Origin of the sequence: Phenylobacterium sp., assembly GCF_030651185.1 — a bacterium.
In the GTDB taxonomy this organism is placed as follows: domain Bacteria; phylum Pseudomonadota; class Alphaproteobacteria; order Caulobacterales; family Caulobacteraceae; genus Phenylobacterium.
This window is the reverse complement of sequence record NZ_JAUSCJ010000039.1, coordinates 56,046-111,310: the sequence shown is the minus strand read 5'-3', so window position 1 is coordinate 111,310 and position 55,265 is coordinate 56,046. Positions and strand designations below refer to the sequence as shown.

Below are 55,265 nucleotides of genomic sequence, written 5' to 3'. Positions count from 1 at the left end.
CTCGAACATTCCCTGGCTCTCGATGCCGAACCGCAGGATGAACTGGAGGAACGTCAGCACGAACAATCGGCGCACCAAGGTCGGGTTGGCATGCGCCGCGTCCCACGGGCGGGCTCCGATGGGCATGGATATTTGGGGCAAGGTGACGCCCCAGCGGTTGAGGTCCGCGAGCAGCGCGCCCAACGCCTCGAGCGTTTGGCGTGAAGCGAGCTCGATGGCCTCGCGCTCATAGGCGGCGGAGGGAACTATCAGCCCCTCCGGCCGCCGTTCACAGAACCCGGCGTCGACCAAGCGCTTCGCCCAGCGGCGGATGGTCTCTGAGTCAAGGCTTAGGCTCGCGCCCAGGGCGCGGACCGCGATCGGACGACGGACCTCGTCGTCGATCCGGCCCAGGCGTAAAAGGCCTGCGAGCTCCGGGGGCCCGAACAGGTGATCGGTGTTGGCCAACTCGACCGACAGCCACATCAGTAGGCTCAGGCTATGGGCGTCGAAGGCGCGCCGCCAAGCGAGCTGGACCGGGAAGGCATGATGCATTACGGCCCGCGACACCAGCCGGACCGGCGGCGATGCGAACCCTTGCTGCGGTCCGCTCATCCCTGCTCCCATGATCTGCCCCCGATTGGCAGGGGAGCGTAGCCCAGCTTGGGGGCGCGCACTATTGCCGGACAAAGGCTGTGTTACCGCTCCCGGACTGGACGATGGTCGAGACGCTGCCGGCGCCCACCGTCTGGTAGACGAAGGCCTGGTTCATCGAGCCCGACTGCACGATCAGGCTCCTGGCGCCTGTCGCGGTCTGGAGCACCTGCGCATAGAGGCCGCCAGCGTCGAGCCCCCTTTCCCGGATGATCACGCTCTGCTGGTCGAGCCCGCTTTGCTTCCCCAGCGCCTGCGAGGCGCTCAGATCGGCCTGCACGAGTACGCTGACACTGCCCACGTCGGCGACGTCGAGCAGGTCCTCGCGCGGGACGGTGGTGACCTGGTCGATCGACACGATCGCGGCGGACGCTTGGTGACCAGCCGCCAACAGGACAGCCGTCAATGCGCCCGTGATCTCTAAACGCCTCATCATCCCACCCCCTCTTTTTTTGGTGTCGAGGCCGCCGACCGTGGCTGGTCAGGCCTCGCGCCCATGAGTGGCTCCATGATGCGGCGGAGAGGTTTAGGTCCGGTGTATGGATGGCCGCCGGCAAACCCCATAGTTATTGCGCGACGGCTCTGAAACCGGGTCCAAAGGTAGTCGACCCTCGTCGAGCTGCTGATGGTGGCGGCGTCACAACGCCAAGGAAGCCTGCCAAACCCCATCCTCGCCAGTGCGCTCAGCAGAATATGAATAACTCCCGGACATGCAGCAGGGAACCTGGTGACGCCTGGAAGTCGGTCTGCCTCCAGAGCGCATCTGAGAGGGAAGCCCATGGCATTGCTATTGATGGCGAGGTCGGATGGCCGCCTCTCCAGACCTACGACAGACGGTAACAGATGAAGGAAATCGCGGCGGTTGAACTGGATCTGTCCTACAGCGCCGCGAAGGTGAGCATCCGGGTGTTGGCGCCCGAATGGGACGAGTACGAGGGTCTATGGTGCAGGTTTGAGATCGGCGAACGTATAAATGTGGAGCGCGGGGTCAGTGGTGTCTCGAGCCTGCAGGCTCTTGCCCTTGGGCTGAAAACGCCTTCCGCATATCTCTATGGGTCGGACCTCTACAAGAATGGCGCTTGGAAGTGTATGGCAGTTCGGCGCCAGCCTTGCCATCCCGGCTCCCCAGGCAAGGCTCGACAGAGCTCCGTTTCCCTTCTGATCGTCGATAGCCCTTCGTTTTGGAGACCAGTCGACCGCGGCCTGCGCCCACCGCCACGCACTTCGGCTACAGGGCTCTGAAGAGGGTGTCCTGGCCGAAGGTCCCGGAATTCCCGGACAATTCCCCCCGCAAACCGTCAACGCACTTCGCGATTCTCGGCTCAACCGGCCGAAGAGGAACTGACAGGTTACCTTCGGTGGACCGCGGAAGCCCCTCCCCGCCTCCGAAATCACGCAGCAGCAGTCGCAGCGTCCCACGTCCGATGAGCCTCGGCCCGGAACTGGCGAAGGGTCGGTCGGCGGATCAGGTGGGGATCGAGATTGAAGGTGTTGTAGATCGGACCGTGGGTGGCGAGGAACCTCTGGGCTGAGCCTTGGGACTTGAATTTTTGCTGCTTCCGCTCCCGTCGTCGGATCGCCAGGTGCGAGTTCTCCACCCGATTGTTTTCGCGCATTCCGCCTGGCCGATGAACAGCTTTCAGACCGAGGTCGCGGACGGCCGCACCGTAAGACGGCAACTTGTCAGTCGTGATGGTCTCAGGATGAATCCCCTGGTTCTTGAGCAACTTCCTCAGGAGTTTCAGCGCGGCATGTTTGTTGCGCCGTTTCTGGACCAGGACATCCAGGACTTCGCCCTCGTCGTCCACGGCGCGCCAGAGCCACATCTTTTGCCCACCGATCCGGACATACATTTCGTCCAGGCGCCAACGGCCGGTTGGCGAACACCGGCGCCGACGAAGGTTCGCCGCGATCTGTGGCCCGAACTTCAACGTCCAGCACCGGACCGTCTCATAGCTGACTTCGATGCCTCGTTGCGCCAGCAACTCCTCTACGTCTCGGAAGCTCAGCGTGAAGCGGTAGTAGAGCCAGACGGCATGGCGAATGACGTCAGCGGGGAACCGGTGGCGTTTGAATGAGATCGGCTTCACCGGCGGCTCCATCTTGGCCACATGGCGATATCTGGAGACATCTTGCCGTTGGACTGACAGCACCTCCTGAGGAAACCGCCGCCGTGTCCTGGGTCGGCGCGTCGCCTACTTACCGGACGCCGCGGCGGCATCCTGCGCGGCTCTTCGCGCCGACTTTTCCAGGAGATAGGTCACCACGATCTCATAGAACTCGCAGGCTTCCGCGTGGCGATTTAGGCCGGCCAGCTTCCGCGCCAGACTGTGATGGTTGGCCACCGAGACCGGAGGATCGGGGATCGCGCCCGACCAGGGCGAGGCCTCGAGATTTTCCCAGTAGTGCTTGCCGAGGGGATGATCGAACCAGTTCTGCCAGGGCTTGTCGGCGCCGACATAGTGCAGGATCCGGACGCCCGGGGCCGGCGCCTTCTCCGGCTGTTCCCGGGTCGCGACCCGAAGGAACCCATTCCATTTTGGGTCCAGGAAGGCGACATCGCCGTCCAGGACCGCATTGATGCAGCACTGGTCGGCATAGAGAACCCGCTCGGGATTTTGCTGGGCGTGGGCGATGCACCGACGCCCAATGTCATCGCGGCGCCACGCCTTGAGGTTCATGATCAACACCCCAGTGTTGATGTAGCCGCCGTAACCGAAGGCGTCCATAAACGCGCTCTCCAGCAGATCCCGGACCCCCGCGACCGCGGCGGCGCCGATATCGGCTTCCAACAGCTCCGAGATGTCGGAAAGCACGATGGTGTCGGAGTCCAGATAGAGGACCCGCTCGACCTGCGCCGGAAGGATGTCTGGCAGGAGCAGCCGGAAATAGGCGGACTGCGACAGGTGCCGGACGTAGCTGCTGTTGGCCTGCAGCCCACCTATGGAGTCAAGCAGATCCGGGCGGACTTCATGCACCTCGATGGAGGCATCGAACCTGGCCCGGATGGCGTCGATGCGGGCGACAAAGCCTTCATCGGCCACGTCGGTGACGACGTGAACGCACAGATCGCGGCCCAAGCCCCTGGAATTGCTCAACAGGGAGGTGATCGCGGCGCCGAAGTGCTGTCGGTATCGCTCGTCGAAACAATAGGCCACGTGGACCATGGATTAGACGCCCCATCTCGACCGGGTTCCGCGGTCGCTCGCCTAGATTGTGTACGGCGCCGCCAACGGGTTCGCCAAGCCCCCCTGGGCGCCGCCGCGGCCATCACGTGGCGCTCAAATCACGGTGACAGCGCACTTAAATCACCTTCGGCTTGCGCCCACGCTTGCCGGGCGCAAGCGACCGGCCTGACCGCGCTTCGAGCGCCTCCAGGAACGACAGCCGGGGCACGGTAAAGGCTTGGTGAGGATGGGGAGCGTGGACTCTCAACGAGAGTCCACGCCCTTCATTTCCTGACCGGTCTATCGGTCGCGGCGCTCGGACTTGACCCGTACGCTCAGACGATCGAAGCGGCGGTCGAGATCGGCGCGTTCGGTCATCGTCAAACCGCCTCGACGGTATTTGGTCTCAAGCCGGGCAAGGGTCCTCAAGTCTCTACGAAGGGCGGCCGCCTCGCTCGCGGTCAACGAACGATCACGGAGTCCCGCCTCGATGCGGGCCTCGAGGTTGGCTTGACGCTGGTTGATGTTGGTCCAGCCGGTCTCGTCGTCCTGGCGGCTGGCCTGAACCCGGGCGCTGAGCATGTCGAAGCGACGATCGAGATCGGCGCGCTCCGAGTTGGTCAGACCGCCGCGGCGATAGCTCGCCTCAAGCTGCATCAGTCCCTGGAAATCGCTCCTAAGACGCGCTGCCTCGTTCGTGGTCAGCGAACGATCAAGGAGTCCCGCGTCGATGCGGGCATCGAGGTTGGCCTGGCGCCGGTTGATGTCGGTCCAGCCAGTGTCGCCATCCTGACGGTTGGACTGAATGCGGCTGCTGAGGAGGTCGAATCGGCGATCGAGATCGGCGCGCTCGGCATTCGTCAGGCCACCCCGGCGATAGTCGGCTTCCATCCGGACCAGGCCCTGGAATTCGCTGCGAAGCTGGTCGGCTTCGCGTGCGGTCAGCGACCGGTCGCGGACGCCGGCGTCGATGCGGGCATCGAGGTTGGCCTGACGCTGATCGATGTTAGACCAACTGCTCTGGTCGTCGTCATTGCCATTGATCAGCGCATTGGCGATAGCGCCGATGATCGCCGCGACAGGCGCGGCGCCGGCGCTGCGCGGCTGGGCGTATCCGCCGGCGGTCGCCTCGGCGCCGACGCAGCTCATCACGCCGTCGCGGTTGGCGACGTCACTGCGGCAGTAGGGATAGTAGATCGAACTCCAGCGATAGCGGCCCTGGTTATCGCGGCATTCGGCGGTCACGTAGCCGCTGTTGAGCGTCTGGACGTCCTGGCAGGAGCCGGACAGCGACTGCTGGGGCGAGGCCCTGTACTGGGCTTGAGCCGGAAGACCGGCGAACACAAAAGCGCTCGCGGCGGCGGCTGCCAGAAGGTGGGATGTGGACATGGATGGCCTCCTACAGGGCGCCGCATATTGGTCGCCCCGCCGCACGCGGGGCGTGGCGGCGCCTTTAACGGCGTGAATCAGGATCGGGCCTGGCTTGGAAACGGTCGAAAGCTGGATCGGTTGCCGGAACCCCGTTCGTCGACCCCCGGGGCGGAATATCAGTGCCCCGGCGCGCGCCGCATGAACTGCACTCGCGCTGCGCCGTAGTCCCGGGCGTCCAGGGGGCATTGGCAGCCCGAATGCATCTGCCGGTAAGGGGGAGGGTTTAGGTGGGCGAAATGGCCCGTCAGAAAGACTCACGATCCGTTCCGCTGGTTCGACAGCTCGCCGGAGGTGATCCGGTTAGTAGTCATGATGTACGCCCGCCACCCGCTGTCCCTGCGCAACGTCGAGGACCTGCTGTTCGAGCGCGGCATCGACATCTGCCACGAGACGGTGCGGCTCTGGTGGAACCGGTTCGGCCTGATGTTCGCCGACGAGATCCGCCGCAAGCGGGTTCAGCAGATGCGAGCCCACACAGACTGGCGCTGGCGCCTCGACGAGGTCGACACCTCATCAGTCGAGACCTCCACCGGAAAGGGCGCTCAGCCGCCCAGGCTGAGTGGCGGGCCGTCATGGGCTATGGCCAGGGCTGGGTTGGGCGAATTGCGCCCGACCGGAGACAAGCTGACCCTGGACTGACAGCACCGCCAGATCGTTATCGGGACCACTTAAGAATGGGACTTTTCCCACTTGAGAGTGAGTCACATGGCATGTGCAGCGTGGCAGCGCGGCTCCAACGAAAACACCAACCGCCTTCTGCGCCAGTACCTGCCCCACGGGACCGACCTGTCTGTGCACAGCCAAGCCCAGCTCAGCGCCATCGCCCGCCAGCTCAACGAACGGCCCAGAAAGACCTTGCTCTACCGAACACCAGCAGAGACCTTCGCCGAGTATGTTGCAGCGATCAGTTGAGCCCACCACCCATCGCGGACACTCAGGAGAGCGAAGGTGGAGGGACAGGAGGCATATCATTGAATACTGCGCAGCCGTCGGGATACGTAATCCACGGCATGCCTTGCGCGCAGCGTACCGCAATGGTGGGAACCGGCAGCGTCGGATCGGCGAAGCAGCCTCCGGCAAAACCGGTCTGACCGGGCCTCCACGCTCCGAACGACCTCCAATAGATGGTTGAACCGCACTTCGAGCAGAACCAGCGTTTGCCGAAGCCTTCGAGAACCGCCAGCGGACCATCCACCCTCCTGACCTGTTCATCTTGGAAGTAGACCGACCACCCGAACGGGGCGCCCGTACGCCGTTTGCAATTGTCGCAGCTACAAAGCCCGCTGCTAACCGGCTCGCCCTCAACCTCAACTACGCACGCGCGACACGCACACTGGGCAGTCCGAATTGTCATGGCAGGTCCCGCTGGTTCATCAGATACCAACATCGTAAGCGCAGCAGCGGAAGCCCCAAACGAAGCGTCAGCCTGGGTCCGCTAACCACCCTCTCCGGCCGTCCGAACGGTCCGCTTCGTGGCGACGCGGCCAGTCTTAAGTAGTGGAGCCAACCTTCTGGGCCACTCCCACGTGGTGGAGCTAAGTTGGCGCTTTTCGCCAAAAGGTGGAATATCAACCAGCTGGACAGACCACTCTTAGGTGGTCCCGACAATCGTGGCGGCCCTCTGCGGGGCCGGCCGGGCTTTTCGACAAGTTGCGGAGCGATCACCAATGTTTCTCGCCAGCGTGACCTAACCGAATCGCGGCCCGCCTAGACCGACCCCCTCATCGGAGGGGTCAACATGAAATCTCGGCACAGTCATCGGCAAGCCGCGCTTTGCGGCGCGGCGCTATCAGTTCTGGTCATCGCCGTGTCAGGCGCTTCGTCGGCCTGGGCGGCGGAGGCGGCGGACGCCGAAAGCACGACCGCTCTGTCCGAGGTCGTCGTGACCGCCGAACGGCGCGCGACCGACGCGCAGAAGACCCCGATCTCGATTTCGGTCGTGAGCGAGCAGGCGATCGAAGACCGTCACATCTATTCACTGACCGACCTGAAGGACGGCTCCGCCCCCGGCCTGACGGTGACGCCCTTCGCCAGCCGCCCGTTCAGCATCATCCTCAACATCCGCGGCGTCGGCATCATGCAGGACACCAATCAGCCTGCGGCTGACTCAGGTATCGGCGTCTATCTCGACGGCGTCTATCTCGGCCGCCCGCAGGGTCTCGACGCCGGGCTGTACGACCTGCAAGCCATTGAAGTCCTGAAGGGACCGCAGGGCACGCTGTTCGGCCGCAACACCGAAGGCGGCGCGCTGAACATCACCACCAAGAAGCCCACCGGCGAGTTCGGCATGCAGATGGTGGGCGGCATCGGCAACTTCGGCAGCTATGAAAGCCAGTTCCACCTGAACCTGCCGGAGTATCGAGATTTCTCCGTCAAGTTGGACGGCATGATCCAGGCCCATGACGGCTATGTGAAGAACCCGATGCCCGGCCAGCGCGACTGGAATGAGGCTGCCCGCCGCGGCCTGCGTGCGCAGGTCCGCTGGACCCCGACGCCCAATTTCACCGCCGACTACGCCTTCGATATCAGCCACACCGAGGATACCACCATCTTCGGCTATACCCTGAAGGCCGCGAACAATGTGACGATCTCGCCGCTGTCTTCGGTCCCGACCCGCCGGATCGATGTCGCGCCGATCGGCGCGATCTTGCAGCCCAGCCTCGGCGACCAGTGGGGCCACGCCCTCACCCTGGCCTGGGACGTGGCGCCCTGGCTGACGTTGAAGTCGATCTCCGCCTACCGCGATCTCTACCAGGACCAGTATTCGCAACCCGGCACCACAGGTGTGCCGATAACGGCCAGCCTTGGCGCCGGGCAGAATTTCCAGCGTCTTTCCATCGCCCAGTTCGACCAGGATCAATACAGCGAGGAACTGCAGGCGATAGGCGAGGTCGGCCGCGTGAATTTCATCGTGGGCGGCATGTACTTCCACGAAAGCACGTCTGACCAGGCCCAGGCCTTCAACACCCTGCGTTGGGACACCAGTGGCATCGCCTCCGGCATCACGCCGGTCGTCTACACGCCATTTGGCAACTCGGTCCTGGGCCCGAACGCCTGCATCACAACGCCGGCCGCTTGCGCCACCAGCTACAACAACTTCTATGGACAGCCCGGCCAGACCACGCTGGTGAAGGGGCTCTACCCCAATATCGGTGTGGACCGCGCCAGCCAGGCCACCACGGAAAGCATCGGGATTTACGGCCAAGCCACCTGGACGCCGCCCATCTTCGAGGATCGCCTTCGCTTGACCGGCGGCCTGCGCTGGAATGAGGATCGCAAGCAGGGCGAGCTGCTGGTGGTCAACAACACCCTGCCTTATCTGCCCGACGCCACAGGTCAGCTGACAAATGTTCAGGGTGTGATCAAGCGCAGCGAGAGCTGGCGCCGCGTAAATCCCATGGTCAACGTCGCCTTCGATATCGCGCCGGACATATCGGTCTACGGCAAATGGAGCACCGGCTATCGTTCCGGCGGCTTCAATTCCCGCTCGATCACCTATTCTTCCTGGGACCCGGAAGATGTCTCGATGTTCGAGATCGGCCTGAAGAGCGAGTTCTTTGACAATCGCCTACGCTTCAACATCGCGGCCTATAAAGGTGACTACAAGGACGTTTATTACAACATCAGCGGCAACTACAATACCTTTGCCACCGACCCCAAGACCGGACAATTAGTTGTCGTGAGCGGCTCCACCCGCACGGTCGAAGACACCTACAACATGAAGGGCGTAGGCAAGGTTTCGGGCGTCGAAACCGAGTTCGATCTGGCGCCGTTTGAAGGTCTGACCATTTCGGGCAGCTATACCTATGCCGAAGTGACGATGCCGCTATTCACCGACCCTGTTCCACGCCCACAGATCAACGCCGCAGGTGTGGTGACCGGCTATGCCTTGAATACGCCGACGCTCTACCACCAGCTCTACACCCCGCAAAACCGGGTTACCGGCGCGATCAACTACCATCGGGAGATCTTTGACAACGCCACCCTCCGCCTTCACCTCGACGGCGCCTGGAACGATGGGCAATACAGCACAGCGAGCGACGTCAGCACGGGCACCAGGGACGCGAGCGGCAACACCATCTATCTCCCCCAGCTGAAGACCGAGACCGGCGCCATCTTCAACGGGCGCATTTCGATCACCGACATCCCCCTCGTCGATTCGGGCGCGAAGCTGAGCCTGGCCGTCTGGGCGCGCAACCTGTTCGACACCAACCTTCTGATCGGCCGCAGCGGCAGCTACATTCGGCCGTCCAGCAGCGTGACGGGGGCCTTCAACGATCCGCGCACCTACGGCGCCACGATCTCCGTCAAGTACTAAGAGGTAGGGACCGCGCCCGATCGTGCGCGGCCGAAAGGCCCAGGTTCCGCAGAATACGGACCTCGGATCCCATTGCGGCGGGCGCAGCAATCCCCCTTGCGCCCGCCGGCCACTTCTTCCCTCCGGCGGTTCACGAGCAGGAAAACGGGCCCTACGAAGTCGAAAGCTTCGGCCGCAAGTTCCTCTTCGGCGTCCGCGCCACCTTCTAAGATCCCCGCGACCGGGCGTCCTCCGCGGCGTCGGGTCGAATACTCCACGCTCCCGCATCCCGGTGCGGGAGCGTTTTTCTTTGGGTCAGACCAGATCCAGCCCGACGGCGGCGTGGTCGCTGGGGTACCAGCCCTCGGCGTCGGGGGTGTCGAGACCTCGGAGAGCGGCGGCCTCGCGCCAGGGACCCGGCCGGTGCAGCACGCAGTGGTCGATCGCCGCCAGGCCCACGGGCGCCTCGCCGACCCGCGCGCCCTGCAGGGTGGGTGGGCGCGGCCTGAGCCTCAGGGGCGCAAGGGCCGCGTCGGCGGCGCCTGCGTTGAGGTCACCGGCCACCACCAGTCCGCCCGCCAGCCCCTCCCCGGCCCAGGCCAGCGCCTGGGCGAGTTGCTGCGCGCGCAGCGCATCGGCCCTGCGCAGATGTGTCAGGTGCAGGTTGAGGATGCGCAACGGCCGACCCTCGACCTCCAGGTCCAGGCGTTGGGCGATGCGGTCGCCGTCGGCGGGATGGCTAGCCAGGTCGAGACGGTCGGCAAGGCCCTGCGCGCGGGCCAGGATCGCCAGGCCCGAGGTGCTGTCGAGGTCGCGGCCCTGTTGCGTGCGGACCTTGCGTCGAGACGGAGCCTGATGGGCGACGAGGCCGAGTTTCGACGCCAGCCAGCCGGCGGTGTCGAAACCTTCGGCGGCGAAGCACTCCTGCAGGCAGACGATGTCAGGCGCCAATTCCTGCAATCCGTCGCCCATCAGCTCCAGGCGGCGGAGATAGTGGCCCTCGTTCTTCCAGGTGTTGAGGGTGACGATGCGCACGGCGCCTCAGGCGGCGCGCTGACCCTCGACCCAGACGCCCCGCACCACCGGCAGGCCGCCGCGGGTGCTGACCCGGATCAGGTCGGCCCGGCGCCCGGTCGCGATGACGCCGCGGTCGTGGAGTTGGGCGGCCCGGGCCGGCGCCTGCGTCACCAGGGCGACGGCGCGCGCCAGGCTCCAGTTGAAGGGCGCCTCCGTGAGGGCGAAGGCGCACTCAATCAGGCTGCGGGGCACATAGTCGGAGGCGAAGGCGTCCAGCAGGTCAGCTTCAGCGAGCTCGGAGGCTGGGACATTTCCGGAGTAGGAGCCGCCGCGGATCAGGTTGGGCCCCCCCATCACCACGATCATGCCGCGTTCCTTGGCGCGGCGGGCGGCCTCGATGGTCACCGGAAATTCCGAGACCGTGGCGCCCAGGTCGGCGGCCTCGTCGACGTGCTCGACATCCTCGTCGTCATGGCTGGCCAGCGGGATGCCCCGCGCGCGGGCGAGCTCGGCCACCAGCCGGCGGTTGTTGGCCGCGTTGCGGCCCTGGCGGTCGTGGATGCCGGCCAGGCGCTCATCGATGTCCTGGGGGGACATTCCGTTCGCGGCCCAGTTGGCCAGGTGCTTCTCGATATTGCGGTACTGCCTCTGACCCGGCGTGTGGTCCATCAGCGAGAACAGCGAGGTCAGGGGATGGCTCGCCAGCTGTTCCAGCCGCGCCGGAAGGTCGTCGGCCGGAGTCTCGCAGCGCCAGTGCAGGCGATGGTCGCCTTTCAGCAGGCCGCCGTTGCGGGCGGTCAGCAGCCCCTCGGCCAGCCGGGGCAGGTTGTCGTGATTGCGCGCGACGGACGGGTTGAAGGTGCCGATGCTGAGGCTGTCAAACACCGTCGTCACCCCCACAGACAGGCAGCAGCCGTCATGGGTCACCGCCGCCGAGACTGGGTTCCAGTCGATGTTGGGACGCGGGAAGAAGTGCTTTTCCAGGTTGTCGGTGTGCAGGTCGATGACGCCGGGCATCAGGACGTCGCCGTCCAGGTCATCCCCCACCGAGCCGCCGCGATCGGCCGCGACGATCTGGCCATCGCGGATCAGCACCGAACCGAGGAAGCTGTCGTCGGCGGTGACGACCCGGGCGTTTTTAAAAGCGAACTCCACGAGGGAACCTTTCAGTCTGCGGATCAGGGCCGCTCTGGATCGGGGAAATCGATCACCACCTCGGTCGTGGAGCGGGAGATCCCGTACTCCAGGGGCCGACCCAGGCCGTCGATGTTGAGATAGCGGTGCACCAGCAGGGGCACGTGCCGCGGAATGCGCAGCTGCTCGGCCTCCTCGGCGGTGGGCAGCCTCGCGGAGATGGCGGTCCGCCGGCGGGTGTAGTCGGGGATGCCGGAGTCGATCAGGGTCTGGGTGATCGATCCCCGGCTCCGGTACATCTCGATGAAGGTCGGAAACCGGTCATGGCTGAAATGGTGCTGGCTGATGCCGGTGGGCTCGTCGTCGATGAACCGGCAGCGCTCCAGATAGATCACCGGCTGGCCGACCCGGATGCCGAGCTGGGCCGCGACCTTGGAGTCCGAGGCTCGCGTCGTCAGCTTCAGGGTCTCGGTGCGCGGAATGCGGCCCCGTTCGCGGACGTGATCGGAAAATCGCGGGCGCCGTTGCAACTGCATCGGAGCCGAGGGCCGACGGACATAGCTGCCCCGACCCTGGGTCGATTCCACGATGCCCTTTTCCTGCAGGTCGGAGAGCGCGCGGCGGACCGTATGGCGATTGACCATGAACTGTCGGGAGAGCTCGAATTCCGTCGGCAGCTTGTCGCCGGGCGTCAGCTCCCGCGCCAGAATCTGGCGTTCCAAGGACTGTGAGATCGTGCGCCAGAGGGCCATGACGACCTTCGTAGCAGCCACTCTTATCAGTCTTGCGACATCAAACTAGACAAGTTTTATTGACGTCAAAGAACCTTCATCATTGGATTGTTGCCGTAACACTTCTACTCACCTAACACTCGACTTAAGCGAATACAACAACCTGCTTATTTGTCGGAGATTATCGATGGCGGCCCAACCAGTTGTCGAGGCGGCGCCCGAGCGCCGGCGCTGGCTCTCGATCCTCGCCAAGGCGCAGCCGAAGGAGGTCATGGCGGCCTGGGACGGCCTGACCGCGCGACCCGAGTACCGCGCGCTTCGCAGCCCCGAGATCGGCATGGTCCTGGTGCGCGGCCGGATGGGCGGCACGGGCGACGCCTTCAATCTGGGCGAAATGACCGTGACCCGCGCCGCGGTGCGGCTCGAGAGTGGTGAGACCGGAATCGGCTACGTCGCCGGCCGCGACCGCAAGCACGCCGAGATCGCCGCGGCGGTGGACGCCATGATGCAATCGGCCGACCTGCGCCCCTCCGTCGAAGGCGCCGTGATCGCCAAGCTGGCCCGCACCCAGGACGAGCGCCGCGACACCGCCGCCCGCAAGGCCGCCGCCACCAAGGTCGACTTCTTCACCATGGTCCGCACCCGGAGCCCCGGCTGATGTCCGCCCTGCTCGATCTCGCCGATATCGCCCCGGCCTTTCCCGACCCCACCCGGGGCAGCCAGGCCGTCTTCCGCAAGGTGATGGAAGCCATGGCCCGGCCGGGCGTCATCCATGACCTCGGCTTCGCGCCCGACGCGCCCCAGGGCCTGGACCGCGCCGCGGGCGCCGTGGCGCTCACCCTGTTCGACTTCGAGACCCGCATCTGGCTCGATCCAAGCCTGCGGGGCGGGCTGGCCGAAGGTTGGATCCGGTTCCATTGCGGCCCGCCGCTGACCCAGGACCCGATGGCCGCCGCCTTCGCCCTGGTCACCGACCTGGCCTCGGCGCCGCCGGTCGCCGCCTTCAACATGGGCGACGCCAAGTATCCCGACCGCTCCACGACCCTGGTCATCCAGCTACCGTCCCTGGAGGGCGGACCGCAGGTCGTGCTCACCGGCCCCGGGATCAAGACGGAAATGCCGCTCTCCCTGGCCGGCCTGCCCGACGGCTTCTGGGCGCAGGTCCAGGCCAACCACGAACAATTCCAGTTCGGCGTCGACTTCATCTTCGTCGCCGGCGACCGCGTGACCGCGCTGCCGCGCTCGACGCGCATCACCATCAAGGGAGACTGACATGGCCTATGTGGCAGTTAAGGGCGGCGAGCGGGCGATCACCAACGCCCACCGCTGGCTCGCCGAGGATCGCCGCGGCGACGTCGCCATCCCGGAGATCGAGACCGATCAGATCCGCGAGCAGCTCTCGCTCTCCGTCGACCGGGTGATGAGCGAGGGGTCCTGCTATGACCGCGACCTCGCGGCCCTGGCGGTGAAACAGGCGCGCGGCGACCTGCCGGAAGCCATCTTCCTGACGCGGGCCTACCGCACCACCCTGCCCCGCTTCGGCGCCTCCCTGCCCCTGGAGACCGGGCAGATGGCCGTGCGTCGGCGCATCTCGGCGGCCTTCAAGGACATCCCTGGCGGCCAGGTGCTTGGCCCGACCTTCGACTACACTCACCGCCTGCTGGACTTCACCCTGGCCGCCAACGGCGAAACCCCGGTGGAGGGCGCCCTGGAGGCCGAGGAAGCCCAGGCCTATCCGATGGCCACCATCGCCTCGGTCTTCGCCCATGAGGACCTGCTGGAGCCCGACACCCAGACCGACGGGGCGCCCGCGCCCTTCGACCTGACGCGCGAGCCGATGGCCTTCCCGGCCGGCCGGGACCAGCGCCTGCAGGCGCTCGCCCGTGGCGACGAGGGCTTCCTGCTCAGCCTCGCCTACTCCTCGCAACGCGGCTGGGGCTCGACCCACCCGCTCTGCGCCGAGATCCGCCTGGGTGAGGTGGCCGTGGAGTTCATCCCCGACGAACTGGGCTTCGCCATCGAGATCGGCGACCTGACCCTGACCGAATGCCAGATGATCTCCACCTACGGCGGCGGCGTCGACACCGCCCCGCAGTTCGCCCGCGGCTACGGCCTGACCTTCGGCCACTGCGAGCGCAAGGCGATGTCCATGGCCATCGTCGACCGGGCCCTGCGGGACGCGGCCGCCGGTGAGGCTTCGGCCCCCTGCCAGGACGAGGAATTCGTCCTCTACCACTCCGACAATGTGGAGGCCTCCGGCTTCGTGCAGCACCTGAAACTGCCGCACTACGTCGACTTCCAGGCCGACCTGCAACTGATCCGCCGCCAGCGCCGCGACTATGCCGAGCGCGCCGCCGCGATGAAGGAAGCCGCCGAATGACCGCGCGTCCCAACGAGCCCGAGCGCTACTACAACTACGCCTACCTGGATGAGCAGACCAAGCGGATGATCCGCCGCGCGATCCTGAAGGCCCTGGCCATCCCCGGATACCAGGCGCCCTTCGGGTCCCGCGAGATGCCGGTGCCCTATGGCTGGGGCACGGGCGGTATCCAGCTGACCGCGGCGATCATCGGTCCTGACGATGTCTACAAGTGCATCGACCAGGGCGCCGACGACACCACCAACGCCGTTTCGATCCGCCGCTTCTTCGCCCAGGTGGCCGACGTGGCCACCACCGAGGAGACGGCCGAGGCGACCATCATCCAGACCCGCCACCGGATCCCGGAAAAGGGTCTCACCGAGGGCCAGGTCCTGGTCTTCCAGGTGCCGCAGCCCGAGCCGCTGCGCGGCCTGGAAGCCCGCGAGACCGAGACCCGCGCCATGCACGCCTATGAGGAATACGGGCTGCAGTACGTCTCGCTCTACGAGAGCGTCGCGGCCCACGGCTACATCGCCTCGACGGTGGGTTATCCCACCATGATCGAGGAGCGCTACCTGATGAGCCCCTCGCCCATCCCCAAGTTCGACAATCCCAAGCTGGGCCAGAACCCGGCCATCCTGCTGTTCGGCGCCGGGCGCGAGAAGCGCATCTACGCCGTGCCGCCCTACACCAATGTCCGCAGCCTGGACTTCGAGGATCACCCCTTCGAGACCCAGACCTGGGAAGAGGACTGCGCGCTGTGCGGCGCGCAGGAGAGCTATCTCGACGAGGTGGTCCTGGATGACTCCGGCGAGCGGATGTTCGTCTGCTCCGACAGCAACTTCTGCGCCGAACGCCGCGCCGCCGGCCACGCCGGGCCCATGGCGGGCCACCAACTCGCCGCCCTCGACAAGGAGCCGGCGTGATGGATGCCGCTGTACTCACCAAACCCCACCCGACCTCGGGCATGACCCAGGCCGCCCCGCTGCTGCGGGTCTCCAACCTCACCAAGTCGTACGGACATGTCGTCGGCTGCCGAGACGTCTCCTTCGAGCTGCGGCCCGGCGAAGTCCTGGGCATCGTGGGCGAGAGCGGCTCTGGCAAGACCACCCTGCTGAACGCCATCTCGGGCAAGCTGCCGCCCTCGGCCGGCAAGGTGGAGTTCGACACCAGCCGCTTTGGCCTGACCGACATCTACGGGCTGAACGAGCCGGACCGCCGCCGCATGCAGCGCGAGGAATGGGGCTTCGTGCACCAGAACCCCCGCGACGGCCTGCGCATGCGGGTTTCCGGCGGCGCCAATGTCGCCGAGCCGCTGATGAACCTGGGCGACCGGCACTATGGCCGGATGCGCGCGGCCACCATCGAGTGGCTGGAGCGCGTGGAGCTGGACACCCGCCGCATCGACGACAAGCCGCGCAACTTCTCCGGCGGCATGCAGCAACGGATCCAGGTGGCGCGCAACCTGATCCACGGCCCGCGCCTGGTGTTCATGGACGAGCCCACCGGCGGCCTCGACGTCTCGGTCCAGGCCCGCCTGCTGGACCTGCTGCGCGAGCTGGTCCGTGACCTCGGCCTGGCGGTGATCATCGTCACCCACGACATGGCCGTCGCCCGCCTGATGGCCGACCGGCTGCTCGTCATGAAGAGCGGCTTCGTGGTGGAGACCGGCCTCACCGACCAGGTGCTGGACGATCCCCAGCATCCCTACACCCAGCTCCTCGTCTCCTCCGTCCTGCAGATCTAGGTCACACCATGAGCACGCTTCCCCTCATCGTCGTCGAGGACCTGGCCAAGACCTTCGTCCTGCACAACGCCGACTCCGCCGCCATCCCGGTCTTCGAGCGCCTGAGCCTGGAGGTATCGCCCGGCGAGTGCGTCGTCCTGGCCGGCGAGTCCGGGGTCGGCAAGTCCACCCTGATGCGCTCCATCTACGGCAACTACCTGCCGACCCAAGGCTCCGTCCGCGTCCTGCACGACGGCGTCTATGTGGACATCACTCAGGCCCTGCCGCACCAGGTCCTGGACGTGCGCCGCCGCACCCTGGGCTATGTCAGCCAGTTCCTGCGGGTGATCCCGCGGATCTCCACCCTGCAGCTGGTGATGGAGCCGCTGCTGGAAAACGGTGTCAGTTCGGAAGAAGCCCAGGCGCGGGCCGAGACCCTGCTCTCGGCCCTGCGCCTGCCCCGCGCCCACTGGGATCTGCCGCCGGCCACCTTCTCTGGCGGCGAGCAGCAGCGGGTGAACATCGCCCGCAGCTTCATCCGCAACTACCCGGTGATGCTGCTCGACGAACCCACCGCCTCCCTGGACGCTGAGAACCGCGCCATCGTGGTGACCCTGATCCAGGAAGCCCTGGGCCGTGGCGCGGCGATGATCGGCATCTTCCACGACCATGACGTCCGCGACGCCGTGGCCACCCGGCTGTTCGGGGTGTCTGAGTTCAAGGCGGCGGCCTAGCCATGGAACAGCGGATCTTCTCGCAGAACATCGTCACGCCCCACGGTCTGGTGCGGGGCGAAGTCGTGGTGAGCGGCGAGGTCATGCTCGCCGTCGAGCCGCGCGACGGGCCCTCCGCCGGCGCCCTGGATTGGGGGGTCGACTGGCTCATCCCGGGCCTGGTGGATATCCACACCGACAACCTGGAAAAGCACTACCAGCCCCGCCCGGGCGCCCTGTGGGACGCCTATGGCGCGGCGCTCGCCCATGACGGGCAGTGCGCCGCCGCCGGGATCACCACGGTGCTGGACTCCCTCAGCCTGCACGGGCGCAAGGAAGGTCTCGACCGCAAGGAGGCCCTGGGTCCGATGATCGCCGGGATGGACAGCGCCCAGGCCGACGGCGCCCTGCGCGCCGAGCACCTGCTGCACCTGCGCTGCGAGGTGACCAATCCCGAGCTGCTCACCTTGCTGGAGCCGCACGCCGACAATCCTCGGCTGAAGCTGCTGTCGGTGATGGACCACACGCCCGGCCAGCGGCAGACCGCCAATGTCGAGGCCCTGGAGACCCGCATGGTGGCCGCCGGCCGCAGCGAGGCGGAGATCGACGAGATGCTGGCCAGGCGGCATGCCGGCCGTGATCCCGGCGTCGCCCAGTCCAACCGCCGCAGCGTGGTGGCCTTCGCCCGCGAATACGGGGTGCCGATCTGCGCCCACGATGACGCCACCCTGGAGCATGTGGAGGAGGCCCGCGACGACGGCTGCGTCATCGCCGAGTTCCCGGTGACCCTGGAGGCGGCGCTGAAGTCCAAGGCCTACGGCATGGCGATCTGCATGGGCGGCCCGAACTTCGTGCGCGGCGGCTCGCACTCTGGCAACCTGTCGGCCCGTGAGTGCGCGCAACACGACGTGCTCGACATCCTGGCCTCGGACTATGTGCCCCTCTCAATGCTCCGCTCCGCCTTCATGCTGATCGACGATATGGGCTGGACGCCGCAGAAGGCGCTGGCCACCGTCGCCGGCGCCCCGGCCCGCAGCCTCGGCCTCAATGACCGTGGCGAGATCGCGCCGGGTCAGCGCGCCGACCTCGTCCGGGTCGCGCGGCGCAGCGCCGGATGGCCGGTCCCCACCGAGGTCTGGCTCAAGGGCCGACGGACCGCATGACCGCGCGCTACGCGATCTACTACGCGCCCCGTCCAGGCGCCCGACTCTGGGACAAGGCCTCCGCCTGGCTGGGGTTTGACGCCTATGCGGGCGCGCCTCTGACCCGCCGCCCCCTGCCCGGCCTGGACGCCTTGGACCTGGACGCCCTGACGGCGGACCCTCGCGGCTACGGCTTCCACGGCACCCTCAAGGCGCCCTTTGAGCTCGCGGCTGGCCGCAGCGAGGCGGAGTTGCTGGCCGCGGTCGGCCAGCGGGCGGCGGGGCTGGTTCCCTTCGAGGTCCCGATCGCGCCCGCCGCCCTTGGCCGGTTCCTGGCCTTCCAGCTCCAGCGGCCCTCGCCGGAGATGCAGGCCCTGCACGCGCTCTGCGTACGCGACTTCGACGCCTTCCGGGCGCCGCTGTCCGACGCCGACCTGGCGCGCCGCCGCAAGGCCCCGCTGACCCCAGAGCAGGACGCGCGCCTGGTGGAATGGGGCTATCCCCATGTCTTCGAGGACTTCCGCTTCCACATGACCCTCACCGGGTCCATCCGCGATGACGCCGTCCGGACCCGCGTCCTGGCCGTGCTGCAGGATCACTTCGCCGAGGAGACCGGCGCGCACCTCTTCGACGGTGTCGCGGTCTTCAAGCAGGACGACCGCCAGGCGCCGTTCAAAATCCTGGAACGCTTGGACTTCGGCGCCTGAGTTAGCGTTCGAGGGCCGCGAGGAAGCGGGCCACGCCCTCCTCCGGCGTCCCCTCATTGCGCACCATCACCACATCGTCGCCCTCGACAGCGAAGGCTTCGGCGCGCGCCAGGCGTTGGGTGATGTCCTCGGCGCTCTCGCGGCCCCGCTGCGCAAGCCGCCGAGCCAGGATCTCCGGATCGGCGGTCACCACCAGCACGCGCAGGGCGCCGAAGCGGGTCCGCGCCTCGTCCAGCACCGCGCGGGAGACATTGACCACCACCGTGCGGCCGAGCGCCAGGTCATCGGCGATGTCGGCCGGGATTCCATAGGCCAGGCCGTGGGCGCGCCAAGTCAGGGCATAGCCGCCAGAGGCCTCCCGCGCGTCGAACTGGACCTCATCGACCGGAAGGTGGTCCTCGCCCCCGGCCTCCGCGGGCCGGGTGATCTCGCGGCGGGGAAAGATGAAGGCGCCATCGCCCGCCAGCGCCGCGCGGGCGCCGTCGAGCAGGGTGTCCTTGCCGGCGCCCGAGGGACCGACCACGAGCACGAGCATGCCGGCCTCAGGCGTACTTCTCGACGAACGCGTCCGCATCGAGGGCGCGGAAGTCGTCGACGGCGTCGGCAAGGCGCTCATGGCTCCAGTCCCACCAGGAAATGGCCAGCAGACCATCCTGCACGGGCTTGGGGAAGCGTTCCCGGATCGGTTTGGAGGGCACGCCGCCGACGATGGTGAAGGCTGGCACGTCCTTGGACACCACAGCCCCCGCGCCCACCACCGAGCCGGTGCCGATGCTGACGCCCGGCAGGACCGTGGCGCCGTGGCCGATCCAGACATCATGGCCCAGGGTGACCGTGTGCGACCGCCGCCATTCGAAGAAGTCGTGATCGTCTTCCTCGCCCAGTTCGTAGGATCGGGTGCGGTAGGTGAAGTGGTGCAGCGCGGCCTTCCAGGTCGGATGGTTGCCGGGGTTGAGCCGTGCGTCCCGCGCAATCGAGCAGAACTTCCCGATCTCCGCATAGGCCGCTGAGGCGTCGTTGACGATGTAGCTGTAGGCGCCCATCGAGACCTCGGAAAAGCTGGTGCGGGCCCCGACCCGGGTCCAGGGGCCCAGGATCGAGTCGTGCACCTGGGCGTCCTTGTGCACCGCCGGCGCGGCGCTCTCGCGCGGCGCGGCCGGCTCTTCGTGAACATAGCGGTCGAAATAAAGGTAGCCGGGCTCGAGCGGCCGATCGGCCAGACGCAAACTCATCAAGCGGCCGCCACGACGCTGAAGGGTTCGGGAGCGCTGGTGCGCCCGCCATAGACGCGATCCAGAACCGCCGGGGTGAGCGCGCTCGGCGGACCGTCGAACACCACGGCGCCCTTGGCCATGGCGATCACCCGGGTGCAATAGCGCCGCGCGATGTCCAGGCTGTGCAGGTTGACGATCACCGGCACATTCCGCTCACGGCAGATCTTCTGCAGGGCCTCCATCACCACCTCGGCGTTGACCGGGTCGAGGGAGGCCACCGGTTCGTCAGCCAGGACCAGGTCGGGCTCCTGCAACATGGCGCGCGCGATGGCGACCCGCTGCTGCTGCCCGCCCGACAGGGTGCCGGCCCGTTGCAGGGCGGCGCCGGCCATGTCCAGGGCGTCGAGCTCGAGGATGGCCCGGGCCCGATCGGCGGCGGGGAAGAACTTGATCAGCGAGCTCATCAGGGGACGCTCCCCCACCACGCCCACCAGGACGTTGGTGATCACGTCCAGCCGCGGGCTGAGATTGAACTGCTGGAAGATCATGGCGCACCGCCGGCGCCACTTGCGCAGGGCGGGGCCCTTCAGCTGGCTGACGTCATCGCCGTCCCAGGTGATCTTGCCCTCACTCGGGTCGCTGAGGCGGTTGATGAGGCGCAGCAGGGTCGACTTGCCGGCCCCCGACCGGCCGATGATCCCCACCAACTCCCCTCGCTTGCAGGAAAACGACACGCTGTTCACCGCCAGGGTGTCGCCGAAGCGCTTGCTGACGCCATGCAGTTCGAGCATCGGACCTCCAGGGACTGACCTATCCGCAGACGCTAGCCGCGCGCCGTGACCCCGACGTGACGGCGCGGCGATGGCGCACTGGACCAAGCGGCGATTTGTCGGCGTCGCATCGGCGTCACCGCGTCACGTTATGGTCTCTGGATCGCGGAGGGTCTGATGGCCGATTTCCTGGTGATCGGCGCCCTGGCGCTGGACCGGCCGGTGCGGCTGAGCGGGCCTTTGGAGCCCGGCGGCCGTCTGCTGGGCACGAGCCTGGACGGCGCCTTGGCCGGACGGCTGGGGGGCGGGGCGGCGAACGCCGGCGTCGCGCTGGCGCGCGCGGGCCACCACGTCGCGGTCGGCGGCGTCGTGGCGGCCGACGCCGATGGCGACGCCTGCCTGGCCCTGGTCCGGGCCGCCGGCCTGGACACCCGCCATGTCATTCGCAGGGACGGCGTCAGCCGCACCACCCTGATCCTGATCGAGCCCGGGGGTGAGCGCCTGGTCCTGGGCCTCGATGTCGAGCCGGCCAAGCCGCCGACCCTGCCGCCGCCCAAGCCCGACGCGGCGTTCGACGGGCTCTACGTCCGCGCGCCCTATCCCGGCGCGGAGGCCTGGGCGGCGGCCTGCACGGGCCCCGTGGTGGCCCATTGGCCGGCGGGCGGGTTCACCGGCCCCTGCGACGTCCTGGTGGCCTCGATGGACGACTGCGACGCGGCGACCCTGGCCGACCCCTTCGCCGCCGGACGGGCCCAGGTGGGCGAGCGGCTGAGCTGGATGGTCCTGACCCGAGGCGGTCACGGCGTCACGGCCCATGACGGCCGGCGCGTCCTGCGGGCCACGCCGCGGCTGGCCACGGTGGTGGACGCCACCGGCGCCGGGGACTGCTTCGCCGCCGGTCTGCTGGAGGCGCTGACGGCCGGTGCGGACATGCAGGCGGCGCTGGCCCACGGCTGCGCCTGGGGGACCGTGGCCGTCGGCCTCGACGCCTCGGCGCCGTTGGACGGCGTGTTTCCAGCCTTCAGGCCAGCCGCTTCCTGAGCTGCTGCGAGAGGGTGTCGAGGGCCGCGACGCAGATCATGTAGAGGCCGATGATGAAGACCACCTGGTCGAAGGCGAAGATGCGGATGCGCTCTTCCAGCTCGAACCCGATCCCGCCAGCCCCGACGATGCCCAGCACCGCGGCGTTGCGGAAATTGCTCTCCAGGAAGAACAGCACCTGGCTCGCCATGATCGGCGTCACCTGCGGCGCGAGGCCGTAGCGCAGCACCATCAGGGGTGAGGCCCCAGCCGCGCGGACGCCGTCCAGGGGCCTTTCGTCGCCGTTCTCGATCGCCTCGGAGAACAGCTTGGCCAGGCTCGGCACATCGGCGAGCGCCAGGGCGATCACGCCGCCGAAGGGACCAAGCCCGAAGGCCGAGACCAGGATCAGGGCCCAGACCAGGGCCGGGACGCCCCGGAACCAGTCCAGCACCCGGCGGAAGGCGAAGTGCAGCACAGGCTGCCCCACCACCGTCTTGGCGCCCAGAATGCCCAATGGCACAGCGGCGATCGCAGCCAGCACCGTGCCGGCGAAGGCCATGGCGAAGGTCTCGGCCAGGGCCTTGAGAATGCGGGGCAGATCGCCGCCGTCGCTGGGGGGGAAGGCTCCGGCGGCAAGCTGGCCGAACTTGTCCATCCCGGCGAGCATGGCCTCGGGCGCCAGCTTCAGGTCGACGCACATGGCCACGAAGGCGGCGACCCCCAGCAGGACCAGGCCCATGCGCCGCAGACGCGCGGTCCCGCTGGCGCGCATGGCTTGCGGCGCGAGCAGCAGGGCGCGGGCGTGATTCTCGCGGGTCATCGCGCTTCCCCCAGGCCGATCAGGCGGTGGCGAATGGCTTCGGACGCCATGTCGATCAGGAAGATCATGCCGACGATCAGCAGCAGGATCGCCAGGTAGGTGTCGAATTCGGTGTAGGTGATGGCCCGCTGCAGCTCGATGCCGATGCCGCCCGCCCCCACGATGCCCAGGGCCGCGGCGCCGCCCAGGTTCCCCTCCAGCCGAATGAGGGCGTAGGAGGCGTAGTTGGGCAGGACCTGGGGGATCACCCCGTAGCGGATCTTGCGGATGAGCCCGGTGCCCGACGCCTCCATGGCTTCGAGCTGCCGCGCGTCGACCTCCTCGTTGATCTCGGCGAACAGCTTCCCCAGCCCTCCCATGGTGGAGATGGCCAGGGTGATGACCCCGGCCAGCGGGCCGACCCCGAAGGCGGCCACCAGCAGCAGCGCCAGGACCAGGTCCGGCAGGGTCCGGATCGCCTCGAGCGTGCGCCGCACAGCGAAGCGCACGGCGGCGATGGGCATCAGGTTGCGCGCGCAGAGGAAGGAGGCCAGCAGGCCGCCGATCGCCCCGAGAACCGTGGCCACGATGGCCATCTCCACGGTCTGCCACCCCAGCTTCAGCCAGACCGGCAGGTCATAGAACCACCAGGCCAGGGAGCCGGTCGTGCGGCGATCTTCCAGCAGGGCGTCGCCCTTCAGGTCGGGGACCATCCGGGTGAGGAAGTCCCCGATGCGGCCGAGGGGATCGCCGCCGATATCGGAGGAGAAGAACTGGCTGCGCTGGAACGAGAGCAGCAGGACGGCCGAGAAGATCAACAGGCCGACCAGGGTCTCCCGGCGCTGGCGGCGAAGGGTTCGCCGCCGCAGCACCTCGAACTCCGCCACGGCCGTCATCGGGTGGCCACCAGGGCCAGGGCCTCGGTGGGTTCAAATTCGGCGGCCTTGGGCGCCCAGGACGAGGCCCAGCTGAAGGCGACCCTGTTCTCCAGGTACATGGGCATATGGATGCCGATAAGGCGGTAGCGAGTCTCGTCGGCGATGTCCTTCCGCACCACGATGGCTTGCGTGGCCTGGGGGCGCGCCCTCAGCAGGACCGTGAGGTCCTTGCAAAGCGGCTTGGCCTTGGGGTCGTCGGGCATGCAGAGCCGCTGCCAGGCCGCGGCGTGGAGGACCATGGCGTCAGCCTCCCCGGACCGCAGCTTGCCGAGCGCGTCTTCCGCGTCGGCCGCCGCCAGTTCGGCCTTGAAGACATCGGCGCCAAACCCCCGGTCGGCAAGGACCCGGCTGGGCAGGGCTCGGGCGGCCGGCGTCGATCCGCCGAAGGCCAGGGTCTTGCCCCGCAGATCCTCCAGCCGCTTTACAGGACCCGCAGCCGGCGCCGCCACGACGACCGGAATGCGGTTCAGGCCGCCCTCGGGACGGATCGTGAGGATGGCGCGGGTCGCGCCCGCCACCGGGGCGAAGCTCACCCGATCGAGCAGGGCCATGTCGAGGCTGCCGGCCGCCAGCGCCGCGGCCGCGGCCGCCTGATCGGCCACGGGACACTTCAACACCTTCACGTCGAGCCGCTTGGCGAGATGATCGTAATAGGCCTTCTCGCCAGGCGCCGCCGTGGCGTCGAGCGGCGCGCAGGGGCCCGGCGTCGGGGTGACGGCCGCGATGCGCAGGCTGGAGGCGGGCGCCTTGGCTGTCGCGGCAACGAGGACGATGGCGGAGACCGCCAGCAGGATCTTCCTCATGGCCGACCTCCCTGGCCACGCCGCTGCGCGATATCGGCGGCGCGCAGGGCGATGACGTCCTTGTAGTGTTCGCGGGTGACCGAGGTGTAGGCCGAGCCGTCGAGCTGCCCGATGTCCACCCAGAGGTCCGGCTCGTCATAGGGCAGCGCGCCCATGGCGCCGCGAACGGTGTCGATCAGCGGCTGCGGCCGGTCGGTGCGCACCACGAAGGCCTCGCTGGGAATGGGCCCGGCGGTCCAGATGATGCGGAAGTCCTTGAGGTCCACCAGCTTGCGCCGGGCCATGGTGTGCAGCGCGCCGCGGCTGAAGCCATTGACCGGGTCGCCCCCGCTGGCCTGCAGGATCGTGGCGTCGAACTGGCCGTTGGCCAGGGCCATCACCGCCTGGGTATGGCCGCCGGCGAAGGAGATCTTGCCGAAATAGGTGTCCGGGTCGATGCCCTCATCGCGCAGCCTGGCGCGGGGCACGAGGTACCCGGAGGTGGAATTGAAATCCACATAGCCCAGGGACCGGCCCTTCATGTCCGCCAGGGTGCGGATCGGACTGTCAGCGCGGACGACGATGGCCGAATAGTAGCCTGTGCCCCCCTCCGCCTGACGGAGCGTCAGGATCGGGGCTGCGAGCGGGCCAATCTGAGCGTCGACATTGGCGTAGCCGCCGCCGGCCATCTGGGCCAGATCGACCTGGCCGGAGGACAAGGCCTGGATCACGCCGTTATAGTCGGAGCTTTCGTACAGCTTGACCGGCAGGCCGATGGCCTCGCTCAGGCGCGCCCGGTAGACGCTGCGCCGCTTGACGATCCTGGGGTCGTCATTGCTGCCGCTGACGGCCATGCGGATTTCCTTGATCCCGCTGCGCCAGTCGCCGGAGACGACCTTCTGCTTCTCACCGCATCCGCCCAGGACGGCGAGCAGGCCAACGGCCGCCGCGGCTGAAAACCAAGCTGATCGATCCATCGCGCACCATCACCCTCGGCTCCGGCGGCCGGAGCGACGGCGCTTAGCGTTGCCCTCGCGCGATGTCGTCGCCGTGACGGGCTTGTGACGATCTTCCTTCGCCGCCGGAACTTGTCAGGTTGCGGACGACTCGCACCGCGGAGCCGCCCTGGTCTAACGCGCAGGGACGTCGACCTCCGACGGGCCCACCGCCAGGCCGCCTCATTCATAGGCGCCCGATTGGAAGGCTCTAGTCGAGGACCTGCGCGGCGGGCTTCAACAGATCCAACAGGCGGCGGGCCTCGGCATGGCGCGCGCCGCCCCGGGCCATGCCCTCCAGCAGGCAGAGGCTAAGGCCGTAGAGCCCCGGCCCAAGGATGGGCGATCGATGGAGAGCGGTCGCCCCAGCCTCGGCCCGGTCCGGCTGGCCTCCGGCAGCGGCCAGTCGGGCGCGCAGCCCCACGTCCGTGCGCGCGCAGCACTCCAGCTCGGCGAGGGCCACGAAGGGGGTCTCCTGCAACAGGGCCCAATAGGCCTCAATGGCCAAGGCGGGATGGTCCTCGAGGGACCCGCCCATCACCGCCATCATCCGCTCGGCCTTCAGACGGTGCAGGTGACCGACGAGGGCGTCGGCCAGGGAATTCTGGTCAGGGAAATGATAGTTGATCGCCGTGCGGACGAGGCCCGCGGCCTGCGCGATCCGCTGGTGTGTCGCGGCGTGATAGCCCTCGTCGGCGACCACGGCCATGGCGGCGTCCAGGATCCGCCCGCGGGTTGCGTCGCCCTTGCTGGAACGCCGGACGGCCTTGACCGCGCGTCTCGGCTGCGAGGGCGATGTCCTACGCGGTCGCGGGCGTTCCTGTTCGATCCACATACGCCCTCAGGCTCCGAGATGAGCGCCAAGGCGGGCCTGGCGAAGGGGGCTTCGGGGGCGCCGAAGACTCCGGGCGCGAACCCCAGCCGAACGGCAGGGGCGCCGCCCGGCGAGGGCTATCGCGCCGAGAGCACGATCCTCGTCGAAACCTGGGCGAAGTCGCCGCCCGCCAGACGATTATGCTTCAGGATGGCGCGGTAGCGGGTCATGGCCTTGTCGGCGGAGGCCGTGCTGCACCAGTCGAGATAGAAGACCTCCAGCTCGTGGTTGAGGTAGGCGTTGCGGCAGACCCGGCTGGCGGCCCGGCGGACCTCCTGGCGCACGACCCTGGCATCCTTGCCGCGAATGATGATGGCCTCGTGGGTGGGGGCCCTGGTGACGGTGACGCTCGACAGTTCCTGGGCCTGGGCGGGCGGCGCGGTGGCCAGGATGGCGACGCTGGCCAGCAGGGTGGACGCCAGGACTGCAAGGCTGCGGGTCGGGGCCGCGGGGGAACGGGTTGCGGGCATGTGGCCCTCCTTTGATGACACCCCCAGCCTAGGCCAGACATCGCTCCCCGCCTTTGCCGGCCATCAACGGCGGCCTTGATGTCTGCCGGAGGGTGCGACAGCCCCGCATCGACCCGCGCCGCCGCATGTCGCACCCCCGCCCACCGACGTGGCGCGGCGGTTTGATCCCGATCATTCGGACCAGGCCCCTGGGGGAGGAAACTGCCGCCCAAACCCCTGGAGGCGGAATGGAAAGCTTGCTGGCCGACCTTGAGGCGCTGTTGGGCGTCGAGCATGTGCTGACCGGCGCGGCGGCGACCGGATGGGCCTTCAGTCCCTGGACCCGGCTGGGCGCGCCGCGGGCGATCCTGCGGCCCGTCACAACTCAGGAGGTGTCAGGGATCCTGCGCCTGGCCCACGCCGCCGGCGCGGCCGTCGTCCCCTGGGGCGGGCGCACCGGCCTGGTGGACGGCGCCTTCGCCGAGGACGCCCTGGCCCTCAGCCTCGACCGCATGGCCGCCATCGAGGAGATCGATCCGGTCGGCGCCACCATGACCGTTCAGGCCGGCTGCGTGCTGGAGACCGCCTGCATGGCCGCGACGGCGCAGGATCTGTTCCTGCCGGTGGACCTCGGCGCGAGGGGCTCGGCCACCATCGGCGGGGTGATCTCCACCAACGCCGGGGGCAACCGGGTGCTGCGCTACGGCATGACGCGGGAGTCGGTCCTGGGGCTGGAGGCGGTGCTGGCCGACGGGACGGTGATCTCCTCCCTCAACCACCTGATCAAGAACAACGCCGGCTATGACCTCAAGCAGCTGTTCATCGGATCGGAGGGCACCCTGGGAATCGTGACCCGCGCGGTGTTCCGCCTGCGGCCGCGGCCCGTGTCGCAGCAGACCGCCTGGCTGGCGGTGGACCGGTTCGAGGCGCTTTCGCCCCTGCTGCGGTCGCTGGAATCGTCCCTGGCCGGATCGCTGTCGGCCTTCGAGGTCATGTGGCCGGCCTTCTACGACCTGGTGACCACCCCGCCGGCTGCGGGTCGTCCGATCCTGCCGCCGGGCCACGCCTACTACGTTCTGGTGGAGGCCCTCGGCCCGGACCTGGCTCGCGATGCGGAGCGGTTCGAGCAGGTGCTGACCGACGCCCTGGAGAACGGTCTGGTAGCCGACGCGGCCATCGCCAAGTCCCAGGCCGAGCGGGACCGCATGTGGGCCCTGCGGGACGACGTGGCCCAGACCGCGCGCAACGGCCCGATCATCACCTTCGACGTCAGCCTGCCGATCGCCGCGATGGAGGCCTATGTGGCGGAGGTGCGCGGGGCCCTGGCCGCCCGCTGGCCCCAGGCGGGGATGACCGTCTTCGGCCACCTGGGCGACGGCAACCTGCACCTGATCATCGGCGTCACCGAGCCGGACGCCCGCCCGGAGATTGAGGAGATGGTCTACGGACCTCTGCGCGCCCGCGCCGGGTCGATCTCCGCGGAGCACGGGATCGGCCTGCAGAAACGCCCCTACCTCGCCTATTCCCGCAACCCTGAGGAGCTCACCCTGATGGCCTTGCTGAAGACGGCCCTGGACCCGCGGGGCATCCTCAATCCCGGCAAGGTCCTCCCGGCTTGATGATCGGCAAAGCCTGACTTGAGCAAGATCGGCGGGTGCGGCGGCGATCACCCGGTTCCCCGCGCCGCAGGGCGTGACGCAGGTTGGTCTCCTCCAAGAGGTTCCCCGTCATGCGTACGCAACATTGGTCCCGAGCAGCTCCGCGGGGCGACCCTGCCGGGGTGCTGATGGCGCTGCGGCCGCCGGTGGAGTGGCTGCTGAGTTCGGCCCTGCGTCGGGTAGCGCAGCGGCGGCCGGAGGTTTTCGAGCGGCTGGGCGCCTTTGGCGACGCCGCCTTCCTGATCGCGCCCGACGGCTCGCCGGTGGCCTTCCGGCTCGCGCCCGAGGGCGCGGCGGCCGGGGTCCAGGTGCGCCGCCGTGACGACCGCTCGCCCTGCGCCGCCCGGATCGAGGGGCCGCTCGGCGCTCTGCTGGGGCTGTTCGACGGCTCCCAGGACGCTGACGCCGCCTTCTTCTCGCGGGCCATCCGGGTGAGCGGCGACATCGAGGCGGTGATGGCCCTGCACAACACGCTGGAGGCCGCCGACCTGACCCTGGCCGACCTGCTGGGGCTGTCGGCGCCGGCGGGGGATGTGGCCAACGCCGCCCTGCGCTTTGTCCGCCAGACGGCGGCCGCCAAAGCCGCGTGGGCCTGAGATGGGATCGATGGAACTCGTCTGCCCGGCCGGCTCTCCGTCCATGCTTCACGCGGCGATCGAAGCCGGCGCGGACAGCGTCTATTGCGGCCTGCGGGATGAAACCAACGCCCGCAACTTTCCCGGCCTTAACTTCTCCCCCGCCGAGCTGAAGGCGGCCGTGGTCTGGGCGCATGATCGCGGCGCCAAGGTGCTGGTGGCGATCAACACCTTCGCCCGGGCCGGCGAGATCGACACCTGGCGGGCCTCCGTGGACAGCGCCGCGGCGGCCGGCGCCGACGCCGTCATCGTCGCCGATCTGGGGGTCCTGGCCTACGCCCACGCCGAGCATCCCGACCTGCGGCTGCACCTCTCGGTCCAGGCCGCCGCCGGCGCCCCCGAGGCCATCGGCTTCTACGCCCAGGCCTATGGCGTGAAGCGGGTGGTCCTGCCCCGCGTCCTGTCCGCGCCGGAGATCGCGGCCCTGGTGCGCGAGACCGACGTGGAGGTGGAGGCCTTCGTCTATGGCGGACTCTGCGTGATGGCTGAGGGCCGCTGCGCCCTTTCCTCCTACGCCACCGGCAGGTCCCCCAATCTCTCCGGGGTGTGTTCGCCACCGGAGGCCGTCTCCCTGGAGGAGACCAACGGTCTGCTGACCCCGCGTCTTGGGGGCTTCATGATCGACCAGGTCGCACCGGGCGCGGCCGCCGGTTACCCGACCCTCTGCAAGGGTCGCTTCGAGGCCGAGGGAACCGCGTCCCACCTGTTCGAGGATCCCACCAGCCTCAACGCCATGACGCTGCTGGCCGAACTTCGCACCGCCGGGGTGCGGGCGGTGAAGATCGAGGGCCGCCAGCGCGGCAAGGCCTACGTGGCCCGCGTGGCCGCCGCCTTCCGGGCCGCCCTCGACGCCCTGGACCGGGGCGAGACCACAGCGCCCTATGAGGCGCGCCTGACGGGCCTTGCCGAGGGCGGGCGAGAGACCGCCGGCGCCTACCGGAAGACCTGGCGATGACCGGCGCGCCGATCGAGATCGCCCTGGGGCCGCTGCTGTTCAACTGGTCGGCCGAGCGCATCGCCGACTTCTACGCCGCCATCGCCGACGAGACCGAGGTCGAGCGGGTCTATCTGGGGGAGGTGGTCTGCGGAAAGCGCGAGCCCTTCATCTCCGGGCCCCTGGCCGAGGCCGCCGAGCGCCTGACCCGGGCTGGCAAGACCGTCGTCTGGTCGACCCTGGCCCTGCCGGCGACGCCGCGTGACCGACGCGGGATCGCCCAGATGGCCGCGGGCGAGACCCTGGTGGAGATCAACGACGTCTCGGCCCTGGCCCACCGCTCGGTCGGCGCGCCCTTCGTGGCCGGGCCCCTGCTCAACATCTATAACGAGGCCGCCGCGCGGGAGCTGATCGGCCGCGGCTGCGTGCGCCTGTGCCCCAATGTCGAACTCTCGCTCCCGACCATCGGCCGCCTGGCCCAGGCCTGTCCGGGGCTGGAGATCGAGCTCTTCGCCTATGGCCGGCTGCCGCTCGCCCTGTCGGGACGCTGCTATCACGCCCGCGTCCGGGGGCTGCACAAGGACTCCTGCCAGCTGGTCTGCGACCGCGATCCCGACGGCCTCACGGTGCGCACCCTGGAGGGGCAGGACTTTCTGGCGGTGAACGGGGTGCAGACCCTGTCCCATGGGGTGCAGGTGGCCGACCTGCCGATCGCCCAACTCCGCACAGCCGGGATCGGGGCCCTGCGGCTGTCGCCTCACACCGGGGACATGCGCAAGGTGATCACGGCCTTCCGGGACTTCAGCCAGGAACGGCTGTCGCCCCAGGACCTGGCGGCCAAGGTGCGGGAGGCCGGACCGCCGGGCCCGCTGGTCAACGGCTATCTGCACGGCCGGGCGGGCGTCGACTGGGCGCCGGCGGCATGACCGCCTGTCCCTCGCGCCAGGTCTTCGACGTGGTGGTGCTGGGCGGCGGCATCGCCGGCGCCGCCCTGGCCGCCCAACTGGCGGGCGACCTGCGGGTGGCCCTGGTGGAGCGGGAGTCGCAGCTTGGCTACCACACCACCGGGCGTTCCGCGGCGATGTACATCCCCTCCTATGGCGGTCCGGCGGTCCAGCCGCTCACCGCCGCGAGCCGGGGATTCTTCGAAAGCCCCCCGTGGGGCTTCGCCGGGCGCCTGCTGAGCCCGCGTCCGGTGCTGCATGTCGCGCGCGCCGACCAGCTACAGCGCCTGGAGGACTTCGCCCACCAGAACCGGGACACCGCCGCCCTGCGGCGACTGAGCGGGGAAAGCGCCCGGCTGCGGACGCCGATCCTGCGGCCCGAGGCGGTTCGCTCCGCCCTGCTGGAGACCGGGGCGGGAGACCTGGACGTGGCGCGGCTGCACGGCGGCATGGTGCGACGGGCCCGCGAGGCCGGCGCCACCGTTCTCGCCGACGCCGGCAAGCCGGCCATTGTCCGCGAGGGCTCGCGGTGGCGGGTGCGGACCCGCCAGGCCAGCCTCATCGCCCCGACCCTGGTCAACGCCACCGGTGCCTGGGCCGACGAGACCGCGCTCGACGCCGGCCTCGCCCCCAAGGGCCTCGCGCCGTTGCTGAGAACCGCCATCCTGGTGGACGCGCCCCGGGAACTCGGCTTCCACGACGGGCCGGTGGTGAAGGACATCGACGAGCGGTTCTATTTCCGCCCGTTCGGCGGACGCCTGCTGATCACCCCAGCCGACGAGACGCCGAGCCCGCCGTGCGACGCGGCGCCCGATGAATTGGACATTGCTTGCGCCATGATGCGGTTCCATGACGCCGCCGATCATCCGGTGACACGGATCCACCATCGCTGGGCGGGCCTGCGCACCTTCGCGAGCGACCGCGCCCCGGTCATCGGCTGGTCGGAGACGAGCCCGGGGTTCTTCTGGCTGGCGGGCCTGGGGGGCTTTGGCATCCAGACCGCCCCGGCCGTGGCCCGGCTGGCCGCCGCCCAGGTCCTCGGCCATCGCACGCCTCGGGACCTGGCCGACCATGGGGTCGAGGCCGCGACCTACGATCCGAGCCGGCTCAGCGAAGCCGCGCACCCGATCGGTTCGCCAGCGCCATGTCAGGAACCGTGGGTGACGGCTGATGGGCCGCCAGGTCTTCCAGGGTATTGAGATTGATGAAGGGATCGGGTCCGGCGACCTCCCAGGTCACCTCCCGCAGCCCGACGTGCTCTGCGAAGCCCCGCAGCGACGAGCGGCCCGTCGCCAGATAGGCCTCAAGCCGCTCGCGCGATGAAACGCGCCAGAGGCCGCAGACCGGATGCAGGCGGCCATCGCTCACCGGCAGGACCGCGCCCACCCCTGCGCCCAAAGCCCGCGCCAGCCGGTCGCTCAGGTCGGCCGGCAGATAGGGCATGTCGCAGGCCAGGGTCTGGACCCAGGCCGCGCCCTGCCGGCGGCCGAAGTCCAGGGCGGCGGCAAGGCCCGCCAGGGGGCCGCCGATGTCCGGCGGATCAAACAGCAGCGGGATCCCAGCCCCACGCCCCGCCTGGCCGGCGTCCCGAACGGCCACCGCGACATCGGGTGCGTAGCTCCGCGCCAGATCCAGGGCCTGAGCCAGCAGCGGCCGGCCTCCCCAGGCGCGTAGGGGCTTGCCGCCCCCCATCCGACGGCCCTCGCCCCCGGCCAGCACCACGGCGACGCCGTTCATGATCTTGTCCTCGCGGACTTGCGGCGAAGGTCGCCACTGGCCGGGGCGCCGGCCAGGATGCGGGCCTGCTGCGGGTCAGCAACGGTCGTCTCCAGATCGCGGAGCAGGCCGTCATGGATCGAGTAGATCCAGCCGTGCATCGTCAGGGACTGGCCGCGCCGCCAAGCGTCATGCACCAGGGGATTGCCCGCCAGGCTGATCACCTGCTCGACCACGTTGCGCTCGCACAGATGGTTCACCCGGGTCTCGACGTCGAGGATCGCCTCCAGCTCCCCGGCATGGCGCCAGAACAGGCTGCGCACCGGCTGCAGCCAGTGGTCCACCAGGCCATGGCGCTCGCCGCTCAAGGCCGTCCGCACCCCGCCGCAGCCGTAGTGGCCGCAGACGATCACGTGCCGCACCTTGAGAACCTCCAGGGCGTATTGCAGCACCGAGAGGAAGTTGGCGTCCTGGGCCGGCGCCAGGTTGGCGAGGTTGCGGTGCACGAAGAGCTGACCAGGGGCCAGGCCGGTCAGGTCATGGGCCGGCAGATGGCTATCGGCGCAGCCGATCCACAGATAGTCCGGCGCTTCCTGGGCGGCCAGGTCGGGGAAGTAGTTGCGGTCATCCCGCGCCCTGGCCGCCGCCCAGACCAGGTTGCGGCGGAACAGGGCCTGGGTCACGCGCCCGGCTCGGAAAGGACGCGGCCGCGGCGCGCGGCCAGCCGCCGACCGAGGGTCGCCAGGTCATCGGCATCAAGCCGCAGCCGGGCGATGGGCAGGATTACGGCGTTCTCCAGCCCCAGGTGCCGGCGCTCCTGGCTGGCGAACTCCGAGAGGATCTTGCGCCGGGCCGGATCCAGGCCAGGCGCGGTCTCTTTCAGCAGGCAGGCCTTGAGCAGGTCGCTCACCTGGCCGGCCTTGGCCACGTCGGCGCGGTGCTCGGCCGAGAGCATGCCCAGCACCCCCTCGACCTCGTCCTCCGGCAGGCAGCGCCGGCGCAGCAGCGGGAAGAAATCCTCCTCCTCATCGATCACGTGCAGGGCCAGGTCGTGACCCAGGAAGGCCACCACCTTGCCGATCTTGTCGCCGTCAAACACCGTGGCCGCGCCGACCTCGTCGATCATCTGGCAGAGCTGCCGGTGGCGATAATGTTCCGCGAAGAACCAGTCGAGGGGCTCGGCGAGCAGTTCCAGGGGAACCTCCTCGATTTCGGTCGTTTGTTTCACCGCCGCCTCCTCTCGACCTTGGGTCAGAGCTTGAATTCGAGCGTCAGCCAGATCTTCGTCCGATCGGGGAAGGCCGGCCGGTCGCCCTGGAAGGCGGCGGCCTTCAGCTCGGCGCCGATCTTCGGGGTCAGGGGCATGGAGATCGAGGCGTCCAATTCCCGCCCGAGCCCCCCGCCGCCGCCGGCCTCGTCGAACTGGTGCAGGGCCGCCTGGATCTTCACCGGCTTGCCGTGCGGTCCCTTGAGCACCGAACTGCCGGTCAGGCTCAGGTCGCGCACCCCATTGGCCGGGGTGGTGAGGAAGACGTCGGCCCAGCCCTGATAGGCGTGCAGGGTGGCCAGCGGCGTCGAGAAACCCCGGCGGCCGTCGCCGTCCAGCTGCTCAACGCCCAGCGCCACGGCATTGGTTTTGGTCTTCAGCCCGGCCGACAGGGCGATGTAGTCCAGGTCGAAGCTGGTGGGGCTGTTGCGGTAGTCGGTCTGGCGGGCGTACTCGGCCTCGTAGGTGGCGCTGAGGCCAGGCTTCAGCGTCGTCGAGCCGGTGAGCCGCGCGCCCCAGGTGGCGCTCGACTGACTCGGCGCATTGGCGAAGTCCAGCAGGTAGCCATAGGCAGAGACCTGGCCGAAGCCGGTCTTGGCGTCCACCTGGGCCAGGTGGGAATCGCTGCGCCAGGCGCCCTGCGGGTGGTCCTCGCCGAAGATCCGATGGACCTTGTCGACATAGGCATAGGTCACGCTGACCTTGCCGGATGGCCGGTAGATCAGCTTCACGGCGTCGAAGGTCTGCTCGTTCTGACGGAAGCCGACATTGCCCACGAAGCGGGCGTTGGCGAGGATCAGGCGCTGGCGCCCGATGACCGCCTCGCCCTGCGTCCCGGTCCAGGAGATTTGGGCGCGGTTCAGCTCGGTGGTCTCGGGATCGGTCACCAGGGGATAGGCGGTCTTGCCATTGGTGCTGCTGTTGTAGCGGTCGGAGAGCGCGGTGACGTTCTCCCCCTCCACCAGGACCTTGAAGCCATGGAAGGCCGGGGTCTCATAGCCCAGCCGGGTGCGCAGGGTGACCGCCTGGGCGTCCTTGGCAAAGCCGTCCTGGGCGACGGTCTCGTAGCGGAGACGAGCCTCCAGGATCAGGCCTTTGGGCGCTTCGGCCGCGCAGGCCAGGGACGGGACAGCCAGGGCCGCCAGGCCCAGGAGGCCGGGAAGAAAACGCATGATTCAGACTCTCCGGACGATGGTGTAGGTGCGCGCCTTGGGCGTCAGCTTGGCGCGCAGCAGGGAAGCCATGGCCGCGATCGCCGGGTCCTTGGCGCCTTGGGCGGCCGAGATCAGGTGGGTCCAGCTCTCGTCGCCGGCGTTGTCGACGAAGTGAGCCACCGCGCGACGCACGAAGACCGGGACGTCCAGGTTGTCGGCCAGGGCGGCGGCCCGCACGCGAGCGGCCAGTTCCGGATCCGTGGCGTCGAGCCAGGCCTCGAGCTCATCGGCCGCGCCCCCCTGGGACAACAGTTCGCCCAGCGACAGGGAACCGGTGGCGAAGCGGCCGTCGCGGCTGATGCTGAAGGCCACGCCCTGCGCGCGGGCGCGGTCGGCCAGGTCGGAGACGTAGCGGGTCGCCGCGGCCGTCCAGGCGCGGCTCTCCAGGTGGAGGGCGATCTTGTCCTCCACATAGTCGAAGGGCAGCTCCCGCCCCTCGATCCGGCGTTCCAGCTTGAGGATGTGCCAGCCGAAGCGCGAGGCGACGGGGCGCGGGAAAATGTCCCCGGCCTGCAATCCGCCGAGCGCGCGCTCGATCTCACCCACCACGTCGCCCGGCCCCAACTGGCCGAGGGAGCCGCCGACCTTGCCCGACGGACAGTCCGAGAGGGTCCTGGCCAGGTGCGCAAACTGCGATGGCTCCGTCAGGCAGCGGAGCAGGATGCCCTGGGCGGTCTGACGCGCCCGCTCCAGGGCCTCGGCGTCCTCGCCCTTCGGCTCGACAAGGATGTGGGCGGCCTCCAGCAGTGGCGGGCTGGTGAAGTGCGCGCGCTGGGTGTCGTAGACCCGGCGGCGCTCGGCATGGCTGGGGGCCTCGATCTCGATCTCGGCGTCGAGGACGGCCCGGATCAGGGCCTCCTCATTCGTCTCCTCCCGGCCGGCCTCGTCCTTGATGGGGCGAGGCGTCAGGCCGAGCTCGTCGGCCCGGTGCAGCAGCAGGGCCTTGACCGCCAACGCCTTGCCGGCCGCGGTGCGGGCCTCGGCGGCCGACAGGCTGGGGTGGTTCTGGACCTCCTCGGCGATGAGGAATTCGGGGATCTCCACCCCTTCGACGACGACGGTGGCGGACGCGGTGGCGGCGGTCATGGCGGCTACTCCGCGGCTTTGAGGGGCGTGGGCCGGACCGCCGGGGTCGTCGTACGGATGGCGGCGGGCTGAACACCGGGCTTGGTCGGATAGACAGGGGCGGGGTTGTCGCGGCGATGCGGCAGGAGACGCCGCGTGCGGACCAGCTGCCAGCCCCGCCGGTTGAGGTACCAGACCGGCGCCGAGAGCATGTGCACCAGGCGGGTGAAGGGGAAGACCAGCAGGATGGTCATGCCCAGGAACAGGTGAGCCTTGAAGATCGGATGCACGTCGGCGACGTGGTCGGCGACATTGGGCTGGAAGGTGAAGACCCCCTGGGCCCAGCTCATGAACTTCAACATCTCGCCGCCGTCGAGGTGGCCGAGGGACAGCGGGATGGTAGCCAGGCCCAGGCAGAGCTGGACCATCAGGATGATCAGGATGGCGGTGTCGCCGAAGCTGGAATTGTGGCGGATCCGGGGATCGAACAGACGCCGGTGCAACAGCAGCAGGCCGCCGGCCAGGCATAGGATCCCGGCGATGCCGCCCGCGACGATGGCCAGAATCTGCTTGGCCCCATGGGGCACGCCCAGGGCGTCGAACACCCAGATGGGGGTCAGCAGGCCGACGAAGTGGCCCCCGAAGATGACCAGGACCCCGACATGGAAGAGGACGGAGCCCAGCACCAGTTGCTTGCGCCGCAGCAGCTGCGACGAGCCCGAGCGCCAGCTGTACTGTTCACGGTCGAAGCGGATGACCGACCCCAGGACCAAGACCGCCAGGGCGATGTAGGGATAGACGCCGAACAAGATCTGATTGAGCAGTTGCATCTTCAGGGGCTCCTCAGGCGGCCGCGCCGGCGCGGCGTGGCGCGCGCGGCGGTTCAGTGTTCATGGCCTCGACCAGGGCGCTGGCCTTGGGGCAGTCGGAGTCGGACGGGCCGAAGGTGACGGCGGTTTCGGCCCAGGCCTTATCGAGGGCCTCCAGGTCGTTGGGATTCTCCTCGGGCTCGCTGAGCAGGGCCGCCAGCACGCCGGGGTCGGCCTGGGTGTCGGCCAGACGGGCCAGGGCGCCGAACACCGCGCGATAGGGGCTGCCGCGGGTCTTGAGCCGCTCGCCCATCGCCTCCAGCACGTGGCTGGCTTCTCCGAGCAGTGAGGCGGCCTGGGTCTCGGGCAGGGTGGAGAGAAATTCCAGGAACACCGGCAGGAAGTCCGGCAACTCGTTGGCCGCCAGATCGAGACCCTGAGCCCGGTAGAGCTCCAGCAGCGCCACCATCGCCTCGCCGCGGTCGCGGCTCTCGCCGTGCACGTGCTCATAGAGGTTGAGGGACAGCGACCGGGTGCGGTCGAAGAGCTCGGTGTAGCGCTCCTGGAGGTCGTAGATATCGTCCTCGGTGATCTCGGCCACCAGCTTGCGCAGGGCTTGGACCAGGGTCTTGCCCAGCATCCCCTCGGCCTCGATCACGCCCAGCGCCTCAGGGGCGAAGGCCTGCAGGTCGCGGTTGGGATAGGTGAGCAGCAGCGCGAGCGCCTTGTAGGTGCGGGCCATGTCTCAGACCTCCATGGGGGTTTTGGCGCGCGAGCGCTTGTTGGGGCCAAACAGGCCCAGCTCCGTGCGCCCGCCGGAGCAGCCGTTGCCGAAGGAGAACCCGCAGCCGCCGCGCATGTCGTAGGCGTCCTCGGCGGTCTCGCGGTGGGCCGAGGGGATGACGAAGCGGTCTTCGTAGTTGGCGATCGCCAGGTAGCGGTACATGGAGTCGATCTCCGCCGCCGTCAGGCCGACCCGCGCGGCGAGGGCATGGTCGATCACCCCCTCAACCGTCTTGGCCCGCATGTAGCCGCGCATGGCCAGCATGCGCTCCAGGGCCAGCTGGACCGGCGCTTCCTTGCCGGCGGTCAGCAGGTTGGCGAGGTACTTGATCGGAATCCGCAGCGCGTGGACGTCGGGCATGTCGCCGTCCATCTCCAGGGCGCCGGCGGCCACCGCCGACTGGATCGGCGAGAGCGGCGGCACGTACCAGACCATGGGCAGGGTCCGGTATTCCGGGTGCAGCGGGAAGGCGATCTTCCAATCGACGGCCATCTTGTAGACGGGGCTCTTGCGGGCCGCGTCCAGCCAGGCTTCCGGCACGCCGTCGGCGCGCGCCTGGGCGATCACCGCCGGATCGCTGGGATCCAGGAAGACGTCGAGCTGGGCCTGGTAGAGGTCCTGCTCATCGGGGGTAGAGGCCGCGGCCTCGATGCGATCGGCGTCGTAGAGCAGGACCCCGAGATAGCGGATGCGGCCGACGCAGGTTTCCGAGCACACGGTCGGCTGGCCGACCTCGATGCGCGGGAAGCAGAAGGTGCACTTCTCCGACTTTCCGGATTCCCAGTTGTAGTAGATTTTCTTGTAGGGGCAGGCCGAGACGCACATGCGCCAGCCGCGGCACTTGTCCTGGTCGATCAGGACGATGCCGTCCTCCTCGCGCTTGTAGATGGCGCCCGAGGGGCAGGCCGCGACGCAGGTGGGGTTCAGGCAGTGCTCGCACAGCCTGGGCAGGTACATCATGAAGGTGTTCTCGAAGGCGCCGTAGATCTCCTTCTCGACACCCTCGAAGTTGTAGTCGGCCGACCGCTTGGAGAACTCGCCGCCGAGGATTTCCTCCCAGTTGGGGCCCCGCTCGATCTTCTCCATCCGCTGGCCGGTGATCTTCGACCGCGGCCGGGCGGTGGGGAAGGCCTTCATCTCCGGCGCGGTCTGCAGGTGCGCGTAGTCGAAGTCGAAGGGCTCGTAATAGTCGTCGATCTCCGGCAGGTCCGGGTTGGCGAAGATCTTCGCCAGGATCCGCCACTTGGCCCCCATCTTCGGCTCGATCTTGCCGTTGGCCTTGCGGGTCCAACCGCCGTTCCACCGCTTCTGGTTCTCCCAGTCGCGGGGGAAGCCGACGCCGGGCTTGGTCTCGACGTTGTTGAACCAGGCGTATTCAACGCCCTCGCGGTTGGTCCAGACGTTCTTGCAGGTGACCGAACAGGTGTGACACCCGATGCACTTGTCTAGGTTCAGCACCATGCCGATTTGCGCGCGAACCTTCATTGGGCGAAATCCTTGGCGTTGAGGGGAGTCTCCAACCAGTCGACCTTGGTCATCTTGCGCAGCACCACGAACTCATCGCGGTTGGAGCCGACCGTGCCGTAATAGTTGAAGCCGTAGGCGAGCTGGGCGTAGCCGCCGATCATGTGGGTCGGCTTGAGAACCGTGCGGGTCACCGAGTTGTGGATGCCGCCGCGCTTGCCGGTGATCTGGGACCCCGGCGTGTTCACGATCTTTTCCTGAGCGTGATACATGAAGGTGGTGCCTTCACGGATCCGCTGGGAGACCACCACCCGGGCGGTGAGCGCCCCGTTGGCGTTGAAGGCCTCCACCCAGTCATTGTCCACCAGACCGACCTTCCGGGCATCGGTCTCGGAGACCCAGATGACGGGGCCGCCCCGGTTGAGGGTCAGCATCATCAGGTTGTCGGAATAGGTGGAGTGGATGCCCCATTTCTGGTGCGGGGTGATGAAGTTGAGAACGATCTCCTTCTCGCCATTGGGCTTGAGGCCCTTGACGTAGGTGGTCTTCAGATCGATCGGCGGACGGTAGACGCAGAGCGCCTCCCCAAAGGCCCGCATCCACAGGTGATCCTGATAGAGCTGTTGCCGGCCGGTCAGGGTCCGCCACGGGATCAGCTCGTGGACGTTGGTCCAGCCGGCCGTGTAGCAGACCTTCTCGCTCTCGATGCCCGACCAGGTCGGCGAGGTGATGATCTTGCGCGGCTGGGCCAGCAGGTCGCGGAAGCGGATCTTCTCGTCTTCCTTGGGCAGGGCCAGGTGGGTGTGCTCGCGGCCGGTCTGCTTCTCGAGCGCTTCCCAGGCCTTGACCGCCACCTCGCCGTTGGTCTCCGGCGCCAGCATGAGGATCGTCTCGCAGGCGTCGATGTCGGTTTCGATACGGGCCAGGCCCTGGGTCTGGCCTTCCTCCAGCACCGCGCCGTTCAGCTCGGTCAGCAGGTCCACCTCATGGTCGGTCTTCCAGCCGATCCCCTTGCCGCCGTTACCGCTGGCCTTGAGCAGCGGCCCAAGGGCGGTGAAGCGCTTGTAGGTGTTGGGATAGTCGCGCTCGACCACGGTGATCTGCGGCATGGTCTTGCCGGGGATCGCCTCGCACTCGCCCTTGGACCAGTCGCGGACGTCGAAGGGCTGGGCCAGTTCGGCGGCGCTATCGTGCTGGATCGGGGTGAGAACCACGTCCTGCTCGACCCCGAGCACCTCGGGGGCGACGTCGGAGAAGGTCTTGGCGATCGCCTTGAAGATCTCCCAGTCCGACTTCGATTCCCAGGCCGGATCCACCGCCGCCGACAGCGGGTGGATGAAGGGGTGCATGTCGGAGGTGTTGAGGTCGTTCTTCTCGTACCAGGTGGCCGTCGGTAGGACGATGTCGGAATAGACCGCCGTGGTGGACATCCGGAAGTCGAGGGTGACCAGCAGGTCGAGCTTTCCCTCCGGCGCCTCGTCATGCCAGACGACCTCATTGGGCTTGCGCCGCCCGTCCTCGCCAAGGTCCTTGCCCTGGACGCCATGGCTGGCCCCCAGCAGGTGCTTGAGGAAGTACTCGTGGCCCTTGCCGGAGGAGCCCAGAAGGTTGGAGCGCCAGATGAACATGTTGCGCGGCCAGTTGGCGGGATCGTCGGGGTCCATGCAGGACATCTTCAGATCGCCGCTCTTGAGCTGCTCAAGGGCGTAGGCCTTGGGGTCCTGACCCGCCGCGGCGGCAGCCTTGGCCACATCCAGGGGGTTGGTCTGCAGGGCGGGCGCCGAGGGCAGCCAGCCCATCCGCTCGGCCTTGGCGTTGAAGTCGATCATCGCCCCGTCCCACACGCCTTCCGGCGCGGTGGGCGAGAGGATCTCGCTCATCTCGACGGTCTCGTACCGCCACTGGTCGGAGTGGGCGTAGAAGAACGAGGTGGAGTTCTGCTGGCGCGGCGGCTTCACCCAGTCGGTGGCGAAGGCCAGCGGGGCCCAGCCGGTCTGGGGCCGCAGCTTCTCCTGGCCGACATAGTGGGCCCAGCCGCCGCCGGACTGGCCGACGCAACCGCACATGACCAGCATGTTGATGGCCGCGCGGTAGTTCATGTCCATGTGGAACCAGTGGTTCATGGCCGCGCCGATGATCACCATCGACTTGCCATTGGTCTTCTCGGCGTTGCCGGCGAAGCCGCGGGCCACGGCGATGATCTGATCCTTCGGCACCGAGGTGATCGCCTCGGCCCAGGCCGGGGAATAGGGCTCCACCTCGTCATAGCTGGCGGGCATGTGGTCGCCGCCGAAGCCCTGGTCGACGCCGTAGTTGGCCAGGAACAGGTCGTAGACGCAGGCCACCAGGGTCTCGCCCTCGGGCAGCATCATGCGCTTGACCGGCACATTGCGGACCAAGACCTCGGGATGGTCGGTCATGGCGAAGCCGTTGGTGGCCGCGCCGCCGAAATAGGGGAAGCGCACCGCGGCGACCTCATCGTGGACGCCCTTGAGGCCCAGGCGCAGGGTGGTCTCGCGACCGGCCCCGTCCTTTTCCTCAAGGTTCCACTTGCCGTCCTCGCCCCAGCGGAAGCCAATCGATCCGTTGGGGACGATCACTTCGCCGGTGGTCTCGTCGAGGGCGACGGTCTTCCAGTCGGGGTTGTTGGTCTCACCCAGCGCCTTGTCGAACTCGGCGGCGCGCAGCAGGCGTTCGGGCACATAGGCGCCGTCCTGGGGAACCAGGCGCACCAGCATCGGCAGGTCCGAGTACTTCCGCAGGTAGTCGCGGAAGTAGGGCACCTGGCGGTCGATGTGGAACTCCTTGAGGATCACGTGACCGAAGGCCATGCCCAGGGCGGCGTCGGTCCCCTGCTTCACGGGCAGCCACAGGTCGGAGAACTTCGAGGCCTCGGAATAGTCGGGGCAGATCACCACCGACTTGGCGCCGCGATAGCGGGCCTCGGTGTAGAAGTGGGCGTCCGGGGTGCGGGTCTGCGGGACGTTGGAGCCCCAAAGGATCATGAACCCGGAATTGAACCAGTCGGCGCTCTCGGCCACGTCGGTCTGTTCGCCCCAGGTCTGCGGCGAGGCCGGCGGCAGGTCGCAGTACCAGTCGTAGAAGGAGCCGCAGACACCGCCGAGCAGCTGCAGGTAGCGGGCGCCGGCGGCGTAGGAGACCATCGACATGGCCGGGATCGGCGAGAAGCCGAAGATGCGGTCCGGACCCCATTCCTTGACGGTGTAGGCGTTGGCCGCGGCGATGATCTCGGTCACCTCGTCCCAGGTCGCGCGGATGAAGCCGCCGGCGCCGCGCATGGTCACGTAGGAGGCGCGCTGCGTCGGGTTCTTCTGGATCGAGGCCCAGGCGGCCACCGGGCTGAGGGTGGCCCGCGCGGCGCGCCAGAGCTTCAACAGGCGCGAGCGGATCAGCGGGTATTTCACCCGGTTGGCGGAATAGAGGTACCAGCTGTAGCTGGCGCCCCGGGCGCAGCCTCGCGGCTCGTGGTTGGGCAGCTCCGGCCGCGTGCGCGGATAGTCAGTCTGCTGGGTCTCCCAGGTGACGATCCCGCCCTTGACGTAGATCTTCCAGGAGCAGGAGCCCGTGCAGTTCACCCCGTGGGTGGAGCGGACGACCTTGTCGTGCTGCCAGCGGCGCCGATAGGCCTCCTCCCACTTGCGATCCTCGTCGGTGAGGACGCCGTGGCCGTCGGAGAACAGCTCGGTCTTGCGGGCGAAGAAGGTCAGGCGATCAAGGGTATGGCTCATGCCACGATTTCCATCTTCGTAGGGGTTTGGGGCGCTTGCAGCAGCGAGGACTTGCGGGCGTAGAAGCCCCAGTTCACAGCGACGCAGCTGAGGTAGAAGGCCAGGAAGACCAGCAGGGCGGCGCTCGGCCCGCCGGTGGCCTTCATCGCGTTGCCGAAGGCCAGCGGGATGAAGAAGCCGCCGAAGGCGCCGATGGCCGAGCTGAAACCGACGATGGCCGCCGACTCCATCTCCGCGGCCTTCAGGCGAGCGGCCGGATCAGCTTGCGGCAGCAGCCGAGGCATGTCGGCCCGCACGATCGCCGGGATCATCTGGAAGGTCGAGGCGTTTCCGACCCCGGTCCAGAGGAACAGCCACATGAAGCTGGCGAAGAAAATCGGGAAGGAGGGCTCGGCGCCGAAACCGCCGACGCTGTGCATCACCGACAGCACGCCGAGCGCCAGGGCGATGAACACCCAGTGGGTGACATTGTGGCCGCCGAACTTGTCGGAAACCCAGCCGGTGAGCGCCCGCGAGGCCGCTCCCACCAGCGGACCAAGGAAGACCAGCTGCATGGCTTGGACGTCGGGGAACAGGGTCTTCATCAGCAGCGGAAAGGCCGCCGAGAAGCCGATGAACGAGCCGAAGGTGCCAACGTAGAGCCAGCAGATGACCCAGTTATGCTTGCGCTTGAACACCACCGACTGTTCAGCGAAGGAGGCCCGGGCCGAGGCGATGTCGTTCATGCCGAACCAGGCCAGGCTGCCGGCGACGAGAATGAAGGGGACCCAGACGAAGCCGGCGTTCTGCAGCCAGATCGTGCTCGACACGCCCTTTTCCACCACGGTCTGAGGCGCGCCCACCAGGGGCAGGAACATCCCGATCCCGATCACCACCGGCACCAGGAACTGCATGACGCTGACGCCAAGGTTTCCGAACCCGGCGTTGAGGGCCAGCGCATTGCCCTTTTGGCTCTTCGGGAAGAAGAACCCGATGTTGGCCATCGAGGAGGCGAAGTTGCCGCCCCCCAGGCCGCAGAGCAGGGCCAGGACCACGAACACCACATAGGGGGTGGTGGGATCCTGCACGGCCAGGCCGATGCCGATCGCCGGAATCAGCAGGGACAGGGTCGTCAGCGTCGTCCACAGCCGGCCGCCGAGGATCGGGACCATGAAGGTGTAGAAGATCCGCAGGGTCGCGCCCGAGAGGGCGGGCAGAGCGGTGAGCCAGAAGAGCTGTTCGGTGGTGAACTTGAAGCCGACCAGCTTCAGCTTGGCCACCACCATCGACCAAACCATCCAGACCGAGAAGGCCAGGAGCAGGTTGGGGATCGAAATCCAGAGATTGCGGCTGGCGATAGCCTTGCCCGATCCCGACCAGAAGGCCGGGTCTTCGGGGCGCCAGTCAGTCAGGACATGACGGGCGGGTTTGCGGGAAGCCATCAAGGCGCTCCTCTTGTTGCGGGGGTCGCCACGCGGGCGGGCGCGCCGGAGACCGGACGCGGTTGAAGGTCGGCGTGCAGGGACGCCATCTCGGGAAGTTCGGGCAGCTCACCCAGCTGCGGCGCGCCCGCGCGCTCCATCCGGCGGATGGCGAAGTGCATCCAGGTCAGGGCGCTGGCCACCAGGACGAACAGCAGCATGAAGCAGCTAGTCCAGACCCCGGTGAGGTCGTTCAAGGCTCCGAAGGCGATGGGCAGGACAAAGCCCCCCAGGCCGCCCACCATGCCCACTAGCCCCCCCACCGAGCCGATGGTGCCGGGGTAGTAGACCGGGATGTGCTTGTAGACCGCCGCCTTGCCCAGGCTCATGGCGAAGCCGAGGCAGAACAGCAGGACGATGAAGGGGACCAGCCCCGTGGCCAGTCGGAAGGCGATCGGCCCATGGACCCCGTCCACCACATAGCTGGTGGGCGGATAGGACAGCAGGAAGGTGGCCACCACGCTGATGCTGAAGGTGATGTACATCACCTTGCGCGCACCGATCTTGTCGGAGAGCCAGCCGCCGAACACCCGGAATAGCGACCCGGGAATGGAGTAGGCCGCCGCCAGCATGCCGGCCGTGCGGATGTCCAGGTGATAGACCGCCACCAGATAGTGGGGCAGCCAGAGCGCCAGGGCCACGAAGGCGCCGAAGACGAAGAAGTAGTAGAGGGCGAAGCGCCAGACCTGCAGCTTCCTAAGCGGCGCGAACTGCATCGCCGCGGCGACCGGCTTGGCGCCGGTCCGGCGGCGTTCCAGGAGTTCGGGATCGTCACGGGTCAGCAGGAAGTAGACCACCGCGATCACCGCCAGGGCCGCGGCCCAGACCTGGGCGACCGTCTGCCAGCCATAGGCGATCATCACGAAGGGGGCGGCGAACTTGGTGACCGCCGCGCCGACGTTGCCGGCGCCGAAGATGCCCAGGGCGGTGCCCTGCTTTTCCTTCGGGAAGAACTTGGAGACATAGGCCACGCCGACGGCGAAGGACCCGCCGGCCATGCCGACCCCAAGCGCCGCCAGCAGGAACTGCGGATAGGTCTGGGCGTGGGAGAGCAGGAAGGTGGCGAGCGCCGCCGACAGCATCACCACCAGGTTCACAACCCGGCCACCGTACTGGTCGGCCCAGACCCCCAGGACGACGCGCACCAGCGAGCCGGTGAGGATAGGGGTGCCGGCCAGCAGTCCGAACTGGGCCTCGGTGAGGCCGAGGTTCTGCTTAATCTGCACCCCGATGATGGAGAAGATCGTCCAGACCGCGAAGCAGGCGGTGAACGAGAAGGTGCTCATCCACAGCGCCATGCCGGCGCCGGGAGCGTTCTCTGTGGTGGGCGGCGTGACTGCGACGTTCAACTTGTCCCCCGGCCTCTGTGCTGCGGGGCCAGACGCCCTCGCTTCGGCCAAGTCTATGCAGTCGTCGGGGAGGCTTTGAATTGATGATCGTCAAATACGATGCCTGATGTTGCTAGGTTTAGCGCATCACCGTCAGGAATATTGGCTCACTTTATATATTCCGCTTCTCTGATTACTTTTGTTGGCGACGAGATTTGATGAACATCAAGCCGCCTCGCCGCCCGCGGCGCATTGGCGTCGCTTGATCCAGATCAAGGCTCGGTTCGCCGCCTCACCCGATTGATGGTTGACGCAAGGGGACCATCCGAATGTCGATGCGAGTCGTGGACGTGGAGCGCGTAAAGGACCTGGCCCTGTTCTCCGGCGTCTCTGACGAGACGTTCAGCGCCGTGACGGCCGGCGCCTTCCTCCAGAAATTCCCGGCAGGCACCACCCTCCTGCACGAGGGCGACCCGGTGGACTTCCTCTATGTCCTGCTCGACGGGCTGGTGGAACTGGAGGGCACCTGGAACGACAAGGAGACCACCCTGGCGGTGCTGCGGCCGGTCTCCACCTTCATTTTCGCCGCCGTCGCCCTGGACGCCGACGCCCTGATGAGCGCCCGCACCGTCGAGCGGTCGGACATCCTGATGCTCTCGGGCGAGGCCCTGCGCCGGGCCATGCAGACTGACCCTCGCTTCAGCTACGCCGCAACCCTTGAACTCGCCGGCTGCTATCGCGGCCTGGTGCGTGCGTTGAAGAACCAGAAACTTCGCGGCGGCGCCGAGCGCCTGGCCAACTACCTGATCACCCAGAAGGTGCGCCAGGGCGGAGCCGAGACCTTCACCCTGCCCCACGAGAAGCGCCTGCTGGCCTCCCTGTTGGGCATGACGCCGGAGAACCTGTCGCGCGCCTTCGCCACGCTCACGGGCTACGGCGTGGTGGTGAACGGCCCGGAGGTCACCATCGCCCGGCCCGTGGTGCTGGAACGCCTGGCCAAGCCCGATCCGCTGATCGACAATCACCAGCCCCCCAGCGCGGCGCCCATCGGCAAGGCCGAGCGGGAGCTCTGGCCCGCCCGCGCCAGCTAGAGCGCGTCAGGGTTAAGTGGAAGCCCGCCCGACGCGCTCTATCTCTTTGAATTAGAGCCATTTTGAACGGGTCAGATGATCTCATCTGACCCTAAAAGGCTCTAGCCGCCGAACTGCGCGAGGTTCCGGGTGTCCCCGGCTTGGCTACTGGCCAGGTCGTGGCCAAGCGGCTTGCCTGTCAGCGCCTGGGCGATCCGGCCCGCCAGGAGATCCGAAGCCCCCTCGCCCGCGTCGGCGGCCAGCAGGTCGCGCAGGCTCACCCCGCCCTGGCCGAACAGGCACAGGCGCAGCAGCCCCTGGGCCGTGACGCGCAGGCGATTGCAGCCGTCGCAGAACCCGGCGCCATAGGGGGCGATCAAGCCGATACGCCCGGCGAAGTCGCGATGCTCGTATTCCGTGGCCGGGCCGTCGTCGGAGGCCCGGACGCGGGCGCTCCAGCCCTCCTGGGCCAGCCAGGTCTTCAACCGCTCGCCGCTCACGTGCTGGTCGGCGAAATAGGCGGCGTTGTCGGCCGTGCGCATCAATTCGATGAAACGGACGGCCACCGGACGGTCGCGGACGAACTCGGCGAAGTCGGAGAAGCCGTTCTCCAGGCTGTCACGGAGCAGCACCGCGTTGACCTTCACCGTCGGCACCCCGATGGCGAGGGCCTGGTCGAGGCCGGCCACAACCTGATCGAGGCGGTCATGGCCGGTCAGGCGGGTGAAGGCCTGGCGGTCCAGACTGTCGATGGAGACGTTCAGATTGGTCAGGCCCGCCGCGCGCCAGCTGGAGACGTGGCGGTTCAAATTCCAGCCGTTGGTGGTCATGGCGACCTTGGCGATCCCGGGGACGTCAGCGACCCGGGCGATGATGTGGCCGATGTCCTTGCGCACCGTGGGCTCGCCCCCGGTGAGCCGCACCTTCTCGATCCCGAGCCGCTGGAAGGTGGAGACCAGCCTGCCGATCTCATCGACGCCGAGGAAGGCGGGCCCGGCGGATTTCCGGTAGCCGTCGGGCAGGCAGTAGGTGCAGCGGAAATTGCACACCTCCGTCACCGAGAGGCGCAGGTAGCGGAAGCGGCGGCCGAACCCGTCGATCAGGCGGTCCATGGGACAGGTTCCTCACGGGACAGAGGAGGCGCCGGTTTCCCGGCGCCCCAAGACCCGGCGGATCGCCGGTGTCGACGTCACCCAAGCCGACGCCGAAGGGAGGAGTGGCGTCGCGCGCAACGGGCGGATCGAGAGTGAACCTAGGGGGCAAGGCCCGCCCTGGGTATGACGGCTGAGGGCCGGCGCCTTGACTTCGGTTAAGCCGCAATAGCCCTGCCGCGCGGGCGGGCGGGCCATCCCAGCAGCATGGGGCCATAGGCCAGGGCGAAGCCGCCGAAGGCCGCGCTCCAGAGGCCGCCGGAGACCGCCAGCAAGACCGTGCCGCCTGCCCCACCGAAGCCGGCGCCGACCCGCACAAGGGCCGCGGCGTTGACCAGCAGGTAGATGGCCAGCGTCCAGCCGTCAGCCACTCGCGGCCGGCCGCTATGGCCGCGGGTGGCGCGGGTCATCATGGCCAGGGTCATGACCCCGACCGCGCCCGCCGTCAGGGCGTGGACCCCGGCGGTGCGCGGCACGATGTCGGGCGCCAGGATGGTGAGACCGGTGAGGACAAGGCCCACTCCCAGCCAAGCATAGCCAAGGTGGAGAACCCAGACCAGCGGCTCGGCCAGGGTCCGCAGGCCTTGCCAGCGCGCCAGGCGGGCCAGGGCCGCGAGGCCCGAAGCGGTCAGCAATACGCCGGCCAGGGAGTTTTCAGGAGCCGCCATCCAGGCGACGGCGGCCAGACCGGTGAGGATCAGGGCGGCCGTGTCGGCGCGGTCGGCCGGGGCGGGTAGCGGGCCGGGCGCATGCTGGCTCAGCCAGTTGCGGGTGAAGCTTGGGGTGACCCGACCGCCGATCAGGGCGATCAGCACCGACACCGCTCCGAGCGCGGCCCGCTGGCCGACCGCCTCGGGCGCAAGGCCCCCCAGGTGGAAGGCGATATTGGCGCAGGCCAGCACGGTGACCAGGGCGCAGACGGCCAGGTTGCGCCAGTTGCGCGCGGCCAGGACCTCTCGCCAGATCACACCGGCGAACACCACCAGAAAGGCGCTGTCGATCACGCTGGCCCAGACCCCGAGCTCGGTGGCCGCCAGCATCGCCAGGCGCCCCGCCAGCCACAGGCCAGACAGGGCGGCGAGCGGCGCGCCCATCACGGGCAGGCGTCCGGTCCAGTTGGGCACGGCGGTCAGCAGGAAGCCGGCGACGATGCCGGCCAGCACCCCAAACAGCATCTCGTGGATGTGCCACTCGCGGGACAGGGCGGCCCAGGGCAGGTGACCGGTGAAGGACAGCAGCCAGAGGGGAACCGCCAGCGCCGCCCAGATCGAGGCGGCGAGGAAGAAGGGGCGGAAGCCGTAGCTGAAGAGCTTCGGCCCCCGGTAGGCGCGCCGATCGGCGGCGGTGGCCATGGGGGACTCCAGTCGTCTAGAGGACAGGCCCTCCTTCTAAGCCTGTCTGGCCCCGCCGCCCTTGTCGGACATCAAGCGCCGATCCCTCTCATGCGCATTTGGAGTAGCCGCAGCCAAAACAGGTGTCGCAGCCCTCCTTGCGGACCAGCTCGAACCCGCCGCACTGCGGGCAGCAGGCCTTGCCGGCGGTGTGAGTGTGAGGCGCCGTGGCGGCATGAGCCGGCGCCGCGGCGACTTCGATCCTCAGGTGGCGCTCGATCACCCCGCCGATGGCCGCCGGCAGCGAGGGCACATAGCGCCCGTCGATCCAGCCGCCGCCGCCGGGATCGAACACCGCCTTCAACTCCTCAGCCACGAAGGCGACGTCCCCACCCCGGCGGAACACCGCCGAGATCATCCGCGTCAGGCCGAGTGTCCAGGCGTAGTGCTCCATGTTCTTGGAATTGACGAAGATCTCGAAGGGCCGCGGCCCCTCCCCGGTGTCGGCGTCGTTGATGGTCACATAGACGGCGTGCGCGCTCTGCGGCCATTTGATCTTGTAGGTGGCTCCCTGCAGGACGTCAGGCCGCGGCGAGAGCTTGGGTTCGGCCGGCTCGGCGGCCTCAGGCGTCGGCGCCACCGAGAGCACCGATCCGGTGACGGCGTTGGGGCGGTAGGTGGTCAGGCCCTTGCAGCCCAGGCGGTAGCCTTCCAGGTAGATGTCCGAGAAGTCAGCGAAGGCGATGTCTTCCGGGCAGTTCACGGTCTTGGAGATCGAACTATCGATGCAGGCCTGGGCCGCGGCCTGCATCTGCAGGTGGTCGGCCGGGGTCAGGTCCTGGGCGCTCACGAACAGTTCGGCCGGGGGCTCGGCTTGGCCCTTCAACCCGCGCCAGACGGTGAGCGCGTAGTCCTCCACCTGCTCCTCCCGGGAGGAGCCGTCCGGCTGACGCACCTTGCGGGTATAGGCATAGGCGAAGACCGGCTCGACGCCCGAGGAGACGTTGCCCGCCAGCAGCGAGGTCGTGCCCGTCGGCGCGATGGAGGTCAGGCAGCCGTTGCGCAGCCCGTGTTCGGCGATCAGGGCGCGGGTCTCCCCGTCGAGGGCCAGCAGGTTGGGCCGGTCCAGGATCTGCGGGTCGTAGAGCGGGAAGCTGCCCTTCTCGGCGGCCAGCTGCGCCGAGGCGCGATAGGCCTCCCGCTTGATCACCGTGAGCCAGCGCTGGGTCAGGGCCACGGCTCCGTCGTCGCCATAGCGGGCGCCGCAGAACAGCAGGGCGTCGGCCAGGCCGGTGACGCCGATGCCGATCCGCCGTTTGGCCCGCGCCTCGGCCGCCTGCGCCTCCAGCGGGAAGCGCGAGATGTCGATGACATTGTCCAGCATGCGGACCGCCGTGCGGGTCAGTCCCCCCAGCCGCGCCTCGTTCAGTTCGGCGCCGTCGGAGAAGGGCGCCTCCACCAGCCGGGCCAGGTTCAACGATCCCAGCAGGCAGGCGCCATAGGCCGGCAGCATCTGCTCGCCGCAAGGATTGCTGGCCAGGATCTCCTCGCAATAGGCCAGGTTGTTGTTGGCGTTGACCCGGTCGATGAAGATCACCCCAGGCTCGGCGGCGTCATAGGTGGCCGTCATCAGCCGCGCCCAGAGGTCGGCGGCCCGGACATTGCGGTGGATCTTTCCATCGAACACCAGGGGCCACTCGGCGTCCGCCGCCAGGGCCTGCATGAAGGCGTCGCTCACCAGGACCGAGAGGTTGAAGTTACGCAGGCGGCCGGGCTCGCGCTTGGCGTCGATGAAAGCCTCGATGTCGGGATGATCGATGCGCAGGCAGCCCATCATCGCCCCGCGGCGCTGCCCCGCCGACAGGATTGTGCGGCACATGGCGTCCCAGACGTCCATGAAGCTGAGCGGCCCCGAGGCGTCGGCGCCGACGCCGCGAACCAGCGAGCCGTTGGGCCGTACCGATGAGAAGTCCATGCCCACCCCGCCCCCCTGCTGCAGGGTGACGGCGGCCTCGCGCACATGCTCGAATATGGCCCCCAGGTCGTCGGGGATGGCCCCCATGACGAAGCAGTTGAACAGGGTCACCGATCGTTGGGTGCCGGCCCCGGCGAGGATGCGGCCGGCCGGCAGGAAGCGGTAGTCGGTGAGCGCGTCCATAACCTCGGCGCGGAAGGCTTCCCGGCGCTCGGGCGCCTCGGGCTCGCTCACCGCGCGGGCGACGCGCGCCCAGGTCTCGGCGACGCTGGCGTCCCCGCCCCCGCCCTGCGGGGCGAAGCGGTACTTGCTGGACCAGATTTCTCCGGCGAGGGGATTGTCGAAGGCCATGGCGCTCTCTCTGCGTGGGGAGAGCGAGGCTGGCCGATTCCCTGCGGCGCGCAGGCCGCGCAATGGATGTCGCAGGCCGCCAAATCGGCCAGGACTCGACTTGGCGAAAATCAAGCCGGCGTCCGGCCCGGTTCAAGGCGCTTCGCGCATCGGTGGCTTAGTCTCACCCCATTGAGGAGACCGCCATGATCCCGATCCCCACCCCTGAGCTCAATCTTTGGGCCCGCGAAATGGTCAGACGATCACCCGAGGCCAACGACGTCTTTCGGGTCCGGGGTCCGCTGACCACGGTGGAGAAGCTTGAGCGCGACCTCACCGGGGCTTCGCGGGGCGACAAGGCCGCCGACCGGGCGGCCGCCAAGCTCATCGAGCACATCCTGCAGCGCTATCACGAGGTCCATCGCCGGGAGTTCCCCGCGGCCATCGAGCTGGCGCGCACAGTGGAGCGGGTTCACGCCGGCGACGCCGACTGCCCGCGCGGTCTGGCCGACCACCTGGCGATCATGGCGGACGATCTGGAAGGCCATCAGCGCAAGGAGGAGAATATCCTCTTCCCCACCATGCTGGCCGGCTCCTGCGGCGTCCTGCGCTTTCCCATCTCGCGGATGATGTCCGAACATGACGATGTCCATGATCAACTGGCCCGGCTGGCGGCCCTGACCAAGGACTTCACCCCGCCCCAGGACGCCTGCCATACGTGGCGCGCCCTCACCCAGGCCTGCAAGAAACTCGATCGCGATCTGCGCGAGCACATGCGCCTGGAGAACGACGTCCTCTTCCCCCACTTCCTGTGACCGAAGCCTGAGACCGAAGCCTGAGACCGGGGCCGGGAGGCCTCAGAGATCGAGGACCTCGACCCCATCGCCGAACGTCGCCGCGCCGTCCCCGGGGCGGCGGCGGATCAGCAGGTCGGCCAGGGCCAGGGTCTTCTGCGATGACGAGTCCTGGTCGGCGAAGGGCGAGACGCCGGCCGCGATGTTCCGCGCCCGCACGAAGGTTTCCCGATCGCCGCACGCCTCCAGCTCGCCCGCCAGCCGCGCACCGCGCCAGGCCAGGGCCACTCGCGGATCGCGGCCGCCGAGCCCGGCGATCAGCGGCGCCAGCAGCAGGCGCGCCGTCACCAGGGCCGCGGTGGGATTACCGGGCAAGCCCACCACCAGCTTGCCGCCGGCGTGCGCCAGCCAGACCGGCTTGCCCGGCTTGATGGCCACCTTGGCGAAGACGCAGTCGAGACCAAAGGGCGCGAACATCGCCTTGGCGTAGTCCCGCTGACCGACCGACGCGCCGCCGGTGACCACAACCAGGTCGGAGACCTCAAGGGCCGCGCCAGCCGCCGCCTGCAGGAGGGGCAACTGGTCCCCCAGACGCCGGCGCCCGATCACCTCTCCGCCCCAGGCGCGCACCAGGGCGGCCACCCCGAAGGAGACGCTCTCGGGAACCGAGGCGCCAAAGCCCGGCCCATGGCCAGGCTCATGCAATTCATCGCCCGTGCTGAGGATCATCACCCTCGGCCGGGACACGACCTCCACCTCCGACAGGTCGGCCGCCGCCGCCGCGATGAGCCTCTGCGGCGTAAGCGGCAGGCCTGCGGCCAGGAGTTCGTCGCCCGCCCGGAAGTCGCAGCCGGCCGCGCGGACATGTCGCCCGCCGCAGGGCGGCTGAGCGAAGAACGCCACCGTCCCCTCATCGCCCACCGCCTCCTGCATCACCACCCGGTCTGTCCCGGCCGGCAAGGGCGCGCCGGTGAAGACGCGCGCGCAGGCGCCGCCCGCCAGCGCGTCTTCAAGGCCGTGGCCGGCATAGGCGGCGCCCATCACCGGCAGGCGGACAGACCCGCCCGCCAGGTCGGCCTCGCGCACGGCGTAGCCGTCCATCGCCGAGACGGCGACGGTGGGAGACGACCCTTGCGCCACCACCGGCGCGGCGAGGACTCGGCCATCGGCCTGATCAAGGCCAATCCGCTCGCTGGCCAGGGGCCGCGCCAGGGCCGCCACCAGCGCCGCGGCGTCGTCGAAGGCGATCAATTACAGACACCCCGATAGCGCGGAATCTGACCCACCAGGGAACAGGGGCGGAAGCGGCTGTCGAACTCCTCGGCCAGCACCAGGTCCCAGGCGTCCTTGCAGGCGCCGGTGGAGCCCGGGACACAGAAGATGAAGGTCTCGCCGATCTGGCCGGCCAGGGCGCGGGACTGCAAGGTCGAGACCCCCACCGTGCCGCGGCTGGCCTGGTGGAAGACCACAGAGAAGCCGTCCATGGTCCGGTCCAGCAGGGGCGCCACCGCCTCGGGCGTGACGTCCCGCGGCGAGAAACCGGTGCCGCCGGTGGTCAGGATCACGTCCACCTCGGCCGCCGCCGCCCAGGCCCGAACCTGGGCCCCGATGGCCTCGACGTCGTCAGTGACGATGGCGCGGCCAGCCAGGACGTGACCCGCGCTGGTCAGCCGGTCGGCCAGCAGGCCGCCGGAGGTGTCGGTGACCAGAGTCCGGGTGTCGGAGATGGTCAGGACCGCGATGTTCAGCGGGTGAAAGGGCAGCCGTTCGTCGATGCCGGTCTTCATGGGTATGGGGTTCCAGGATTATTGGGTCAGGCCGGAGTCGGGACCTGCCCGGCGTCCAGCGGCGCGCCGTCGCGCCAGGCCCGCAGGCGGGCGCCGTGGCGGCCCATCTCCAGCTTGGCGATGGCCCGCTTGTGCACCTCATCGGGACCGTCGGCGATCCGCAGGGCGCGCATGCCGGCATAGGCCCGGGCCAGGCCGAAATCCTCCGATAGACCCGCCCCGCCGTGGGCCTGCATGGCGTCGTCCAGCACCTTCAGGGCGGTGCGCGGCGCGGCCACCTTGATCATGGCGATCTCGAGCTGGGCGGCCTTGTTGCCCACCTTGTCCATCATGTCGGCCGCCTTCAGACACAGCAGCCGGGTCATCTCGATCTCCAGCCGCGCCTCGCCGATCCGTTCCTCCCACACTGACTGGTCGGCCAACCGCTTGCCGAAGGCCACCCGCGACAGCAGGCGGTCGACCATCTTCTCCAGGGCCACCTCGGTGGCGCCGAGCGCGCGCATGCAGTGATGGATGCGGCCGGGACCGAGCCGGCCCTGAGCGATCTCGAAGCCGCGCCCCTCCCCCAGGATCAGGTTCTCAACGGGCACGCGGACGTCGCGCAGCATCACCTCGGCGTGGCCGTGGGGGGCATCGTCATAGCCGAACACCGGCAGCATGCGGACCACCTCGAAGCCGGGGGCGTCGGTGGGGATCAGGATCTGGGACTGTTGGGAATGGCGGGCGCCCTCGGGATCGGTCTTGCCCATCAGGATGGCGAGCTTGCAGCGGGGGTCGCCGATGCCCGAGGACCACCACTTGCGGCCGTTGATGACGTAGCTGTCGCCGTCGCGGCGGATCGAGGTCTGAATGTTGGTTGCGTCGGAGGAGGCCACGTCGGGCTCGGTCATCAGGAAGGC

At 68.4% G+C, this 55,265-nt stretch carries 53 protein-coding genes and 1 pseudogene (2 of these 54 cut by a window edge); 19 read left to right on the top strand and 35 right to left on the bottom strand.

The features are described from left to right. From Q7J39_RS18705 to Q7J39_RS18685, 5 genes are all read right to left on the bottom strand, one after another. A protein-coding gene (locus tag Q7J39_RS18705) for a hypothetical protein (RefSeq protein WP_304828910.1) crosses the window boundary here: on the bottom strand, positions 1–594 show its 5' portion. It extends 375 nt beyond the left edge of the window; the window shows 594 of its 969 coding nt (coding positions 1–594); its start codon is at positions 592–594; its stop codon lies beyond the left edge, outside the window. Between the two features lie 61 nt (positions 595–655). Next, positions 656–1,066, bottom strand: coding sequence for a hypothetical protein (locus Q7J39_RS18700; RefSeq protein WP_304828908.1), 411 nt, complete (start codon positions 1,064–1,066; stop codon positions 656–658). 958 nt (positions 1,067–2,024) lie between these two features. After that, positions 2,025–2,723 (bottom strand): IS6 family transposase, encoded by a 699-nt coding sequence (locus tag Q7J39_RS18695; RefSeq protein ID WP_304829015.1) that lies wholly within the window; start codon positions 2,721–2,723, stop codon positions 2,025–2,027. Positions 2,724–2,828: 105 nt separating this feature from the next. Continuing rightward, the gene (locus Q7J39_RS18690) at positions 2,829–3,800 is read right to left on the bottom strand and encodes a glycosyltransferase family 8 protein (protein ID WP_304828905.1); all 972 of its coding nucleotides are present in this window, start codon (positions 3,798–3,800) and stop codon (positions 2,829–2,831) included. A 300-nt stretch (positions 3,801–4,100) separates the two neighbouring features. Continuing rightward, entirely contained in the window at positions 4,101–5,189 is a 1,089-nt protein-coding gene (locus Q7J39_RS18685; protein ID WP_304828902.1) for a hypothetical protein, read from the bottom strand. A 351-nt stretch (positions 5,190–5,540) separates the two neighbouring features. Here Q7J39_RS18685 and Q7J39_RS18680 point away from each other — a divergent pair, with 351 nt between their 5' ends. Continuing rightward, positions 5,541–5,870, top strand: coding sequence for a hypothetical protein (locus Q7J39_RS18680; protein ID WP_304828898.1), 330 nt, complete (start codon positions 5,541–5,543; stop codon positions 5,868–5,870). Between the two features lie 81 nt (positions 5,871–5,951). Beyond that, a pseudogene (locus Q7J39_RS18675) lies at positions 5,952–6,143 on the top strand (transposase); the annotation flags it as partial. A gap of 22 nt (positions 6,144–6,165) precedes the next feature. Here the strand turns inward: Q7J39_RS18675 and Q7J39_RS20920 are convergent. Continuing rightward, positions 6,166–6,585, bottom strand: a complete 420-nt coding sequence (locus tag Q7J39_RS20920; protein ID WP_370690107.1) for a GFA family protein — start codon at positions 6,583–6,585, stop codon at positions 6,166–6,168. A 384-nt stretch (positions 6,586–6,969) separates the two neighbouring features. On the opposite strand from Q7J39_RS20920, the gene Q7J39_RS18670 reads away from it, so the two are divergent. Beyond that, entirely contained in the window at positions 6,970–9,549 is a 2,580-nt protein-coding gene (locus tag Q7J39_RS18670; protein WP_304828895.1) for a TonB-dependent receptor, read from the top strand. A gap of 294 nt (positions 9,550–9,843) precedes the next feature. Here the strand turns inward: Q7J39_RS18670 and Q7J39_RS18665 are convergent, their stop codons facing one another. The 3 genes from Q7J39_RS18665 to phnF are packed head-to-tail and all read right to left on the bottom strand — an operon-like array spanning position 9,844 to position 12,431. Then, complete coding sequence (locus tag Q7J39_RS18665) at positions 9,844–10,563, bottom strand: endonuclease/exonuclease/phosphatase family protein (RefSeq protein ID WP_304828892.1); 720 nt, start codon at positions 10,561–10,563, stop codon at positions 9,844–9,846. A 6-nt stretch (positions 10,564–10,569) separates the two neighbouring features. Beyond that, positions 10,570–11,700 (bottom strand): alpha-D-ribose 1-methylphosphonate 5-triphosphate diphosphatase, encoded by a 1,131-nt coding sequence (locus tag Q7J39_RS18660; RefSeq protein WP_304828889.1) that lies wholly within the window; start codon positions 11,698–11,700, stop codon positions 10,570–10,572. Positions 11,701–11,723: 23 nt separating this feature from the next. Continuing rightward, complete coding sequence (gene phnF, locus Q7J39_RS18655; protein WP_304828886.1) at positions 11,724–12,431, bottom strand: phosphonate metabolism transcriptional regulator PhnF; 708 nt, start codon at positions 12,429–12,431, stop codon at positions 11,724–11,726. A gap of 166 nt (positions 12,432–12,597) precedes the next feature. On the opposite strand from phnF, the gene phnG reads away from it, so the two are divergent. From phnG to Q7J39_RS18615, 8 genes are read left to right on the top strand one after another with little or no spacing between them, the layout of a single operon-like run. Continuing rightward, entirely contained in the window at positions 12,598–13,068 is a 471-nt protein-coding gene (gene phnG / locus Q7J39_RS18650) for a phosphonate C-P lyase system protein PhnG (RefSeq protein WP_304828883.1), read from the top strand. Then, positions 13,068–13,682: a phosphonate C-P lyase system protein PhnH gene (phnH, locus tag Q7J39_RS18645; RefSeq protein WP_304828880.1), complete on the top strand. Its 615-nt coding sequence runs from the start codon at positions 13,068–13,070 to the stop codon at positions 13,680–13,682. Before phnG ends, phnH begins: the two co-directional genes overlap by 1 nt. 1 nt (position 13,683) lies before the next feature. Beyond that, on the top strand, positions 13,684–14,790 hold the full coding sequence (locus Q7J39_RS18640) for a carbon-phosphorus lyase complex subunit PhnI (RefSeq protein ID WP_304828877.1): 1,107 nt from the start codon (positions 13,684–13,686) through the stop codon (positions 14,788–14,790). Next, positions 14,787–15,695 carry an alpha-D-ribose 1-methylphosphonate 5-phosphate C-P-lyase PhnJ gene (locus Q7J39_RS18635; protein WP_304828874.1) on the top strand — a complete coding sequence of 303 codons (909 nt, stop codon included), beginning with the start codon at positions 14,787–14,789 and terminating at the stop codon, positions 15,693–15,695. The genes Q7J39_RS18640 and Q7J39_RS18635 overlap by 4 nt, the downstream gene beginning before the upstream one ends. Then, a complete protein-coding gene (gene phnK / locus Q7J39_RS18630; RefSeq protein ID WP_304828871.1) occupies positions 15,695–16,516 on the top strand; it encodes a phosphonate C-P lyase system protein PhnK in 822 nt (273 codons plus the stop codon). Before Q7J39_RS18635 ends, phnK begins: the two co-directional genes overlap by 1 nt. A gap of 8 nt (positions 16,517–16,524) precedes the next feature. After that, a complete protein-coding gene (phnL, locus tag Q7J39_RS18625; protein ID WP_304828868.1) occupies positions 16,525–17,229 on the top strand; it encodes a phosphonate C-P lyase system protein PhnL in 705 nt (234 codons plus the stop codon). Between the two features lie 2 nt (positions 17,230–17,231). Next, positions 17,232–18,371 carry an alpha-D-ribose 1-methylphosphonate 5-triphosphate diphosphatase gene (locus Q7J39_RS18620; protein ID WP_304828865.1) on the top strand — a complete coding sequence of 380 codons (1,140 nt, stop codon included), beginning with the start codon at positions 17,232–17,234 and terminating at the stop codon, positions 18,369–18,371. Further along, positions 18,368–19,057 (top strand): DUF1045 domain-containing protein, encoded by a 690-nt coding sequence (locus Q7J39_RS18615; protein WP_304828862.1) that lies wholly within the window; start codon positions 18,368–18,370, stop codon positions 19,055–19,057. Before Q7J39_RS18620 ends, Q7J39_RS18615 begins: the two co-directional genes overlap by 4 nt. A gap of 1 nt (position 19,058) precedes the next feature. On the opposite strand, the gene phnN is transcribed toward Q7J39_RS18615, so the two are convergent. Genes phnN through phnC form a run of 3 tightly spaced genes read right to left on the bottom strand, consistent with a single transcriptional unit; the run spans position 19,059 to position 21,062 of the window. Next, positions 19,059–19,592, bottom strand: coding sequence for a phosphonate metabolism protein/1,5-bisphosphokinase (PRPP-forming) PhnN (phnN, locus tag Q7J39_RS18610; RefSeq protein ID WP_304828859.1), 534 nt, complete (start codon positions 19,590–19,592; stop codon positions 19,059–19,061). Positions 19,593–19,599: 7 nt separating this feature from the next. Further along, positions 19,600–20,289: a DapH/DapD/GlmU-related protein gene (locus Q7J39_RS18605; RefSeq protein WP_304828856.1), complete on the bottom strand. Its 690-nt coding sequence runs from the start codon at positions 20,287–20,289 to the stop codon at positions 19,600–19,602. Beyond that, positions 20,289–21,062 (bottom strand): phosphonate ABC transporter ATP-binding protein, encoded by a 774-nt coding sequence (phnC, locus tag Q7J39_RS18600; RefSeq protein WP_304828853.1) that lies wholly within the window; start codon positions 21,060–21,062, stop codon positions 20,289–20,291. The genes Q7J39_RS18605 and phnC overlap by 1 nt, the downstream gene beginning before the upstream one ends. Positions 21,063–21,218: 156 nt before the next feature. Between phnC and Q7J39_RS18595 the strand changes: the two genes are divergently transcribed. Continuing rightward, positions 21,219–22,082 (top strand): PfkB family carbohydrate kinase, encoded by an 864-nt coding sequence (locus Q7J39_RS18595; RefSeq protein WP_304828850.1) that lies wholly within the window; start codon positions 21,219–21,221, stop codon positions 22,080–22,082. Here the strand turns inward: Q7J39_RS18595 and phnE (Q7J39_RS18590) are convergent. The 6 genes from phnE (Q7J39_RS18590) to Q7J39_RS18565 form a co-directional block, all read right to left on the bottom strand. Further along, positions 22,063–22,884 (bottom strand): phosphonate ABC transporter, permease protein PhnE, encoded by an 822-nt coding sequence (gene phnE / locus Q7J39_RS18590; RefSeq protein WP_304828847.1) that lies wholly within the window; start codon positions 22,882–22,884, stop codon positions 22,063–22,065. The genes Q7J39_RS18595 and phnE (Q7J39_RS18590) overlap by 20 nt on opposite strands. After that, positions 22,881–23,759 carry a phosphonate ABC transporter, permease protein PhnE gene (phnE, locus tag Q7J39_RS18585; RefSeq protein ID WP_304828844.1) on the bottom strand — a complete coding sequence of 293 codons (879 nt, stop codon included), beginning with the start codon at positions 23,757–23,759 and terminating at the stop codon, positions 22,881–22,883. The genes phnE (Q7J39_RS18590) and phnE (Q7J39_RS18585) overlap by 4 nt, the downstream gene beginning before the upstream one ends. Further along, positions 23,756–24,604, bottom strand: coding sequence for a PhnD/SsuA/transferrin family substrate-binding protein (locus Q7J39_RS18580; RefSeq protein ID WP_304828841.1), 849 nt, complete (start codon positions 24,602–24,604; stop codon positions 23,756–23,758). Before Q7J39_RS18580 ends, phnE (Q7J39_RS18585) begins: the two co-directional genes overlap by 4 nt. After that, on the bottom strand, positions 24,601–25,560 hold the full coding sequence (gene phnD, locus Q7J39_RS18575) for a phosphate/phosphite/phosphonate ABC transporter substrate-binding protein (RefSeq protein WP_304828838.1): 960 nt from the start codon (positions 25,558–25,560) through the stop codon (positions 24,601–24,603). The genes Q7J39_RS18580 and phnD overlap by 4 nt, the downstream gene beginning before the upstream one ends. A 229-nt stretch (positions 25,561–25,789) precedes the next feature. Next, on the bottom strand, positions 25,790–26,413 hold the full coding sequence (locus Q7J39_RS18570; protein ID WP_304828836.1) for a TetR/AcrR family transcriptional regulator: 624 nt from the start codon (positions 26,411–26,413) through the stop codon (positions 25,790–25,792). Between the two features lie 116 nt (positions 26,414–26,529). Beyond that, complete coding sequence (locus Q7J39_RS18565; RefSeq protein WP_304828833.1) at positions 26,530–26,922, bottom strand: hypothetical protein; 393 nt, start codon at positions 26,920–26,922, stop codon at positions 26,530–26,532. Between the two features lie 227 nt (positions 26,923–27,149). Here Q7J39_RS18565 and Q7J39_RS18560 point away from each other — a divergent pair, with 227 nt between their 5' ends. The 5 genes from Q7J39_RS18560 to Q7J39_RS18540 all read left to right on the top strand — a co-directional run bounded on the left by Q7J39_RS18560 (position 27,150) and on the right by Q7J39_RS18540 (position 32,271). Further along, positions 27,150–28,520: an FAD-binding oxidoreductase gene (locus tag Q7J39_RS18560; protein ID WP_304828830.1), complete on the top strand. Its 1,371-nt coding sequence runs from the start codon at positions 27,150–27,152 to the stop codon at positions 28,518–28,520. A 110-nt stretch (positions 28,521–28,630) separates the two neighbouring features. Beyond that, positions 28,631–29,155, top strand: coding sequence for an SCP2 domain-containing protein (locus tag Q7J39_RS18555; RefSeq protein WP_304828827.1), 525 nt, complete (start codon positions 28,631–28,633; stop codon positions 29,153–29,155). 10 nt (positions 29,156–29,165) lie between these two features. Next, on the top strand, positions 29,166–30,149 hold the full coding sequence (locus tag Q7J39_RS18550; protein WP_304828824.1) for a peptidase U32 family protein: 984 nt from the start codon (positions 29,166–29,168) through the stop codon (positions 30,147–30,149). Further along, positions 30,146–31,054 carry a U32 family peptidase gene (locus tag Q7J39_RS18545; RefSeq protein ID WP_304828821.1) on the top strand — a complete coding sequence of 303 codons (909 nt, stop codon included), beginning with the start codon at positions 30,146–30,148 and terminating at the stop codon, positions 31,052–31,054. The genes Q7J39_RS18550 and Q7J39_RS18545 overlap by 4 nt, the downstream gene beginning before the upstream one ends. Next, complete coding sequence (locus Q7J39_RS18540) at positions 31,051–32,271, top strand: FAD-binding oxidoreductase (protein WP_304828818.1); 1,221 nt, start codon at positions 31,051–31,053, stop codon at positions 32,269–32,271. Before Q7J39_RS18545 ends, Q7J39_RS18540 begins: the two co-directional genes overlap by 4 nt. On the opposite strand, the gene Q7J39_RS18535 is transcribed toward Q7J39_RS18540, so the two are convergent. The 11 genes from Q7J39_RS18535 to Q7J39_RS18485 are packed head-to-tail and all read right to left on the bottom strand — an operon-like array spanning position 32,180 to position 45,949. Next, positions 32,180–32,809 carry a molybdenum cofactor guanylyltransferase gene (locus Q7J39_RS18535; RefSeq protein ID WP_304828815.1) on the bottom strand — a complete coding sequence of 210 codons (630 nt, stop codon included), beginning with the start codon at positions 32,807–32,809 and terminating at the stop codon, positions 32,180–32,182. The two genes, Q7J39_RS18540 and Q7J39_RS18535, sit on opposite strands and share 92 nt — an antisense overlap. Next, the gene (locus tag Q7J39_RS18530) at positions 32,806–33,471 is read right to left on the bottom strand and encodes a carbonic anhydrase (protein WP_304828812.1); all 666 of its coding nucleotides are present in this window, start codon (positions 33,469–33,471) and stop codon (positions 32,806–32,808) included. The genes Q7J39_RS18535 and Q7J39_RS18530 overlap by 4 nt, the downstream gene beginning before the upstream one ends. Then, positions 33,468–34,016 carry a hemerythrin domain-containing protein gene (locus tag Q7J39_RS18525; RefSeq protein WP_304828809.1) on the bottom strand — a complete coding sequence of 183 codons (549 nt, stop codon included), beginning with the start codon at positions 34,014–34,016 and terminating at the stop codon, positions 33,468–33,470. The genes Q7J39_RS18530 and Q7J39_RS18525 overlap by 4 nt, the downstream gene beginning before the upstream one ends. A 23-nt stretch (positions 34,017–34,039) precedes the next feature. Beyond that, positions 34,040–35,227 carry a hypothetical protein gene (locus Q7J39_RS18520; protein ID WP_304828807.1) on the bottom strand — a complete coding sequence of 396 codons (1,188 nt, stop codon included), beginning with the start codon at positions 35,225–35,227 and terminating at the stop codon, positions 34,040–34,042. Positions 35,228–35,230: 3 nt separating this feature from the next. Beyond that, the gene (locus tag Q7J39_RS18515) at positions 35,231–36,355 is read right to left on the bottom strand and encodes a peptidylprolyl isomerase (protein ID WP_304828805.1); all 1,125 of its coding nucleotides are present in this window, start codon (positions 36,353–36,355) and stop codon (positions 35,231–35,233) included. Between the two features lie 5 nt (positions 36,356–36,360). Beyond that, entirely contained in the window at positions 36,361–37,164 is an 804-nt protein-coding gene (narI, locus tag Q7J39_RS18510; protein ID WP_304828801.1) for a respiratory nitrate reductase subunit gamma, read from the bottom strand. Positions 37,165–37,177: 13 nt separating this feature from the next. Beyond that, complete coding sequence (narJ, locus tag Q7J39_RS18505) at positions 37,178–37,885, bottom strand: nitrate reductase molybdenum cofactor assembly chaperone (protein WP_304828798.1); 708 nt, start codon at positions 37,883–37,885, stop codon at positions 37,178–37,180. A 3-nt stretch (positions 37,886–37,888) separates the two neighbouring features. Then, positions 37,889–39,412 carry a nitrate reductase subunit beta gene (gene narH / locus Q7J39_RS18500; protein ID WP_304828793.1) on the bottom strand — a complete coding sequence of 508 codons (1,524 nt, stop codon included), beginning with the start codon at positions 39,410–39,412 and terminating at the stop codon, positions 37,889–37,891. Further along, positions 39,409–43,140, bottom strand: coding sequence for a nitrate reductase subunit alpha (locus Q7J39_RS18495; protein ID WP_304828790.1), 3,732 nt, complete (start codon positions 43,138–43,140; stop codon positions 39,409–39,411). The genes narH and Q7J39_RS18495 overlap by 4 nt, the downstream gene beginning before the upstream one ends. Continuing rightward, positions 43,137–44,561, bottom strand: a complete 1,425-nt coding sequence (locus Q7J39_RS18490) for a NarK family nitrate/nitrite MFS transporter (protein WP_304828786.1) — start codon at positions 44,559–44,561, stop codon at positions 43,137–43,139. Before Q7J39_RS18490 ends, Q7J39_RS18495 begins: the two co-directional genes overlap by 4 nt. Then, positions 44,561–45,949 carry a nitrate/nitrite transporter gene (locus tag Q7J39_RS18485; protein ID WP_304828783.1) on the bottom strand — a complete coding sequence of 463 codons (1,389 nt, stop codon included), beginning with the start codon at positions 45,947–45,949 and terminating at the stop codon, positions 44,561–44,563. The genes Q7J39_RS18490 and Q7J39_RS18485 overlap by 1 nt, the downstream gene beginning before the upstream one ends. A 314-nt stretch (positions 45,950–46,263) precedes the next feature. Between Q7J39_RS18485 and Q7J39_RS18480 the strand changes: the two genes are divergently transcribed. After that, positions 46,264–47,019: a cyclic nucleotide-binding domain-containing protein gene (locus tag Q7J39_RS18480; protein WP_304829012.1), complete on the top strand. Its 756-nt coding sequence runs from the start codon at positions 46,264–46,266 to the stop codon at positions 47,017–47,019. A 101-nt stretch (positions 47,020–47,120) separates the two neighbouring features. On the opposite strand, the gene moaA is transcribed toward Q7J39_RS18480, so the two are convergent. The 3 genes from moaA to Q7J39_RS18465 all read right to left on the bottom strand — a co-directional run bounded on the left by moaA (position 47,121) and on the right by Q7J39_RS18465 (position 51,806). Further along, positions 47,121–48,110: a GTP 3',8-cyclase MoaA gene (gene moaA, locus Q7J39_RS18475; protein ID WP_304828780.1), complete on the bottom strand. Its 990-nt coding sequence runs from the start codon at positions 48,108–48,110 to the stop codon at positions 47,121–47,123. Between the two features lie 197 nt (positions 48,111–48,307). Then, entirely contained in the window at positions 48,308–49,501 is a 1,194-nt protein-coding gene (locus Q7J39_RS18470) for an NnrS family protein (protein WP_304828776.1), read from the bottom strand. A gap of 88 nt (positions 49,502–49,589) precedes the next feature. Beyond that, complete coding sequence (locus tag Q7J39_RS18465) at positions 49,590–51,806, bottom strand: adenosylcobalamin-dependent ribonucleoside-diphosphate reductase (protein ID WP_304828773.1); 2,217 nt, start codon at positions 51,804–51,806, stop codon at positions 49,590–49,592. A gap of 185 nt (positions 51,807–51,991) precedes the next feature. On the opposite strand from Q7J39_RS18465, the gene Q7J39_RS18460 reads away from it, so the two are divergent. Further along, a complete protein-coding gene (locus tag Q7J39_RS18460) occupies positions 51,992–52,600 on the top strand; it encodes a hemerythrin domain-containing protein (RefSeq protein WP_304828770.1) in 609 nt (202 codons plus the stop codon). A gap of 42 nt (positions 52,601–52,642) precedes the next feature. Here Q7J39_RS18460 and Q7J39_RS18455 read toward each other — a convergent pair whose 3' ends face one another. The 3 genes in view from Q7J39_RS18455 to Q7J39_RS18445 are tightly spaced (at most 26 nt apart) and all read right to left on the bottom strand, a layout consistent with a single transcriptional unit that may run on beyond the window. Then, positions 52,643–53,830: a molybdopterin molybdotransferase MoeA gene (locus Q7J39_RS18455; RefSeq protein WP_304828766.1), complete on the bottom strand. Its 1,188-nt coding sequence runs from the start codon at positions 53,828–53,830 to the stop codon at positions 52,643–52,645. Next, entirely contained in the window at positions 53,827–54,366 is a 540-nt protein-coding gene (gene moaB / locus Q7J39_RS18450) for a molybdenum cofactor biosynthesis protein B (protein ID WP_304828763.1), read from the bottom strand. Before moaB ends, Q7J39_RS18455 begins: the two co-directional genes overlap by 4 nt. A gap of 26 nt (positions 54,367–54,392) precedes the next feature. Beyond that, a protein-coding gene (locus tag Q7J39_RS18445) for an acyl-CoA dehydrogenase family protein (RefSeq protein ID WP_304828760.1) crosses the window boundary here: on the bottom strand, positions 54,393–55,265 show its 3' portion. 417 nt of this gene lie beyond the right edge of the window; only the last 873 of its 1,290 coding nucleotides appear in the window; the start codon falls outside the window, past its right edge — the gene reads right to left on this strand; its stop codon occupies positions 54,393–54,395.

Excerpts from the sequence above, each read along its gene's own strand:
- moaB (WP_304828763.1), bottom strand. The coding sequence starts at position 54,366 with ATGAAGACCGGCATCGACGAACGGCTGCCCTTTCACCCGCTGAACATC.
- Q7J39_RS20920 (WP_370690107.1), bottom strand. The coding sequence starts at position 6,585 with ATGACAATTCGGACTGCCCAGTGTGCGTGTCGCGCGTGCGTAGTTGAG.
- Q7J39_RS18560 (WP_304828830.1), top strand. The coding sequence starts at position 27,150 with ATGGAAAGCTTGCTGGCCGACCTTGAGGCGCTGTTGGGCGTCGAGCAT.
- Q7J39_RS18570 (WP_304828836.1), bottom strand. The coding sequence starts at position 26,413 with ATGTGGATCGAACAGGAACGCCCGCGACCGCGTAGGACATCGCCCTCG.
- moaA (WP_304828780.1), bottom strand. The coding sequence starts at position 48,110 with ATGGACCGCCTGATCGACGGGTTCGGCCGCCGCTTCCGCTACCTGCGC.
- Q7J39_RS18545 (WP_304828821.1), top strand. The coding sequence starts at position 30,146 with ATGACCGGCGCGCCGATCGAGATCGCCCTGGGGCCGCTGCTGTTCAAC.
- Q7J39_RS18640 (WP_304828877.1), top strand. The coding sequence starts at position 13,684 with ATGGCCTATGTGGCAGTTAAGGGCGGCGAGCGGGCGATCACCAACGCC.
- Q7J39_RS18605 (WP_304828856.1), bottom strand. The coding sequence starts at position 20,289 with ATGAGTTTGCGTCTGGCCGATCGGCCGCTCGAGCCCGGCTACCTTTAT.
- phnL (WP_304828868.1), top strand. The coding sequence starts at position 16,525 with ATGAGCACGCTTCCCCTCATCGTCGTCGAGGACCTGGCCAAGACCTTC.
- phnE (WP_304828844.1), bottom strand. The coding sequence starts at position 23,759 with ATGACGGCCGTGGCGGAGTTCGAGGTGCTGCGGCGGCGAACCCTTCGC.
- Q7J39_RS18520 (WP_304828807.1), bottom strand. The coding sequence starts at position 35,227 with ATGCGTTTTCTTCCCGGCCTCCTGGGCCTGGCGGCCCTGGCTGTCCCG.
- Q7J39_RS18540 (WP_304828818.1), top strand. The coding sequence starts at position 31,051 with ATGACCGCCTGTCCCTCGCGCCAGGTCTTCGACGTGGTGGTGCTGGGC.
- Q7J39_RS18680 (WP_304828898.1), top strand. The coding sequence starts at position 5,541 with ATGATGTACGCCCGCCACCCGCTGTCCCTGCGCAACGTCGAGGACCTG.
- Q7J39_RS18595 (WP_304828850.1), top strand. The coding sequence starts at position 21,219 with ATGGCCGATTTCCTGGTGATCGGCGCCCTGGCGCTGGACCGGCCGGTG.
- phnE (WP_304828847.1), bottom strand. The coding sequence starts at position 22,884 with ATGACCCGCGAGAATCACGCCCGCGCCCTGCTGCTCGCGCCGCAAGCC.
- phnN (WP_304828859.1), bottom strand. The coding sequence starts at position 19,592 with ATGCTCGTGCTCGTGGTCGGTCCCTCGGGCGCCGGCAAGGACACCCTG.
- Q7J39_RS18690 (WP_304828905.1), bottom strand. The coding sequence starts at position 3,800 with ATGGTCCACGTGGCCTATTGTTTCGACGAGCGATACCGACAGCACTTC.
- Q7J39_RS18685 (WP_304828902.1), bottom strand. The coding sequence starts at position 5,189 with ATGTCCACATCCCACCTTCTGGCAGCCGCCGCCGCGAGCGCTTTTGTG.
- Q7J39_RS18495 (WP_304828790.1), bottom strand. The coding sequence starts at position 43,140 with ATGAGCCATACCCTTGATCGCCTGACCTTCTTCGCCCGCAAGACCGAG.
- phnH (WP_304828880.1), top strand. The coding sequence starts at position 13,068 with ATGTCCGCCCTGCTCGATCTCGCCGATATCGCCCCGGCCTTTCCCGAC.
- Q7J39_RS18480 (WP_304829012.1), top strand. The coding sequence starts at position 46,264 with ATGCGAGTCGTGGACGTGGAGCGCGTAAAGGACCTGGCCCTGTTCTCC.
- phnG (WP_304828883.1), top strand. The coding sequence starts at position 12,598 with ATGGCGGCCCAACCAGTTGTCGAGGCGGCGCCCGAGCGCCGGCGCTGG.
- Q7J39_RS18535 (WP_304828815.1), bottom strand. The coding sequence starts at position 32,809 with ATGAACGGCGTCGCCGTGGTGCTGGCCGGGGGCGAGGGCCGTCGGATG.
- narI (WP_304828801.1), bottom strand. The coding sequence starts at position 37,164 with ATGCAACTGCTCAATCAGATCTTGTTCGGCGTCTATCCCTACATCGCC.
- Q7J39_RS18470 (WP_304828776.1), bottom strand. The coding sequence starts at position 49,501 with ATGGCCACCGCCGCCGATCGGCGCGCCTACCGGGGGCCGAAGCTCTTC.
- Q7J39_RS18670 (WP_304828895.1), top strand. The coding sequence starts at position 6,970 with ATGAAATCTCGGCACAGTCATCGGCAAGCCGCGCTTTGCGGCGCGGCG.
- Q7J39_RS18555 (WP_304828827.1), top strand. The coding sequence starts at position 28,631 with ATGCGTACGCAACATTGGTCCCGAGCAGCTCCGCGGGGCGACCCTGCC.
- phnF (WP_304828886.1), bottom strand. The coding sequence starts at position 12,431 with ATGGCCCTCTGGCGCACGATCTCACAGTCCTTGGAACGCCAGATTCTG.
- Q7J39_RS18565 (WP_304828833.1), bottom strand. The coding sequence starts at position 26,922 with ATGCCCGCAACCCGTTCCCCCGCGGCCCCGACCCGCAGCCTTGCAGTC.
- narH (WP_304828793.1), bottom strand. The coding sequence starts at position 39,412 with ATGAAGGTTCGCGCGCAAATCGGCATGGTGCTGAACCTAGACAAGTGC.
- Q7J39_RS18700 (WP_304828908.1), bottom strand. The coding sequence starts at position 1,066 with ATGAGGCGTTTAGAGATCACGGGCGCATTGACGGCTGTCCTGTTGGCG.
- Q7J39_RS18620 (WP_304828865.1), top strand. The coding sequence starts at position 17,232 with ATGGAACAGCGGATCTTCTCGCAGAACATCGTCACGCCCCACGGTCTG.
- Q7J39_RS18550 (WP_304828824.1), top strand. The coding sequence starts at position 29,166 with ATGGAACTCGTCTGCCCGGCCGGCTCTCCGTCCATGCTTCACGCGGCG.
- Q7J39_RS18580 (WP_304828841.1), bottom strand. The coding sequence starts at position 24,604 with ATGAGGAAGATCCTGCTGGCGGTCTCCGCCATCGTCCTCGTTGCCGCG.
- Q7J39_RS18460 (WP_304828770.1), top strand. The coding sequence starts at position 51,992 with ATGATCCCGATCCCCACCCCTGAGCTCAATCTTTGGGCCCGCGAAATG.
- narJ (WP_304828798.1), bottom strand. The coding sequence starts at position 37,885 with ATGGCCCGCACCTACAAGGCGCTCGCGCTGCTGCTCACCTATCCCAAC.
- Q7J39_RS18465 (WP_304828773.1), bottom strand. The coding sequence starts at position 51,806 with ATGGCCTTCGACAATCCCCTCGCCGGAGAAATCTGGTCCAGCAAGTAC.
- phnD (WP_304828838.1), bottom strand. The coding sequence starts at position 25,560 with ATGGATCGATCAGCTTGGTTTTCAGCCGCGGCGGCCGTTGGCCTGCTC.
- phnC (WP_304828853.1), bottom strand. The coding sequence starts at position 21,062 with ATGCTCGAACTGCATGGCGTCAGCAAGCGCTTCGGCGACACCCTGGCG.
- Q7J39_RS18515 (WP_304828805.1), bottom strand. The coding sequence starts at position 36,355 with ATGACCGCCGCCACCGCGTCCGCCACCGTCGTCGTCGAAGGGGTGGAG.
- Q7J39_RS18635 (WP_304828874.1), top strand. The coding sequence starts at position 14,787 with ATGACCGCGCGTCCCAACGAGCCCGAGCGCTACTACAACTACGCCTAC.
- Q7J39_RS18490 (WP_304828786.1), bottom strand. The coding sequence starts at position 44,561 with ATGGCTTCCCGCAAACCCGCCCGTCATGTCCTGACTGACTGGCGCCCC.
- Q7J39_RS18615 (WP_304828862.1), top strand. The coding sequence starts at position 18,368 with ATGACCGCGCGCTACGCGATCTACTACGCGCCCCGTCCAGGCGCCCGA.
- phnK (WP_304828871.1), top strand. The coding sequence starts at position 15,695 with ATGGATGCCGCTGTACTCACCAAACCCCACCCGACCTCGGGCATGACC.